The organism is bacterium, from assembly GCA_021372615.1.
In the GTDB taxonomy this organism is placed as follows: domain Bacteria; phylum Armatimonadota; class Zipacnadia; order Zipacnadales; family UBA11051; genus JAJFUB01.
Genome location: JAJFUB010000112.1, coordinates 1 through 48,060 on the forward strand (window position 1 = coordinate 1; position 48,060 = coordinate 48,060).

General features: G+C 69.4%; 36 protein-coding genes. 26 read left to right on the top strand and 10 right to left on the bottom strand.

Annotated features, from left to right (window positions below; all coding sequences use genetic code 11):
- The 22 genes from LLH23_16570 to ftsA all read left to right on the top strand — a co-directional run.
- The coding region (locus tag LLH23_16570; GenBank protein ID MCE5240077.1) for a YbfB/YjiJ family MFS transporter at positions 1-544 on the top strand (544 nt) is incomplete at its 5' end.
- Positions 537-1,325: a hypothetical protein gene (locus LLH23_16575; protein MCE5240078.1), complete on the top strand. Its 789-nt coding sequence runs from the start codon at positions 537-539 to the stop codon at positions 1,323-1,325. The genes LLH23_16570 and LLH23_16575, both read left to right, overlap by 8 nt.
- A 37-nt stretch (positions 1,326-1,362) precedes the next feature.
- Entirely contained in the window at positions 1,363-4,224 is a 2,862-nt protein-coding gene (locus tag LLH23_16580; GenBank protein MCE5240079.1) for a prolyl oligopeptidase family serine peptidase, read from the top strand.
- A 10-nt stretch (positions 4,225-4,234) separates the two neighbouring features.
- Positions 4,235-5,353 carry a DUF4139 domain-containing protein gene (locus LLH23_16585; protein ID MCE5240080.1) on the top strand — a complete coding sequence of 373 codons (1,119 nt, stop codon included), beginning with the start codon at positions 4,235-4,237 and terminating at the stop codon, positions 5,351-5,353.
- A gap of 81 nt (positions 5,354-5,434) precedes the next feature.
- On the top strand, positions 5,435-8,881 hold the full coding sequence (locus LLH23_16590; GenBank protein ID MCE5240081.1) for a hypothetical protein: 3,447 nt from the start codon (positions 5,435-5,437) through the stop codon (positions 8,879-8,881).
- A 37-nt stretch (positions 8,882-8,918) separates the two neighbouring features.
- Positions 8,919-9,920 (top strand): hypothetical protein, encoded by a 1,002-nt coding sequence (locus LLH23_16595; protein MCE5240082.1) that lies wholly within the window; start codon positions 8,919-8,921, stop codon positions 9,918-9,920.
- On the top strand, positions 9,917-10,702 hold the full coding sequence (locus LLH23_16600; GenBank protein ID MCE5240083.1) for a hypothetical protein: 786 nt from the start codon (positions 9,917-9,919) through the stop codon (positions 10,700-10,702). Before LLH23_16595 ends, LLH23_16600 begins: the two co-directional genes overlap by 4 nt.
- A complete protein-coding gene (locus tag LLH23_16605; protein ID MCE5240084.1) occupies positions 10,699-10,905 on the top strand; it encodes a hypothetical protein in 207 nt (68 codons plus the stop codon). Before LLH23_16600 ends, LLH23_16605 begins: the two co-directional genes overlap by 4 nt.
- Positions 10,906-10,928: 23 nt before the next feature.
- The gene (rpe, locus tag LLH23_16610; GenBank protein ID MCE5240085.1) at positions 10,929-11,600 is read left to right on the top strand and encodes a ribulose-phosphate 3-epimerase; all 672 of its coding nucleotides are present in this window, start codon (positions 10,929-10,931) and stop codon (positions 11,598-11,600) included.
- 208 nt (positions 11,601-11,808) lie between these two features.
- Positions 11,809-12,264, top strand: a complete 456-nt coding sequence (locus LLH23_16615) for a hypothetical protein (GenBank protein ID MCE5240086.1) — start codon at positions 11,809-11,811, stop codon at positions 12,262-12,264.
- Between the two features lie 69 nt (positions 12,265-12,333).
- Positions 12,334-13,239 (top strand): 16S rRNA (cytosine(1402)-N(4))-methyltransferase RsmH, encoded by a 906-nt coding sequence (gene rsmH / locus LLH23_16620; GenBank protein MCE5240087.1) that lies wholly within the window; start codon positions 12,334-12,336, stop codon positions 13,237-13,239.
- Positions 13,240-13,759: 520 nt separating this feature from the next.
- Positions 13,760-14,203, top strand: a complete 444-nt coding sequence (locus LLH23_16625) for a hypothetical protein (protein ID MCE5240088.1) — start codon at positions 13,760-13,762, stop codon at positions 14,201-14,203.
- A gap of 64 nt (positions 14,204-14,267) precedes the next feature.
- On the top strand, positions 14,268-16,079 hold the full coding sequence (locus tag LLH23_16630) for a penicillin-binding protein 2 (GenBank protein MCE5240089.1): 1,812 nt from the start codon (positions 14,268-14,270) through the stop codon (positions 16,077-16,079).
- Between the two features lie 12 nt (positions 16,080-16,091).
- Entirely contained in the window at positions 16,092-17,585 is a 1,494-nt protein-coding gene (locus tag LLH23_16635; GenBank protein MCE5240090.1) for a UDP-N-acetylmuramoyl-L-alanyl-D-glutamate--2,6-diaminopimelate ligase, read from the top strand.
- On the top strand, positions 17,582-18,946 hold the full coding sequence (locus tag LLH23_16640) for a UDP-N-acetylmuramoyl-tripeptide--D-alanyl-D-alanine ligase (GenBank protein ID MCE5240091.1): 1,365 nt from the start codon (positions 17,582-17,584) through the stop codon (positions 18,944-18,946). The genes LLH23_16635 and LLH23_16640 overlap by 4 nt, the downstream gene beginning before the upstream one ends.
- Positions 18,936-19,934 carry a phospho-N-acetylmuramoyl-pentapeptide-transferase gene (gene mraY / locus LLH23_16645; GenBank protein ID MCE5240092.1) on the top strand — a complete coding sequence of 333 codons (999 nt, stop codon included), beginning with the start codon at positions 18,936-18,938 and terminating at the stop codon, positions 19,932-19,934. Before LLH23_16640 ends, mraY begins: the two co-directional genes overlap by 11 nt.
- Positions 19,935-19,939: 5 nt before the next feature.
- Positions 19,940-21,316, top strand: a complete 1,377-nt coding sequence (murD, locus tag LLH23_16650; GenBank protein MCE5240093.1) for a UDP-N-acetylmuramoyl-L-alanine--D-glutamate ligase — start codon at positions 19,940-19,942, stop codon at positions 21,314-21,316.
- 23 nt (positions 21,317-21,339) lie between these two features.
- The gene (locus LLH23_16655; GenBank protein ID MCE5240094.1) at positions 21,340-22,482 is read left to right on the top strand and encodes a putative lipid II flippase FtsW; all 1,143 of its coding nucleotides are present in this window, start codon (positions 21,340-21,342) and stop codon (positions 22,480-22,482) included.
- Entirely contained in the window at positions 22,483-23,595 is a 1,113-nt protein-coding gene (locus LLH23_16660; protein ID MCE5240095.1) for a UDP-N-acetylglucosamine--N-acetylmuramyl-(pentapeptide) pyrophosphoryl-undecaprenol N-acetylglucosamine transferase, read from the top strand. It begins immediately after the preceding gene.
- Positions 23,596-23,674: 79 nt separating this feature from the next.
- Positions 23,675-25,057, top strand: a complete 1,383-nt coding sequence (gene murC, locus LLH23_16665) for a UDP-N-acetylmuramate--L-alanine ligase (protein ID MCE5240096.1) — start codon at positions 23,675-23,677, stop codon at positions 25,055-25,057.
- A gap of 37 nt (positions 25,058-25,094) precedes the next feature.
- Positions 25,095-25,802 (top strand): hypothetical protein, encoded by a 708-nt coding sequence (locus LLH23_16670; protein MCE5240097.1) that lies wholly within the window; start codon positions 25,095-25,097, stop codon positions 25,800-25,802.
- Positions 25,803-25,832: 30 nt separating this feature from the next.
- Positions 25,833-27,086 carry a cell division protein FtsA gene (gene ftsA, locus LLH23_16675; protein MCE5240098.1) on the top strand — a complete coding sequence of 418 codons (1,254 nt, stop codon included), beginning with the start codon at positions 25,833-25,835 and terminating at the stop codon, positions 27,084-27,086.
- An 80-nt stretch (positions 27,087-27,166) separates the two neighbouring features.
- On the opposite strand, the gene LLH23_16680 is transcribed toward ftsA, so the two are convergent.
- Both LLH23_16680 and LLH23_16685 read right to left on the bottom strand, forming a co-directional pair.
- Positions 27,167-27,913: a choice-of-anchor E domain-containing protein gene (locus LLH23_16680; protein MCE5240099.1), complete on the bottom strand. Its 747-nt coding sequence runs from the start codon at positions 27,911-27,913 to the stop codon at positions 27,167-27,169.
- A 113-nt stretch (positions 27,914-28,026) separates the two neighbouring features.
- Positions 28,027-28,905, bottom strand: coding sequence for a hypothetical protein (locus tag LLH23_16685; protein ID MCE5240100.1), 879 nt, complete (start codon positions 28,903-28,905; stop codon positions 28,027-28,029).
- Positions 28,906-28,962: 57 nt separating this feature from the next.
- On the opposite strand from LLH23_16685, the gene LLH23_16690 reads away from it, so the two are divergent.
- Complete coding sequence (locus LLH23_16690) at positions 28,963-29,508, top strand: hypothetical protein (protein MCE5240101.1); 546 nt, start codon at positions 28,963-28,965, stop codon at positions 29,506-29,508.
- A 27-nt stretch (positions 29,509-29,535) separates the two neighbouring features.
- Here LLH23_16690 and LLH23_16695 read toward each other — a convergent pair whose 3' ends face one another.
- From LLH23_16695 to LLH23_16725, 7 genes are all read right to left on the bottom strand, one after another.
- Positions 29,536-32,424, bottom strand: coding sequence for a tetratricopeptide repeat protein (locus LLH23_16695; GenBank protein MCE5240102.1), 2,889 nt, complete (start codon positions 32,422-32,424; stop codon positions 29,536-29,538).
- A 68-nt stretch (positions 32,425-32,492) separates the two neighbouring features.
- Entirely contained in the window at positions 32,493-32,810 is a 318-nt protein-coding gene (locus LLH23_16700) for a hypothetical protein (protein MCE5240103.1), read from the bottom strand.
- A complete protein-coding gene (locus LLH23_16705) occupies positions 32,807-34,966 on the bottom strand; it encodes a transglutaminase-like domain-containing protein (protein MCE5240104.1) in 2,160 nt (719 codons plus the stop codon). Before LLH23_16705 ends, LLH23_16700 begins: the two co-directional genes overlap by 4 nt.
- Positions 34,963-36,216, bottom strand: a complete 1,254-nt coding sequence (locus LLH23_16710) for a DUF58 domain-containing protein (GenBank protein ID MCE5240105.1) — start codon at positions 36,214-36,216, stop codon at positions 34,963-34,965. The genes LLH23_16705 and LLH23_16710 overlap by 4 nt, the downstream gene beginning before the upstream one ends.
- Positions 36,217-36,419: 203 nt before the next feature.
- Positions 36,420-37,361 carry a MoxR family ATPase gene (locus tag LLH23_16715; GenBank protein MCE5240106.1) on the bottom strand — a complete coding sequence of 314 codons (942 nt, stop codon included), beginning with the start codon at positions 37,359-37,361 and terminating at the stop codon, positions 36,420-36,422.
- Positions 37,362-37,383: 22 nt separating this feature from the next.
- On the bottom strand, positions 37,384-39,735 hold the full coding sequence (locus tag LLH23_16720) for a hypothetical protein (GenBank protein ID MCE5240107.1): 2,352 nt from the start codon (positions 39,733-39,735) through the stop codon (positions 37,384-37,386).
- 188 nt (positions 39,736-39,923) lie between these two features.
- The gene (locus tag LLH23_16725) at positions 39,924-40,304 is read right to left on the bottom strand and encodes a hypothetical protein (protein MCE5240108.1); all 381 of its coding nucleotides are present in this window, start codon (positions 40,302-40,304) and stop codon (positions 39,924-39,926) included.
- 284 nt (positions 40,305-40,588) lie between these two features.
- Here LLH23_16725 and LLH23_16730 point away from each other — a divergent pair, with 284 nt between their 5' ends.
- Positions 40,589-41,884 carry an amidohydrolase gene (locus LLH23_16730; GenBank protein ID MCE5240109.1) on the top strand — a complete coding sequence of 432 codons (1,296 nt, stop codon included), beginning with the start codon at positions 40,589-40,591 and terminating at the stop codon, positions 41,882-41,884.
- Positions 41,885-42,531: 647 nt separating this feature from the next.
- Here the strand turns inward: LLH23_16730 and LLH23_16735 are convergent.
- Positions 42,532-43,338 (bottom strand): AraC family transcriptional regulator, encoded by an 807-nt coding sequence (locus LLH23_16735; GenBank protein ID MCE5240110.1) that lies wholly within the window; start codon positions 43,336-43,338, stop codon positions 42,532-42,534.
- A gap of 187 nt (positions 43,339-43,525) precedes the next feature.
- On the opposite strand from LLH23_16735, the gene LLH23_16740 reads away from it, so the two are divergent.
- Together LLH23_16740 and LLH23_16745 are read left to right on the top strand one after the other, a co-directional pair.
- Complete coding sequence (locus LLH23_16740) at positions 43,526-44,962, top strand: trimethylamine methyltransferase family protein (protein MCE5240111.1); 1,437 nt, start codon at positions 43,526-43,528, stop codon at positions 44,960-44,962.
- The gene (locus LLH23_16745; protein MCE5240112.1) at positions 44,956-48,057 is read left to right on the top strand and encodes a hypothetical protein; all 3,102 of its coding nucleotides are present in this window, start codon (positions 44,956-44,958) and stop codon (positions 48,055-48,057) included. Before LLH23_16740 ends, LLH23_16745 begins: the two co-directional genes overlap by 7 nt.
- The last annotated feature ends 3 nt before the right edge of the window (positions 48,058-48,060 follow it).

Below are 48,060 nucleotides of genomic sequence, written 5' to 3' on the forward strand. Positions count from 1 at the left end.
CTCGTACATCATCTACGTCACGTTCTTCGTGAAGGGCCTGATGGCCGAGGGTGGGTACACCCAGGTGGGAGCGGGGCGCCTGTTCATGGTCATGGGGTGGGCCAGCCTGCTGTGCGGGCTGATCTGGGGCTGGGTCTCCGATGCCATCGGGCGCAAGACCACCCTCGTCATCGTCTACCTCATCCAGACCGTCGCCTTCGGGCTGTACGCCCTCCATCCGCATCCGGCCGGCTTCACGGTCTCAGCCATCCTGTTTGGCCTGACCGCCTGGAGCATCCCCGGCATCATCGCCGCCGCCAGCGGCGACCTGTTCGGGCCACGCCTGGCCCCGGCCACGCTGGGCTTCGTGACCGTCTTCCTGGGCGTTGGCCAGGCCGCTGGCCCCACGGTCGCCGGGATGCTCGCCGATGCGCACGGCTCGCTGCTGCCGGCCATGCTGCTGGCCGCCGTCGTGGCACTGCTGGGCGCGGGGCTGTCAGCCACGCTACACCCCGTGCATGGCAAGCGCTCGCTATCCCCCGCGCGTGGAGGCGACCATGGATAACGAGCGACAGGTGATCCACCGCGAGCGGACCAGCCAGGGCGCCCAGTGGAGCACTGTGCACCACGGGTACTTTGGGAGCGAGGAGATCGCGCGTCCGCTCGTGGACGCGGTCCTGCAGACGGTGGACCAGTCGCCACCCGCGGTGCTGGCCGACCTCGGCGGCGGTACGGGGTTCCTCCTCGGGCAGATTCTCCAGCGCCGGCCGGAGCTGAGCGCACGTCTGGTGAATGTGGACCTGTCCGCCGACCAACTGGCCGCGTGTGAGGAGCCCCGCCTGGAGCGCCTGCAGGCCTCCGCCTCCGGGATCAAGCGCGAGGACCTGGCCGTGGGCGACGGGCGCCTGATGCTGATGATGCGCTCCGTGCTGCACTACTTCGGCTGCGAGGGCGCCCTGCGCGTGCTGCGGCACCCGCGATCCCAGACGCTCCCGGGTGAGGTCTTCGTGCACCAGACGGCCTGCTTCTGGCTGGGGCCGTACCGGCGCTGCATCAACCTGCTCTACCAGCGCATGGCGACCGGCAAGTGGTACCCCCTGGTGGGGGAGCTGGAGTTCCTGCTGGGCAAGGCCGGGTGGGAGGTGGTGGAGGTCGTGCCTGCGCCCCCGCTCCTGCTCGACTCACCCTCACTGGCGGTGCGGTATGACCTGGGCGAAGAGGCCGTGCAGGCCATTCGGGAGGAGTTGCTGGGGGACTTCGGGGTGCTGCGGCGGGTCTTTGAGCCCCAGGAGGCGGGCTTTGCGGCCTGGCTGCACTACCACATCTTTACCTGCCGGGCGGTGTAGGGCAGGGCGCAGCGGCCTCCGCGGCGAACAGCCCCCCATGCCTCGGCCGGTCCTGATTCCCGCTCTGCTTGCCCTGCTGTGGCCCTGCGCGTTCTGCTCGGGGGACGGGCTCGCCCAAGTCATCGGCTATGTCTCCTCCCTGGACCAGTCGGTGCAGCAGTATGGCGTCTACCTGCCCGCGGCCCCGGCGCCCTCCCCGGCGGGCTATCCGGCCATCCTGCACATGCACGGCTACGGCTGGTCGGTCAGCGCCGGGTTCTCGGACTTCCAGAAGCGCTGGGCCGAGGACCACGGCTGGATTCTCATCAATCTCAACGCCCGCGGGCCCCAGTTCTATGAGGGTGTCGGCGATGTCGAGACCCGCAACGTCGTGCGCGATGCCCACGAACGGTTCGGCCTGGACCTGGGGCGCCTGTTCCTGACCGGCGGTTCCATGGGCGGCACCGGCGCCTACCGCATGGGCATGCGCTATCCCGACCTCTTCACCGCTGCCGTGGGCGTGGATGGCTGGTCGGACTACCGCGAGTGGCACTACCACTGGTACGCCCGGACCGACCAGCACTCCGACATCGAGGAGTTCCGGCGGCCCCTGCTGGAAGCCATCTCGCCGCTGTACTGGGCCGGGCGGACCCGCTGGAACGCCATCCAGACCTCCGTCAGCGGCCGCGACAACGTGGTGCTGCCCGAGAACGGCCTGCTGCTGTCCAACGCCCTTGGTGTCCGGGCCCAGCAGACGCCCGGCGCCTACGCCAACCGCCTCTTCGTGGACTACGAGGCCGGTCACTGCGGCAGCACGCGCCTGGACCAGATCTACGAGTACTTCCTGCACCGCCAGACCCATCCCAATCCTCCCGGCTTCCTATGCGAGACGCCACTGCTGGCCCACGGGCAGATGTACTGGGGCAGCATGTTGCGGCTGAAGGTGCAGGGGGCGTCGGCGGCGTTGGAGGCGACCGTGGACCCGGGGACGCCGTTGGAGGGGCCGGCTGATAGCCGGCCCGCCGTGGCCGCCGCCGGTCATCAGCCATCCGGGGAGCTGGTCGCGTCCGCCACGAACGGCGGGCCGGCTGATAGCCGGCCCCTCCGAACGGCGACGGCTACTGTCCTCACCCGCAATCTGAGCCGAATCGCCGTGCATCTGCAGGCCTCGCCGGCCGCCGAAGCTCGCGATGTGGCCCTGTACGTCGATGGCTTCCTGGCCTACCAGGGACCGCCCCGAACGGTGACCCTCCAGGCGGACTTCTCGCCGAAGGGTGACCTGTGGGGGTGGGCGGAGACGGGGGCCGCGAGCGAGACCGGGACGGCGGGCCGGCTGGTAGCCGGCCCCTCCAACGGCCTGGCCAAGACGCCGGAGCTGGAGGGGCCCCTCGGCGAGGCCTTCAAGCGGCCGTTCCTGGTAGCCTACGGCACGGACGGCGCGCCCGAGCAGGTGCGCCGCAACCGCCGCGAGGCCGAGGACTTCGCGCGCGGCTGGAACGGCTTCATGGTCCATGCCGACGCCGTCGCCGCGGTGCCCGAAGAGCGCGTGCCGGCCGCCGACGTAGCGAGCAAGTCTCTCGTCATGTTCGGGACCGAACAGAGCAGCCGCCTGCTGCGCGAGGCCAATGCCCGGCGCGAGCTGCCCGTGCACATCACTGACGATGCCATCACCGTGGCCGACCCGCAGTGGGGCGACCGGGCGTACCGCGGGAGCCAGTATGGGGCCTTCCTGTGCTTTCCCAACCCGCTGTGCGACTTCCGGCAGTACCTGGTGGTATGTCGCGGCCAGTGGGCGACCAAACCCAACGGTTCGGCCCGGCAGGGGCTGGAGTACGACCTGGAGAAGTTGCCGTGGGCGTATTCTGACTACGTGGTCTTCGACACGGATCAGCGCGAGCTGCCGCATGTGCTGAATGTCAACAACAAGCCGCCGGTCACGTGCTATGAGGCCGGCTACTTCGTCGAGGCGGGGTACTTCGACCAGGACTGGCAACCCTATCGCGCGGCGACGCTGGACCGGGTGCGGGCCCAGGGCCTGCCGACCCGCCTGGTACATGTCGAGCAACTGCGCCCCTCGGCCGCCGGGTTGCAGGTGCTGATCGCGGATGCCTCGGGGGCGCTGGTGCCCCAGGCGCGGGTGACGGTGAGCGGCTTCGGGAGCCCGCCGGTGACCTCCTCGGCGGTCACGGATGGCGCCGGCCTGGCCACGTTCCCGGTGCTCGCCGCTGGCACGCCTGCCAGCGTCGTCAACGTCATGGCGACCGGCGCGGAGTATGACTGGCAGGCCGACCGCGTGTCGGCCACCGGACAGGGCGGGATCGGGCTGGCGGCTCGCGCCGCTGCACCCGATGAGAACGGCCGCGCCCGGGTGACGCTCGATCTGAACAGCGACCACCCCGAGCGCGTGTCGGCGCGGCTGCTCGTCCCCGTGGGGGAGGTGGACCAGCCCGTCCGCGAGGTCGCGCTGGCGGAGGGGCAGGGGTCCTCGGTCGCCCTGGAGTGGCGGCTGCCCGGTGTCCCGGCCGGGACATACCGGGCTCTGGCAGAGGTGACATCCAGCCGGCGGCCGGTGCGCTTCTCGCGGCCGGTCTTCGTCACGGTCGGCTTGTGGGCGGACAGCCCGCTGCGGGTGACGGAGCTTGTTCCGACCGACATCGGGCTGGGGGCGGCATGGCAGGTTGCCGTGCGTGTCACCAACTTCGGGACCACACCCGAGACGGTCACAGTGCGCCTCGCGCTGCCGACCGACCGGTGCTACCCCGAGCCGCAGTCGGTGACGCTCGAACCGGGGAAAGAGACGACAGTCACGTTCAAGCAAGCGCCGGGCACGCCACCGCTGGAGCAGGGCCTGCACCCGGTGCGGGCGTATGTGCAGGGGCATCGCGGCGCTGTTGCCTATGCTGAGTTTACGGTGAAATAGGAGCACGATGATGACTCGCCTTCTGGGCCTGCTGGCCGCCCTCACGACAGTCCTGCCGGTTGCCGCCGAGGTTGTGCAGCTCTCGCGACCGGGCGAGATGGTGATGACGCTGCAGCCCGGCAGCGCCCGGGCGCTGGTGCGGGAGACGCGCACGCTGCAGCTTCCCGCGGGCGACAGTGCCGTCGGCTTCTCGTGGAACAAGGCCAACGTGGACCCCTCGTCGGTCACGCTGGCGCTGGAGCGCGGCACGGTGGGTGAAGCGTCGCGCGCCCCGGGGCAGGACCGGGCCCTGGTGTGGCAGGTGAACATGCCCCAGGCCGGCGCGACCGCGGCGGTGGTGAGCTATCTGCTGGACGGCGCCAAGTGGCAACCGAGCTATGTGCTGACCCTCAACCCCGCGGCCGGGAAGGCCGTCCTGGAGGGCAGCGTGCGGCTGACCAATGAGACCGGCGTGGCCCTGCAGCAGGTGTCCCTGCAGATGGGCGCGCCGGGGACGACCCTGGCCGACCGTCCCGAGGGCCCACAGAAGTCGGCCCGGCCCTTCGCGGCCAGCGCGACCATCGAGCCCGGCGCCACCGCCGTCGTGACCTTCACCGTCATCCCTGACATCCCCGCTACCGTCCGGTACGTGTATCAGTCTGACCGCTCGGGCAACATCGAGCAGGTCCTGCGCCTGGGGCTGGACCAGGTCGGCGTGCCCGCCATCGCTCTGCCTGACGGGCCCATGCTGATCCAGCAGGCCGGCGAGCCGCCCGTGCCGGTCTTCAAGACCCAGCTAGACCTGCAGCCGGACAAGGAGTTCGAGGTGTCCATGGGGACGGAGCCGGACATCGTGGTGGAGCGCCGCCTGGTCTCCAGCCGGCGGGGCAACTTCGACGTGGACCGCTTCGGCCGCATCACCGGCGTGGACACCACGGAGGAGTACCTGCTCACCGTCCGCAACCACCTCGGCCGAGACGTCACCGTGGACGTGGTCGAGACCGTGCTCTCGACGTGGGACCTCAAAGCGCCCGACCCCGCCCGGCGCGAGACAAGCTGGGTGCAGTGGGCCCTGCCGGCGCTGGCCGGCCAGGCGGCGGAACTGCGCTTCTCGCTGGTGAAGCACGCGGGCACCCGGGCGAAGAAGTAGACGCCCGTCGCCCCGTGAAGCCCCTGCAGGACGATCCTGCGCTCATGTCGAATGTCAGTGGACTGCCACGATGGAGGCTTGATGATGCGCCGCTGTCTGCTTGTATTGCTCCCGCTTGCTCTAGCTGCTCCGCTCTGCGCCGCCCCCCTGGTCTTTGAGGCTGAGAAGGTCTCCGGCCCGGCCGAGGCCTGGGGAGAGAACATCACCCCCACGACCAAGTGGAACCTGTGGAGCAAGGATAGCGACGCCGACAAGAAGTGGTCCGGCGGCGTGGTCCTGCAGTCCCCGCAGGTCATGGCCGACCGCGAGAAGCCCGAGGATGGCGCGCCGGTGCTGCACACCGTCCTGACTGACATCCCCAAGGGCACCTACATCATCGACATCAAGTTCGGCCGCGACCTGGGCGTCTCCCTCGACGGCAAGGAGTGGAAGCGGCTGTCGGCGCTGGGCGGGCGCCTGGGCAAGTTCGAGATCGACGGGACGTTCGAGTGGTGGGTGGACGACCGCTACGCCGATCGCAACAGCCCCGGCTTCGGCTACTACGACTACATCACCCTGACCCCGACCCAACCGGAAGTCATGGGTGTGGCCAACGGCGGCTTCGAGTTCGGCAAGAGCCTCGACGACAGCGCCTGGGCCTGGTGGTCGCGTGAGAACGTGGGCAGCGCTGAACTCGTCGCTGAGGGGAAGACAGGCCGTGCCGTGAAGATCATCCACACCGGCGAGAAGGACTTCGCCCTGACGAACGCCGGCCGCCTGAAGGTCAACCCCGGGGAAGCCTACCTCGCGACCGCCTGGATGAAGTGCCAGGACACCGCCTCCGCCAACCTGGACATCGTCTCGGTGGGCGGCGGGAGGGTGCTGTCGTGGAGCCTGGCGTCCGACGGCGTCTGGGGCACCAGCGACTGGAGAAAGCTCGCGGCCAAGACCTTCATTCCGGCCGGGTGTGACGAGATCTACCTGCGCGTCACCGGTCGCGGCGCCGTCACGGTGTGGGTGGACGATGTGGCCATCCAGAAGCTGAACGAGCAGCCGCCCGTCGCCAAGCCCAAGACCAAGGTGACGGGCTGGGCCAAGACCCGCGTCACCGAGAAGCTGGACCGGGGCCTCGTGGCCATGCCGGTCGAGGGCGGCAAGGTCTACCTCGGCTGGCGGCTGCTGAAGACCGACCCCGAGAGCATCGCCTTCAACGTCTACCGCGGCACCGGGCGCATGCTGCCGGTCAGGCTCAACGACAAGCCGCTGACGCAGACCACCGACTTCGTGGACGAGAAGCCGCCGCTGGACAAGGACAACATGTGGTACGTCAAGCCCGTCATCGGCGGCAAGGAGGGGCCGGCGTCCGGAACGGTCATGCTGCCCCCGAACCCCGAGGTCAAACCATACGTGTCCTTCAAGCTGCAGGGCGACTACACGTTCCAGAAGGTCGGGCTGGGGGACCTGAACGGCGATGGCAAGCTCGACTATGTCATCAAGCAGCCGCAGGACAACATTGACCCCGCCGACTCCTACTGGTACAAGAGCCCCGACACCTACAAGCTGGAAGCGTATCTGAACGACGGCACCTTCCTGTGGCGCTACGACCTGGGCTGGAACATCGAGCGCGGCATCTGGTACTCCCCCTACGTCGTGTGGGACTTCGACGGCGACGGCAAGGCTGAGGTCGCCGCCAAGACCAGCGAGGGCGACGACCGAGCCCCCGATGGCCGCGTGCTCGGCGGGCCGGAATATGTCGCCATCATTGACGGCATGACCGGCAAGGAGAAGACGCGCCTGCCCTGGCCGAGCCGCAAGGACTTCGGTGGCGGCCTTTCCGGCTACAACCTCGCCTCCCGGAACCAGCTCGGCGTGGCCTACCTGGACGGCAAGACCCCGTGCCTGATCGTCGCACGCGGCACCTACACCGTCATGCGCGCCATCGCGTATCAGTACCAGAAGGGCAAGCTGCAGGAACTGTGGGCCTGGGACAACCGCGAGGAGACTGGCGGGGGCAACTGGCGCGGCCAGGGCGCCCACTGGATGCACTGCGGCGATGTGGACGGCGACGGCCGCGAGGAGGTCCTCCTGGGGTCGTGTCTCGTGGACGACGACGGCAAGGGCGTCTGGACAACCGGTCTGGGCCACCCGGACCGCTGCTTCCTGACCGACGTGGATCCCACCCGCCCCGGGCTGGAGATCTTCTACCATATCGAGCCGCGGCAGAAGGAGAACGGCCTGTGTGTGGTGGACGCCAAGACCGGGGAGATCGTCTGGGGCCTCAAGGAACAGACCTACCATGTCGGCTCCGGCAACTGCGCGGACATTGACCCGCTGCACCTCGGCCAGGAAGTCTGGGCCTGCGAGGATGGCAAGGGCGATCCGAAGCAGGAGAACTACAAGGGCAATCCACCCAAGTGGCTGCTGACGGCCCAGGGCGAGGTCCTGGCGCGCGATGAGAAGGTCCCGTCAGTCGAGACCGTCTACTGGGACGCCGACGGCCTCAAGGAACTCGTGGGGGGTGGCCGCATCTACAAGTACCTCGGCGGCGGAACCGTCGCCCAGGGCCTCGAAGGCGGTCGCTCCTTCTGGGCCGACATCATCGGCGACTGGCGCGAGGAACTCGTCACCACCGTGAAGGGTGAGTTCCGCATCTACACCACCACCATCCCCGCCTCCGACCGCCATGTCTGCCTGCTGCAGGACCCGATCTACCGCGCGGACGTGGCGCACCTGGCCATGGGCTACCATCAGAATCCGGTGCTGGGGTACTACCTGAGGCAGCTCAGCCCGACCATGTGGCCGTCCGCCTCCGCCTCGACCATCGTCGTCGGCCAGCCCGTGCCGGCGAAGATCACGCTCGCGGCCCCGGCCGAGCAGGCCGTCGCCGGCAAGCTCACGCTCACGCCCGACCCGCTCGTCACCGTCTCCCCGGCGACGATTGACCTGAGCGCCGCGCCCGGCCAGACCACCGAGGCCGCCTTCACAGTCACGCTCAAGGAAGCCCCGCCGCTGCTGTACGGCGGCAAGACGGCCAACGTGAACGCCGAGTTCATCGGCGCGACCCCCGGAACGCCGCCCCTGCGCACGGTCCTGGCCCTGAAGGTGGAGGAGAAGCCGCTGCAGGGCGTACCCATGGCCCAGGCCGAGGACTTCAGCGACCAGAGCGGTGGCCAGGTACAGCTCCGCACCGACAAGCTCGGCGCGGTGGGCAAGGCCATCTCGCACTGGGACACCGCCGGACACATGCTGCAGTGGAAGATCAGCGTGCCGCAGGCGGGCAAGTACTGGGTCATCCTGCGGTGTTGTTCGCCGACGGGCGCCCAACGCGAGACCACGGTGGACGGCCTGGCCCCGCTCAAGCAGAGCTTCGGCAGCACCGGGGGCTTTGGCAGCGACACCAGCAGCGACTGGGCCCACCAGGCGGTGCGCGGCGCTGACGGCAACCGTGTCGTTTTCGACTTGACGGCGGGCGAACATGCCATCAAGATGGTCAACCTGGACGGCAAAGGGCTGAATATGGACTACATTGCGCTGGTGCCCGCGAGGTAGCGACAGGCGCCGGGCATCGGGGATCGGGGACCGGAACATGCGAAGATCTGCCGCCGAACATGTTGACGTCGAACGCGAGGAGACCGGGTTGCCGGCCTTCTGGGTGACGCTCTACCTGTTGGCTGTGCTCATCGTCGGTGTCGCCGCCGGCACGCTCCTGGGCCGCCATCATGTGGGCGGCGTCGGGGACTTCTGGCGGCTGCTGCCGATGCTCCTGGTGGGCGAGGTGGTGATCTACCTGGTCATCCTGGCGGTGCCCGGCGACCGGGTGGTGCCGCCGGGACGAGCCATGTTCGGCGTCGTGTTCGGCATGGCGATCCGTGCGCTGATGGCCTTCCTGACCGCCGCGGCGATGCGGCTGGGCGATCCCAGCGCGGGCCAGGGCGCCCTCATGGCCCAGACCTATGCCACTCAGTGGCTGGTCGCACTGACCCAGGTCCTGCTGGTCCTGTTCTACCTGTGGCTGATCCGCGGGGCCCTGGAGAGCGAGCAGCTCAGGCCGCCGCTCCAGCGTGCCCAGGAGGAGATCGTCGAGCAGGAGCGTCAGGAAGCCGAGCAGGCTGCCGAGCGGCGGCGGCGCCTCTTGAGCGCGCTGCAGGAAGTGCGCGGCGAGACCGGCCCCCTCCCCGAGCCGGAGCCCGTACAGCCCGAGCCGGAGCCCGTGCAACCCGAGCCGGAGCCCGTGCAACCCGAGCCCGAGCCCGTACAACCCGAGCCCGAGCCCGTGCAGCCCGAGCCGGAGCCCGTACAGCCCGAACCGGAGCTCGTGCAGCCCGAACCGGAGCCCGTGCAGCCGGAACCCGAGCCCGTGCAGCCCGAACCCGAGCCCGTGCAGCCGGAGCCGGAGCCAGTACAGCCCGAACCGGAGCCCGTACAGCCCGAACCGGAGCCCGAAGCTGCCGGCGACGACACCGCTGCCTTCACGCCGGTGCAGTTGGCACGCGCCTCGCAACTGGCGCTGGACATGGATGAGACAGGCGCGGCGGCCGGTGACTCGGCGGCGTCTCCCGCAGATACCGAGCCGGAGGCCGAGAGATGAGCCTGGAGCGCAGGCAAGCCTGGCCGGCCCTGGCCATCATGGGTGTGGGCATCCTGACCCTGGCGATCACCCTGAAGGCGGCCCAGGCGGACATGCCGGTGCAGCCGCCGTGGATTATGGGCGCATTGGCCGGCCTGTACCTGGTGCTCGCCATGCTGGCGGAAGGCTGCCGCTGGCAGTCGCTGGCCGTCCTGGCGGCCATGCTGGCAGCGCATGCCTTCCTGGCGCTGCTGATGGGCTGGGGCTACGCGGCCGTCGAGGGGCAGCCGCGGTCCCTCGTACCGGCCCTGCAGCATGGACTGTGGGACTACCTGCCGGGCACCGCGCTGCAGTTCGGCTTCGCCTGCCTGGTCGGCATCGTGCTGGATGTGTGGCTGGAGCCCGCGCCGCAGGCCGAGGAGCCGGAGCCCGAGCCGAAGGCAGTGCCGCCCCCCACGCCGGGTCCAGACCTGTCCGCTGCGGCTGACCTGCAGGCGGCTCTGGAGGCCGTGGCTGGACTCGCCGGTGTGGCCGGAGCACTGGCCGCGGCTGAGGCACCGCTGGCGGCGGGGGTGTGGGCTCGCGACCCGCAGGCGGCCTGGCAGCGCGTGCAGGCCATGGTCAAGCGCTCAGGCGCCGGACTGCACACTCTCCCGCTGGACCGTGCTTCACTGCTGATCCGCTCCGAAGAGGGGCACACCGCAGCGCTGCTGGTGACGGACGCGCTGGACCAGCAACAGGCGCACGAAGTGTTGCGGCAACTGTGGGCAGTGGGGCAGAGGGAGTGGGGCGGCGGCGAGTGAAGCCCACGGCCACCGGTCGAGATCAGGGCCGGGGCCCCGCAGCATGGCTGCGGCGCTGCTGGCGCAGCCTCTCCTCGCGCTTCGTCCGGATGAAGGCGCCGGGACGGTTCCTGTGTGACAGTTGCCGGTATGACTACGGCAACGCCTGCCGGCGGCCCGGCCGGCCCAATGTGACGGACTGCCCCGAGTACCGGGCCAGATAGCCCCAGACATCGACGGATGTGACATGCCCAGGCAGATACTCATCTCGACCTCGATGCTCAGCGCCGACTTCTCCCGGCTGGCTGAGGAAGCGCGCGCCCTGGAGGCCGCCGGCGCCGACTGGCTGCACTGGGACTGCATGGACGGACACTTCACGCGCCCGCTGACCCACGGCCCCCTGGTGCTGCAGGCGCTGCGCGAGCACACGAAGCTGTACTTCGACGCCCATCTCATGATCACCAACCCCGAAGCGCAGATCCCGCTGTTTGCGGACGCGGGAGCCGACGGGATCTCCATCCATATCGAGGCCACCGACGAGCCGGCGCGCCTGCTGGACGACATCCGCGCCCGCGGCTGCAAGTCGTGCCTGACCGTCAACCCGCCGACGCCCCTGGCGGACCTGGAGCACCTGCTGTCGCACTGCGATGTCGTCATGCTGATGGGCGTGATGCCGGGCTACGCAGGGCAGGAGTATGCCCCGGCTACGACGCAGCGCATCGCTGAGGTGCGGGAAGCCATTGACCGGGCGGGGCTGGCGACGTTGATCGAGGTGGACGGCGGCGTCAACGATGCAACGGTACGCGAGGTGCTCGGCGCCGGGGCGGATGTGCTGGTGTCGGCGTCATTCGTGTTCAAACACCCGCAGGGGTATGCGGAGGCTCTGCGGCAGCTACGCGCCGCCGCTCCGGACAGCTAACCAGGCACGCGCGCACAGGCACTCACCTAGGCCACGGCAACCGCCGTGGCCTGTCTGTTTGTGCGTTCCGGAGGCACGACGGAGGGCGGCAATACCAAAATAGTGGTTGACAGCCGTCTGAGATTGACGGTAATATCGGGCCACGCCATGAAAACCAGGGTTTTCCACGGCTATCGGTCATACAGAAATGGCTAGCAATGCACCCAGCATGATCGAGACACCGGGCCCGATAGACCAGGCCATCACGCAGAGCCGCCTGACCCTCAAAGAACTCTACCTGGCCTTTCTGGACAACCCGAAGCTCGTTGACATCACGTATGGGCCGATGAACTGCTTTCTCATCCACAACCCCGAGCGGCGGCAGAAGTTCGTCAGTCAGATTCTTCCCCCCCGGGGCCAACCGCTAAACTCGAGGCAGGACTTCATCGAGCGGCGGCTGGTGTCCGGCAAGCGCGTCGCGCCGGTGGATGACCATGGCAGGATCAGAATTGAAAAGGTGCACCTGGGTTGGGCGGGGCTGGAGTCCAGCAGCCAGGCGTTCCTGATGCCCCGCGAGGCGTACGGGTGGATCGAGGTCTGGAACGAGCAGGGCTACTACGATTCGCTCCGCACCATGGACGACAAGTGGCAGGAAGCCATGAATGACGTGCTGGAGAAGCTGTGAAGGGACGGATCGGCCATCGCGGCGCCGCATGACCCGCCAGAGCGCACCCGGCCACACCACAGTCCCTGCATGTTGCACGAGACGCTGACGTGGCTGAACCCGCAACCCGGGCAGACGATCGTAGACATGACCGTCGGGTTGGCGGGGCACGGACGAGAGATCATCAAGCGGATCGGGCCGGACGGGCGCTACGTAGGCCTGGAGTGGGACCCGGAGACATACGCGCTGGCGCAGCAGGCGCTGGCGGATGAGCCGAATGTGATCCTTGTCAACGAGAGCTTTCTGCAGCTGCCGGAGGTGCTGGCGGCGGCTGGGGTGGGGCGGGTAGATGGCGTCGTCCTGGACGCGGGTGTGAACCTGTTCCAGTTGACGGCGCCGGAGCGCTCGATGGCGCAGGACAGCGAAGTCGGGCTGGACATGCGCATGGACCGGCGGCAGGGCGTCCCGGCCGAGGTGCTCGTCAACGAGGCCTCGGAGGCCGAGCTGCGGCAGATCCTGCGGGCAACGCTGAATGAGCGCGAAGCGCGCAGCATCGCCCGGGCCATCGTGAGGGCCCGTACGCGAGAGGCAATTCGGACGACACGGCGTCTGTCCGAGGTCATCCTCTCGACGCTCAGCCCGCAGGCCCGGCGCAAGGGACGGCAGCCCGCCCCGGCGCTCCTGGCGTTCAGGGTGGCAGTGAACAGGGAACTGGAGAACCTGGAACAGGGGATCCGGCTGGCGGTGGACGCACTGCGGCCCGGGGGGCGGCTGGCAGTGATCTCGTTCCACTCCGCCGAGCATAGGGTGTGCCGCGCCGTCTTCCGGAGTTTGGCTCATCCATGCACCTGCCCGCCGCGCCTGCCGTGCGTCTGCGGGTTGCGGCCCCGGGTGAAGATCCTGACGCCCAAGCCACCCGGACCGGATGAGGAAAGCCTGCGTCTCAGCGGGCCGACTTGCCGCAGCGCGAGAATGCACGTGCTGGAAGCGCTGTAGCGGAAGCTCTCGCCGCACCAAGACATGCGTCCGAGGGAGGGGCTCTCGGTGGGCAGGAGGGGCTTTCCAGCCCCCCAGCTCATGCCGCAGCCGTTGTAGCCGGGGCCTGGAAGGCCCCTCCCACACCATAGACGGACGCCCGACGGGAAGCCGCCGGGCGCCGACGAGACAACAGCAAGTTCGCCATTTTTCCGAGAGGTCGTCCTGGCCGGAACCTCTCGGACCTGGAGGGAGGGCAGCTAGTCCGGCGGCGGTTCAGCAGGCAAACACAACACACATCGCAGCATACATCACAGCCACGCTCACTGCACACACGGGCCTTGCATCATACCAACAAGCGCAGCACCAGTCAACAGCAGCGATCGCAGCCCGGGCGGACCTCGTCCGCTCAACCACAGCAATCACCGCAGCAAGGACCGAAGCAAGGGTCACACCCGAACCGTACGCCGGCTAGCTGTCCTCTTTTTTCCTCCTGACGTTGAGCCACAGCCTGTACCTATTCATTGGGAGTGGTGGAACGATGCCTCATCCGGCACTGCGTCATCGGACGCTGCCGCGGGTTCAGCCTCTCCGCCGTCTGCGGTCAGGGCGGCTGTGGTGGCGTCCCCTGCCGTGGGTGCTGCTACTGGGCCTACTGGCGATTCTGCGCGTCAGTTCACAGGCGCGGCTGTCGGAGCTGGAGTGGGAGAGCCGACGGCTGGAGCGCCTGATCCTCGAGCAGGAGCGACGACGCGGCGAGCTGCTGCGTGAGCGGGGACGGCTGATCTCCGACGAGCGGCTGTCGCGGATCGCGGCGGAGGAGCATATGGTCCGACCCGCCACGGTCACGCCTGTTCAGGTCAGCGCCCTGCCCCAGCCCAAGGCGTACTGGGACCTGCCCGACGAAGTCCCCGGCCAACTCAATGGCCAGCAGGTCGGACAGTTGCCGCCGGCCCCTCCCCCGAGCGGCAGCCATGGACCCTAGGCCTGTCGCGGCCTTTGGCCTGCGCCCGCCGTCCTGAATGACCTGTCGTGAGGAGGGACCCACCTTGGCTGTCACCAGCCGCTATCGCCCGGCCGATCACCGCCAGCGCCGGCTGGAGTGGCTGCTCATGGCGGGCTTCGTCGTGATCCTCGGTCGTGTCTTCCAACTGCAGACCATCTCGCGCCAGCACTACGTCGAGAACGTCGGGGCCATCATTGACCGGCACCGCACCCCGCTGGGCCCCCAGCCCGGCGCCATCCTGGCCCGCGACCTGCAGCCTCTGGCCGAAAGCCTGTTCCTGAAGACCTGCGTCGCCAACCCCCGGATGATGAGAGACGAAGGCGAGTCACTGCACGGCGTCGCCGAGCAACTTGCCCGCATCCTCAATCGTCCCGAGACGGAACTGTTCACCAAGCTCGACGAGCGGCGCAACCGACGCTATGTCGAGGTGGCGCCGTTCCTCCACGAGCCGGTAGCCGAGCGCATCAAGGCCCTGAAGATCAAGGGCCTGGACCTGGTGCCCGAATGGAAGCGGGAGTACCCCCAGGGCGCCCTAGCCTGTCACATCGTCGGCGGGCGGGACCGCTATCACCATGCCCGCGGGGGGCTGGAGCATCTCTACGCCGCCTTGCTCGAACCCCAGCAGGGGGCAGGCACCGTCAACCGGGGGGGGGCCTGGACGTACGCCGATGGCGGCGCCCGGCCGGAGCCCGGCAGGGACCTGGTGCTGACGATTGACCTGGGCCTGCAGCGGCAGGTCGAGGCCGAGCTGGACCGGGTCATGCAGCGCGAGCGAGCCGAGTGGGTCTGCGGTGTGGTGATGGATCCGCAGACCGGGGCCATCCTGGCCCTCGGGTCGCGACCTTCCTACGACCCCAACCGCTCCGTGGAGCCGCGGACAGGTTCCGGACAGCGTCGGGCGCCCGCGCCCGCCCGGGCCAGGAACCGGACCAGGGACTTGACCCGGGAGAACGTGCCGGTCACCGCGGCGGTTGAGCAGGGGAGCACGTTCAAGGTACTATTGGCTACGGCAGCGCTGGAAGCGGGCGTGGTGACCCCCGAGTCGACGTTCCACTGTGGCGGCCACATCAGCATCGGTGGGCGCCCCATTAGCTGCTGGGGGCGCTACGCCGCTACCGGACATGGCACCCTGAACATCTACGGGATGATCGGCCAGTCGTGCAACTGCATCGCGGCCCAGGTCGCCGGACGGCTGGGAGCGGCGCGCTACCGCGACTTCCTGAAGCGGGTCGGCATCGGCAGCGACCCCGAAGCCGGCTTCCCGGCCGAGGCCTTCGGCCTGCTGCCGCCGATCGAGCGCATCCGCCCCCGCGACCTCGCCACGATGGGCTTCGGCCAGAACGTGAGCTGCTCGGGTCTGCAACTGACGGCGGCGGTGGCCGGGATCGTGAACGACGGGGTGATGAAGCAGCCGCACGTCCTGGACTCGGTGCTCAACAGCGATGGCTCCACCTTCCGGCAGCCGGCGGTGCGCGAGACACGCCTCTGCTCGCCGGCCACCTCCGCCACCATGCGGGCCATGCTCCAGTACGCCGTCGAGCACGGTACCGGCGCTGCAGTGCGCATGCCGGACTTCCCCGTCGGCGGCAAGACCGGCACCGCCCAGCAATGGGACTTCGAGCACCGCTGCCACTACACCGACCGGTACATGGTCTCGTTCGTCGAGGTCGCCCCCATAGACCAGCCGCGCTATGTCATCTACATCGCCTGCAACTGGCCCAGAGTCGGGCGACACGGCTCGGACGTCGCGGCGCCCTCCTGCAAGCGGATTGCGGAGTACGCGCTGCACCGGTTGGGCCGCACGCCGGCCCCGGCGGGCCAGGCGACGCCAGGTCCAGCCGCCAGCACGCAATAGGTCATCCTGCCCATGGTCAAATCGCTACGTGAACTCACGGCGCCCCTGGTGGTCGGCGGCGCCGACGTGCCCGAGGTCGCCATCCGCTCCGTCACGACGGACAGCCGCACCGTCACCCCCGGCGCCCTCTTCATCGCCATCAGTGGCACCGCCTTCGAGGGGCACGATTACATCGCGCCCGCCCTCGCCGCCGGCGCCGTGGCCGTCGTGATCGAGAAACCGGAGGTTGCCGCCCGGGTGCCGGCCGGCTTCCCGGTGGTCTGCGTGGACAACAGCCGGCGCGCCGCGGCGGTCATCGCCGACCGCTTCTGGGGTCATCCCTCCGGCGCGCTGAACCTGGTCGCCGTGACCGGGACCAACGGAAAGACCACGAGCGTACACCTCCTGGAGGCCATCTTCCAGGCGGCGGGACACCGCACGGGCATGATCGGGACCCTCGGGCGGCGCGTGGGCGACAGCACCGTTGTCGCCAGCCGTACGACGCCTGACGCCGTCGAGCTGCAGGCTTTGCTCGCCCGGATGCGCGACGAAGGGGTCACGCACGTGGCGATGGAGCTGTCCTCGCACGCCATTGACCTCGACCGCGCCTGGAGCTGTAGCTTCGCCGGGGCCCTCTATACCAACCTCAGCCCCGACCATCTCGACTGGCATCACGACCTGGAGACCTATCGCCAGAGCAAGGCGCGGCTGTTCACCGACTATGCCGACATGGCCCGGCCCGATCACGAGATGGTAGGCGCCATCAACACCGATGACCCCAACGGCGCGCTGATCGCCGCGGAGGCCCACTGCCGCGTTGTTAGCTACGGCTTGTCCCCGACGGCGATGGTGCGGGCCGAGGCGATCGAGCGCAGCGCCCGCGGCAGCCGCCTGCAACTGGCCACTCCCGACTTCCGCCGGCCACTCAATCTCCAGCTTGTCGGGCAGTTCAACGTCATGAACGCCCTGGGCTGCGCCGCCTGTGCCTATGGCCTGGGACTGCCCGAGGAGGCCATCGTCGCGGGGCTGGAGGGGCTGGCGGGGGTGCCGGGCCGGCTGGAGAAGGTGGACCGCGGCCAGGACTTCGTGCTGCTCGTGGACTACGCGCACACCCCCGAGGCGCTCGAGAACGTGCTGCAGACGGCCCGGGAGTTGCAGCCGCGGCGGCTGATCTGCCTGTTCGGCTGCGGTGGCGACCGCGACCGCACCAAGCGCCCCGTGATGGGACGGGCCGTGACAAGCCTGGCTGACCTGGCTATCATTACCTCTGACAACCCGCGCTCGGAGAACCCCCTGGACATCATCGAGGAGATCAGGCAGGGCGTGAGCACGGGGGTGTACCAGGTCGAGCCGGACCGCGCGGCGGCCATACGGGCGGCGGTGCGCGAGGCCCAGGCCGGCGACATCGTCCTACTGTGCGGGAAGGGACACGAGGACTACCAGGAGTTCGAGCAGGGGCGGCGGGTGCACTTCGACGACCGTGAGGTCGCGGCGGCGGCCCTGGATGAAGCGATGGGACGGGCATGAAGATCACTGCAGGGGCGCTGGCAGAACTACTGGGGGCGACACTACCCGAGGGCTTCGGGCCCGAGGTCACGCTCGATGGCGTGACGACTGACTCGCGCGAGACCGCGCCGGGCCAGCTCTTCATCGGCTTGCCGGGGGAGAAGTTCGACGGCGCCGACTACGCCGCGGCGGCTCTGGAGCGCGGGGCGGCGCTGGCCGTCTTGCAGCGCCACGTGCCGGAAGCCGGCGGGCGGCAGTTGGTGGTACCGGACGCCCTGGCGGCGCTGGGCGCTGTGGCGCGCTGGTGGCGGCAACAGGTCTGCCCCCGCGTCCTGGCCGTCACCGGTTCCGCGGGCAAGACGACCACCAAGGACCTGATCGCCTCGATCTGCGGCGAGGTAGGCCCGACCGTAGCCACCATCGCCACCGAGAACAATGAGATCGGCGTGCCCAAGACGCTCCTGCGGCTGCGCGAGGGGGACCGCTTCTGCGTGCTGGAGTTCGGCATGCGCGGGCGCGGGCAGATCAAGGGCCTGGCCGAGATCGCTCGGCCTGACATCGGTGTCATCACCGTCATTGGCGACGCGCATGTCGGCCTGCTCGGGTCCCGTGAGGCCATCGCGGAATCGAAAGCCGAGATGCTGCCCCTGCTGCCTCCGACAGGCACAGCGGTCCTGAACGCCGACGACTTCTTCTACCCCCTGTTCCGTGGCATGTGCACGTGCCAGGTCATCCCCTTCGGCTTTGCGGAGCAGGCACAGGTGCGGTGTGTGGAAGTGCTGGAGGAGGGCCTGGACCGCACCCGGGCCCGCGTGCAAGTGGGCGCAGAGACGCTGGAGCTGGCTGTCCCCCTGCCCGGGCGGCACAACCTGATGAATGCGCTCGCGGCGGCCGCCGCGGGGATGGCCTGCGGCGCCGGCAGCGCCCAGCTCAAGGCCGGCATCGAGAGCTACGGCGGCGCCGCCATGCGGGGCCGCGTCGTGGCGGGGCCGTCCGGCTCGACCATCATTGATGACGTCTACAACGCCCATCCCGGCGCCATGGCGGCCGCCCTGCAGACACTCGCGCAGGCGCCGGGGCGCAAGATGCTCATCTTCGGCAACATGCTGGAGCTGGGCGAAGTCGGCCCTGAAGCCCACCGCACGGTCGGTCGGCAGGCGGCCGAGGCCGGGGTGACGGTGCTGATCGCGGTCGGGGAGTTGGCAGCCCTGGCGGCCGAGACCGCGGCAGCGCTGGGCGTGGAGACCCACGTGGCGGTCACCCCCGAGGAGGCGGCTGCGACGCTGAAGCCGCTGCTGGGGGCGGGAGACACCGTACTCGTGAAGGGCTCGCGCCTGATGGCGCTGGAGCGGGCCGTCAGAGGGCTGACTGATGCTGAATGACTCCCTGCTGCTGTGCGGGATGTTCGTCCTGGCGGTGGTCCTGGCCGCCGCGGGCACGTGGCTCGTGCGCCGCTGGGTGCGCCGCGAGGGGCTCGGGCAGACCGTGCGTGACGATGGCCCGCAGTCACACCTGGCGAAGATGGGCACGCCGACTCTTGGCGGCCTGGGTATGCTGGGCGCCATCACGGTGCTGACGGCGGTGCTCTGGCTCATCCGCGGGGCCAGCCTGAGCCCGGCCGTGCCGCTCTCAGTCGGGCTGGCGCTCCTGTTCGCCGCTATCGGGTTCGCCGACGACTGGTCCAAGCTGCGCTACAAGCGGCCGCTCGGGCTGAAGGCGCGGGTGCGCCTGCCCGTGGAGTTCGTGCTGGCGGCGCTGTTCGCCGTTCTGCTGATCCAGACGCGGACCGTGACGGCGGCGGGGGGCCTGGCGCAGGTCATTCCGCTGGGGGCCGGGGTCGGGTTCGCGATCTTCGCCATGCTGGTGCTGGTGGGATGCGCCAACGCCGTCAACTTGACGGACGGGCTCGACGGGTTGGCCGGCGGTGTGAGTTGCTTCTGCGCGTTGGCCCTGGGTGCTTCCTGCTGGCTGCTGGGACGGCCGGACCTGGCGATCCTGTGCGCCATCGTGGCGGGATCGGCAGCGGGCTTCCTGTGGCTCAACGCCGCGCCCGCCTCGATCTTCATGGGCGACGTGGGTAGCCTCGGCCTGGGCGCCATCCTCGCGGCCATCGCGGTCGCGGCGCGGCTGGAGATCATGCTGGCCGTCTTCGGGGTCGTCTTCGTCGTCGAGGCTTTGTCGGTGGCGATCCAGGTGCTATACTTCCGGTTCAGCGGCGGCAAGCGCGTCTTCCGCATGGCCCCCTACCATCACCACCTGGAGCTGGGCGGGATGGCCGAGACGAAGATCGTTGTCCGCTTCTGGCTGATCACAATCGTCGCCGGGGCCGCCGGCCTCGGCTTGGTCGCGGCGATGGTGCTGCACATCTGAGAATCATGTCACTACCTCCCCTGCACAATCCACCGGGCCTGCCCCTGGAGCGTCGCCGCGCCGTGTGCTTCGGCATGGGCGCCAGCGGCGTGGCCTCGGGGCTGTTCCTGAAGGCGAAGGGGCTCGACCCCCTGGTGGTGGATGAGGGCCCGGCCGAGAAGCTCCAGGGCAGCCTGGACAAGCTCCAGGCCGCCGGGGTGCGGGCCCTGCCGGGCCTGCGAGACTACGGCCAGCTTGGCGACCCCGACCTGGTGATCGTCAGCCCCGGGGTGCCGACCAACCACCCGCTGCTGGTGCAGGCGCGACAGGCCGGGGCACAGGTCATCGGCGAGATTGAGCTGGCCTACCGCTTCTGCGCCGCGCCTACCGCCGCCATCACAGGCACCAACGGCAAGGGCACGACCACCCGGATGCTGGAGGGGATGCTGACGGCCGAGGGTCTGCGCGCCCGGGCCGGTGGCAACATTGGCGAGGCGCTGGTGGGGCTGGTCGAGCAAGACCTGCAGGTCGTGGTAGCCGAAGTCTCCAGCTTCCAGCTCGAGACCATTGAGTTGTTCCACCCGTGGGCCAGCATCCTGCTGAACGTGACGCCTGACCACATGAACCGCTATGCGGGCATGCCGGAGTACACGCAGGCCAAGCTGCGCCTGTTTGTGAACCAGACGGCCGGCGATGTCGTGGTGCTGAACACCGGCGACCCGACGGTGGCGCGTGTGGCCGACGGGCTGCCCCTCCCGGTCCTGAAGGTGAACCTGCACGACCCGACGGCCCACGGCTTCCTGAGCGACAGCGACCTGATGGTGCGGCTGCCGGGGGAGCAGGCGGTGCGGGTGTGCGAGTGGACCGACCTGTATCTGCAGGCCGAGCACTACGCCACCGATGCCCTCTGCGCCGCTGTGGTGGCCCTGAGCGCCGGGGTGGGGCCGGACGCCATCGCCGCCGGAGCGCGAGGCTGGCGGCCGACCGGGCACCAGCTCCAGGAAGTCGCGGTCATCGGCGGTGTGCGGTTCGTTGACGACTCCAAGGCGACCAATCCCGAGGCGGCGATGGCCGACCTGCGCACCTTCCCGCGGCCCCTGCTGGTCATCGGCGGGGGCGACACCAAGGGGCGCGACATGAAGGCCTATGCGGACGCGCTGGCAGAGCTGGCCGACGCGGCCTTCCTGATCGGCGATGGGGCCGAGCAGATCGCCCGGGCCCTCGGGGATCGCCTGCCGGTAACGATGAGCGGCACGCTGGAGCAGGCCGTTCCGGCCGCCTACGCAGCCGCCTCCGCCGGCGCCACCGTAATCCTGGCGCCCGGTTGCGCCTCCTTTGACCAGTTCAACGGCCAGGCTGAGCGCGGCGACCACTTCGCCGGGCTCGTGCGGCAGCTCGCGTAGCCTTCACAGGAGACATCACAGCCATGGCGCACGCAGCGGCGCTGGAGCCCGAGAGCGTTGATCCGCAATGGGTGACACCCATCTGCATCGTGACGATGCTGGGGCTGGTCATGGCCTTCTCGGCCAGCTACCCCGAGGCGTGCGCCGGCAGGAATGACTCGCCGGACGCGCTGTCGTTCTTCAAGACGCAGTTCAGCTATGCCGTCATCGGGCTGATCGGGGGCTGGATCGCGAGCTATGTGCGGCCGCGTGTGTTGCGTAAGCTCGCGCCTCCCGCGCTGGGCATCAGCTTCGCGCTGATGATGGTGGCGATCATTGAGGGAGCCATCGGGGGAGGAACGCGCGGGTCGTCGGCCTGGGTGGAGTTGGGCCCGGTGCGCTTCCAGCCGTCCGAGTTCGCCAAGCTGTTCTATGTGGTCTACTTGGCGTCACTGCTGAGCCTAGGGCCGCTGCAGGGCAAGTTCTTGCGGCGCGTGGGACAGCCGCTCCTGCTGTGCCTGGGGCTGTTTGGGATCCTGCTGTTGGGCCAGCGCGACCTGGGCATGATGATCCTGGTGCTGTTCATCACCTTCGCCATGTGCTTCTTGGGCGGGATGGACTGGCGGATCCTGGCGGTGACGCTGGTCGTCGTCCTCGGGGCCGGCGTCCTCTACGCCGTGTTCGACAAGGGTGAACACGGAGGCCGCTGGGACGCCTTCATCAACCCGATGGCCGATCCCGGCGGCAATGGCTACCAGGTGCTAGCGATGTTGGTGGCCCTGGCGCGGGGCGGGGTGCTGGGGCAGGGCCTGGGCGAGTGCCCCGACAAGTGGGGCCAGATGCCCGAGGCGCACACGGACGCCATCTTCTGTGTCATGGGCGGCGAGCTCGGCTTCCTGCGGCTCGCCCTGTTCGTGCTGCTCATGGCCTGGATCGTGCATCGCGCGATGCAGATCGGCCGCCGGTCGGGCGATGCCTTCTCGTACCTGCTGTGTGCCGGGATCGGGGCCATGATCGGCATACAGGCACTCATCAACATGGCCGTCGCCACCAAGTTCATGCCGATCACCGGGCTCACCCTGCCCTTCATCAGCTATGGTGGCAGCAGCCTGATCTCATGCCTCCTGGCGGCGGGCGTTGTGCTCTCGGTGTTCCGGTACCGACAGCCACAGCAGGGGGGCGCCTAGATGCGGGCGGTCTTCGCCGGCGGCGGCAGCGCCGGGCACCTGTCCCCCTCGGTGGCCATCGCCCAGCGCTTTCTGCGGCTGGCGGAGGACGCCGAGGTGCTCTTCTTCGGCGCCAAGCGCGAGCTGGACCGCAAGGTCCTCGCCCCCTACCCCCACCGTCTCTTGAGCGCCACGGGCCTGCCCTACGGGCTCTCCCCGCGGACGGTCATCTCGCTGGGCAAGATGGCCTGGGCCGGCATGGAGGCGCTGGGGACACTGCGGCGCTTCCGTCCGCAGGTGCTGGTGGGCACAGGGGGTTACGTGACGGCAGCGGCAGCTTCCGCGGCCGGCCTGCTGCACCTCCCCTGCGTGCTTCACGCCTCGGACGCGCTGCCCGACCGGACCACGGTCAAGCTGGCGCGCATGGCGCACACCATCACGGTCGCCTTCGAGGCCGCCGCGGCCTTCTTCCCGGCCGACAAGGTGGTCGTGACGGGCCAGCCGGTGCGTGAGGAGTTCCTGTCCGGTAACCGCGAGACGGCGCGGGCCGAACTGGGCCTCGCGCCGGACGACTTCCTGTTCCTGGTGACCGGGGGCAGCCAGGGCGCCCGCAAGCTCAACGACGCTACGCTGGGCGCGGCGCCGCGCCTGCTGGCCGCCGGCATCAAGATACAGCACCAGACGGGCGGTCTGGACTTCGAGCGCGTCCAGCAAGTCGCCTCCGACCAGGCCTTCGGTCACAACTACCACCCCTTCGCCTTCCATGGCGAGCTGTGGCGGCTGCTCGCGGCGGCCGACCTGGTGATGATCCGGGCCGGGGCCAGCAGCCTGGCCGAGGCTGCGGCCTGGAGCCTGCCGATGGTCGTCGTCCCCGGGGCGTTTGCTCACGGCCACCAGAAGCACAATGCCACCGAGTTGGTCAGCCGCGGCGCCGCGCACATGGTGGAGGATGCCGACCTGACTGCGGGGCTGCTGGCGGACCTCGTTCTGGAGCTGGTGGGCGACCCGGCGCGACGAGCGGCGATGGCCGGCGCCGCCGGCGGCTGGGGCTCTCGCACCGCTGCCGAGAAGGTCGCCGAGCTTGCCCTCGCCGCCGCCCAGACTTGCCAAAGCCGGAACCAGCGCCTACAATAACCCCAGTCGAGGCAGCCGGCGTCGCAGCCGCAAGTCACTGCACCGCACAGGTTGCCTCTGCTGATTCGATGAGAAGACCATGGAATTGCAGTTGAGCGACAGGATCCACTTCATCGGCATCGGTGGAGTGAGCATGAGCGCGCTGGCGCACGCTCTAGTGGACATGGGCTACCACGTGAGCGGCTCGGACCGCGGCGATGGGCCGGTGCTGGCGGGGCTGCGCCAGGCCGGCATCGAGGCGTACGTCGGGCATGCTGCCGAGCACGTGTTCGACAGTGATGTGGTGGTCTATACAACGGCCATCGGGGCGGACAACCCGGAGATCCAGGCCGCCCGGGCGCTGGGGAAGAAGGTCTTCCACCGCTCGGAGCTACTCGCGTGGCTCATGCGGGGCCGCAAGGCTGTGGCCGTGACCGGGACCCACGGAAAGACCACCACGAGCGCCATGGTGGGCGTGATCCTGGAGCATGCGGGCCTGGACCCGACCGTCTTCGTCGGCGGCCTGGTGAACAACTGGGGCAGCAACTACCGCCTGGGACGAGGGCCCCACATCGTCTTTGAGGCCTGTGAGAGCGACGGGAGCTTCCTGCGCTACCGCTGCGCCAACCAGATCATCACCGGCATCGAGGATGACCATCTGGACCAGCACAAGTCGTCGGCCGGCCTGGATGAGGCCTTCGCCGCCTTCCTGGAGAGCGCCGACCCGAACGGGTTCGTCGCCTGGTACGGCGATTGCCCGCGGCTGGAGCGCCTCATCCCGCACACCCGGGCGCGGCTGATCCGATACGGCGAGGCGGAGGGGGCCGACTACGCGGCCCGGGAGATGGAGCTGGTGGGGACGGAGACGCGCTACCGCCTGGTGCGCGGCGGACAGCCGGCGGAGACCGTGCGGCTGCACCTCCCCGGGCAGCACAACGTGCTCAACAGCCTGGCCGCCATCGCCACCGCCGAGGCGCTGGGCGTGGAGTTCGCCGCCATCGCCGAGGCCCTCGCCGACTTCCGCGGCACCGGCCGCCGGTTCGAGTTGCTGGGGCGTTGCAACGGCCTGGCCGTCTATGACGATTACGCCCACCACCCGACGGAGGTCCGGGCCACTCTCGAGGCCGCCCGGCACTTCGCGCCCGAGCGGGTCATCGCGATCTTCCAGCCGCATCTGTATAGCCGCACGGTCAACCTGCTCGACGACTTCGCGCAGGCCTTCGACCAGGCCGATGTGGTGATCGTCAACGACATCTACGCGGCGCGCGAGGACCCCATGCCCGGCGTGGACGGTGGGCTCGTGGCCGACGGCATCCGCCGCCATGACCCGATCAAGCCGGTAGAGTACCTGCCTTCGCAGGACGAGATCGTACGGCGAGTGGAGGCCCTGGCGCGGCCCGGCGACCTGATCCTGACCATTGGGGCCGGAGACATCCGCCGCGCGGGTGAGGAACTGGCCCGGCGGCTGTGCCGCGAGGCCTGAGCCACTCTCGAACCCGGAGCACAGGCTGCAGCTCACGATGAGACACCACTACCGCGTCGGCAAGCTCGTGCTGTTGGTCTCGTTCCTGCTGGCTTTGGCGGTCGGCTTCCTGGCCTCCCCGCTGCTGCGGGTGGAGCAGATCACCATCGTGGCCCCGACCGCCGAACTGGCCGCCGAGGTGGGGCGGCAGATACACATTCCGCCCGATGCCTCGGTGCTGCTGTACCCGCTGTGCCGCATCTGCGAACAGGTGCAGACGTGCTACCGCGTGGAGAGCTGCGCGGTGCGGCGGCAACTGCCCCACGGCCTGCTGGTGGAGGTAACGGCGCGCCAGCCCATCGTGGCCCTGCGCGATGCGGAGGGCTACACGCTGGTCAGCCGCGAGGGCCTGTGCCTGTACCGGCAGGCGAAGCGGCCCGCGCTGCCCGTGTTCAGCGGTCTCACGGCGCCGCGCCCGCCGCTGGGCTCACGCCTGGACACCGATCGCTGGCGCTGGGCGCTGGACCTGCTGGCCGGCGCGACCAAGGCAGGTCTGCGTGAGGGGCTGGAGTCCGACTTCACGCAACTGCATCAGATCACGATCCGGACCAGCGCCGGCTGGCAGGGCACGCTGGGCAATGTAAACAGCCTGACGCGCAAACTGACGGTTATGGGCAATCTGGCCGAGCAGTTGCAGCGTGAGGGGCGCCGGCCGCGCGCCATTGACGTGAGCGTTCCCGAGTCACCGCGCTGGACGGCGGCCTAGGGCGAGAGAACTACACCAGGGACGGGTTCAGTGCCACACGATGACTTTGTAGTGGGTCTCGACATCGGGACCACGAAGATCTGCACGGTGGTCGGGCGTCCGACGGAGGGCGGGGGCCTGGACATCATCGGCGTGGGCTTGCACCCCTCAGCCGGGCTCAAGCGCGGCATCGTCGTGGACCGCCAACTGACGATCGAGTCGGTGCGTCAGTCGGTGGCCCAGGCCGAGCGCATGGCCGGCGTGGACATCCGGGCGGCCTATGTCGGCATCTCCGGCGACCACATCAGCTCCACCAACGTGACCGGGCGCGTACACATCGGGCCCCGGCAGGAAGTGGAGCAGGAAGACATCGAGAAGGCCATCCAGAGCGCGCGCGACAGCGTCACGCTCCCCTCGGATCGGCAGATCATCCACACCGTCGTGCGCGACTTCGCCGTGGACGGGCAGCAGGGCGTGTCCCGGCCCCTGGGCATGAGCGGCCGCCGCCTCGATGTCGAAGTGCATGTCGTCACCGGCATGGCCAGCATCATCACCAACCTCGAACGCTGTGTGGAGGAGGCAGGGGTCAGCGTCCTGTCACAGGTGCTCGAGCCGCTGGCAACCTCGCTGGCCGTGCTGACCGAGGCCGAGCGCGACCTGGGCGTGATCCTCGTGGACATCGGGGGCGGCACCACCGACATCGCCGTGTTCCTCGACGACGCGATCTACCACACCTCGGCGATCCCCGTGGCGGGAAACCAGATCACGCGCGACCTGGCCAAGCTGCTGCGCATCAGCATGGACGAAGCGGAGAACATCAAGTGCCGCTACGGGCGCGCTCTGGCCGCCGCGGTGCCGCCGGACGATGAGATCCAGATCACGAGCGCCGACGGCGAGCACAACGAGCGGGTGAAGCAGCAACTGGTCGCCGAGGTGATCCAGGCCCGGCTCGAAGAGATCTTCGAGATGGTGTGGGCCGACGTGAAGCGGGCTGGAGTGGGGGAGCGGTGCAGCGGCGGCGTGGTCATCTCGGGCGGGGGCTCGCAACTACCGGACACGCCGCGACTGGCGTCCGCGGTCATGGGCGAGATGTCGGCACGTGTGGGCAAGCCCCGGGGGCTCAGCGGCATGGTGAAGGCCGTGAGCAGTCCCATCCACGCCACTGGCGTCGGGCTGGCGGTGCAGGCCGGGTTGGATGGCGTGCACCTGCTGCGCCGCCACGAACCGGCTGACCTCATCGTGCGGGTCAAAGAGTGGGTACAGATGGTGGTAGGGAAGGTATGGCCGCGCCCGACCGGGGCATGAAGCCCTGACACACATCCGGGCTGAGAATCAAAGAGCGGCGTCAGTTGACGCCGCTCTCTCCGTTCTGAGTGGGATGGGGCCTATGACGACCGGCGCCGGCGCCAGATGCCGAAGCCCGCAATGCCCAGCGAGAGCAGCGCCATGGTGCCGGGTTCGGGGACGTAATCGGTGTCGTAGGTGTAGATCACTTCGACCGTGATGCGCTCGTTGCTGGGGGAGCCGCCGCCAATTGACGAGTCGTAGAAGGCGGCGTTCGTGGCGAAGCTGTTGAAGAGTTGCGTCATGTTGACGCCATAGGTCACGTTGCCCAGGCCCTCGTAGACCCAGAAATCACTGGCGCCCAGATTGGTGGTGCTGCTCAGGTCGCCCCAGACCAGATTGCCCACAGCGGTGTTATGCCAGGTGCCCCAACTGACCTGCCCCCAGTTGAAGCCATCGGGTGCTGTGTAGTCCGGGTTGTCCTGCCCGTCACCGTTCTCGGCTTGCAGGGTCTGCAGAGTACCTGTGAGCAGGGCCGAATCCGAGTCCGTTACAGTTGAGTTGGTCTCAGCCAAGTCCCAAGCGCGCTGCATCTGAGGCTGTGCGTAGCGCACCGCGGCGTCGTCATTGTCGAACCGGAAGGTTGACGCCGCCGCCTGGTAGATGTTCACGGTCACCGCTGTCAGCGTACCCAGCGACGTGTCGAACTGGCTCACATCGATGTTCCCGCTGCTAGGGCTGCTGCCGAGGTCAATGTACGCGGTGTAGCTGATGGTGTCGGCCGCTGCAGCTCCGGCTAACGTCAGAGCCAGCAGCGCGATCATCGGCAGAGAGATGTGATGACGCATCGCGTGTCCTCAACTTTCGGGCACGGCTTCGGTTTCTAATGGCCATCATAAGGGACGGAACGGAGGTGAGTCAAGACCAAGATGCAACAATCGTGCAAGAGATATGCGGCGGGTCAGTGACTGGCCGCGGCGCCCGCCTGCGGCTCCCGGCCAGACGCCCGAGCCTGCGGTGAGCGGCGCAGCAGGCCGACGAGGGCAGGGCTGAACAGGAAGACCAGGTAGGCCAGCGCAAAGAGCAGGGAGCCCCCGTGCTCGCGGCCGAGCACGACAAGGCCCACCCAGGCCCGCTCCCAGGGGGTGCCGACCGGCGGACGCAGCCGCGCGATCGCCCGCTTCTCGTCGGGTCGCTCGGCCGACTGGGTGGCCTTCTGCAGCCAATCGTTGGCGGCGCTGTGATCCCCGCGCGCGGCGGCCAGTTGGGCCATGCCCAGGAGGCTGGCGACATGGCCGCCGTCGCGACTCAGGGCTCGGCGGAAGAAGCTCTCAGCGTCCGCGTCGCGCCCCGAGGCGGCGAAGGCCTGGCCCAGCAGGCACAGCAGCTCTGGGCGCTCATCTTGCAGCACCATCAGCATCAGTTCGCGCCGGGCAGCATCCGGATCGGGGCCCTGCAGTCGGATCTCCAGCAGCAGGGCTCGCGCTTGCGCGTCGCCATAGTCCGCTCGCGCCCCCTCCAGCGCGACCCGTTCGGCCGCCGCCACGTAGCCGGCCCCCAGCAGCATTCTCGCCGCCAGCATCCGGTGCGCGATGATGCGCTGAACGAGGAGACGGGCCCGGGGCGACTCGCGATCCAGACGCTCCAGACTCCGTCGCTCCTGGACCGAGGCCAGGAGGTAGCACCTGGCCGCCAGGCCGGGCAGGCGCACCCGCTGGGCCGCATCGCCCAGGGCCGCCACACTCGCCGGCACATCGCCGGCGTTCTGGTAGGCCAACAGGCCTAGCCACAGCACCAACAGCACGAAAGCACCGAGGATGACGAACGGGGGTCGCATCATGGACGGGTTGTGCTCTCCCGGTAGGAATCGGGTCCGGTGACGGCGAAGAGCCGCACCATGAGATGCCCCCGTCTGTGCTGCCTGCTACTCACGTCAGTCGTCTGCTACACCGCCGCGGCGGCCCAGGAGGCTGCCTCCCAACCCGCCAATGGCGGGTTCGAGCAACTCGATGCGCGCACCGGACTCCCAGCCGGCTGGACCCTGTGGAACGCCAGCCGCAACCTGACCGCCTACACATTGGCCGCAGCGCATTCGGGGGTGGCTGCGGCTTGCGTCACCGATGACAACGCGACGGACTCGCAGGGCCTGCGCAGCCCGCGGGTCCCGGTGACAGCCGGACAGACGGTCCTGGCCACTGGTGTCGTTCTGATTGACGACCTGACGGCCGGCGGGTTCGCGATCTACCTCGAGTTCTGGCGCGGCGACCAACGGCTGGCGAACTTCTCAGCCAGCACCACCGAACGGGGACGCTGGGTCGAACTCAAGTTACAGCAGGCCGTGCCGGCCGACGCGACCGAGGCGACGGTGCTCATCTACGGCAGCAGCGCCACCATTGGTCGCGCATACTTCGATGATGTCCAGATGCAGGTGACGGCCCCGTAGGGCCTGCCGGGGCCGGTTCCCCCGCCTCTACTCCAGCGCCCGCAGCCTCTCCTCGGCCTTCTTCGACCACTCCTGCTGGTCCTTGTACTTCTCCACCACGACCCGGTAGGCCTTGACAGCATCCTCGATCGCCTTGGCCTGCTCATAGCACACGCCCGCGGCGTACTGCGCCCGGGCGGCCCACTCCGCATCCGTGTACAGGATCGCGACCTTCAGGTACTCGGTGGCCGCGGTACGGAAGTCGCCCTGCAGGCGGCGTGTCTCGGCCAGTTCGAACTGCGCCTCCATGGCCGCCTGCGTGTCCTTCAGCGCGGTGGCCCTGGTGAACGTAGTCGCGGCCTCGTCGTACTTCCTGTCGGCCTTCTGGCAGCGTCCCAGGCCCAGCCAGGCCCGGGCAGCCAACGGATCATCCTTGTAGCGGGTGAGCACGGCCTGGAACAGCGGCGCGGCCTTGGCTGAGTCCTTCAGCGCCAGATAGGACTGTCCCAGCAGCAACAGCACGCGCGGGGCCAGGGCGGCGGGAGCGCTCTCCCGCACCGGCTCCAGCAGCTTCACCGCCTCGTCGGACTTGCCGTCCCGCGTCAGGAGCACGGCCCCCTGGTACCGCGCATCGGCTGCCACCGCCGGATCGCTGGCAGATGCCGCGGCCTTCTGGTAGTGCGGCAGGGCCTCCTGCGGCTTCTCCTGCTTGAGCAGGGCCCAGGCCAGCTTGTACTCCGCCTCGTCGGCCAGGTCGCTTTGCGGGTACTTCGTCAGCACCTGCTCATAGGCGGCCTGGGCGGCAGGGCAGTTGCCCTGCTCGTAGCGGATCTCCCCGATGCGGAAGACAGCCTCGGCGGCATGTGGACTGGTGGGCGCCTGGGATACCAGCTTCCCGAAGCTCGCCAGCGCCTGGGCGGTCTGCTTCTGCTCCAGGTACGCCCAGCCCAGCTCGATGAGAATGCGGTCAGCCATCTTGCCCGCCGGGTCTGCGGCCAGCAGCTCTTCGAGCAGCCTGGTCTGCTCCTGCGGCTGCTTCAGCTTACCCAGGGAAAGAGCGAGTTGGTACTTGGCCAGTACGGCCGTATCGGCTTTCGGGTACTGGGCCAGGTTCGCCCGGAAGGCCTCAGCGGCCGCCTGGTAGTCGCCAAGGGCGAACTTGCAGGCCCCGAGGCTGTACTGGGCATACGGCGCCAGCTCGGGCGTCTTGGTCGCCAGTACCGCCTGGTACAGCTCAGCGGCGGGGCCGTACTGCTGGGTCCCGAAGAGGGCCTCAGCCAGGGCGTAGCGAGCCAGCGGCACTGCCGGGCTGTCTGCCCACTGCTTGGCCATGCGGTCCAGCAGGGCCCGGGCCGCGTCGGCCTTCCCCGTGCGCGCATAGAGCGCCACCAGCCCGCCGGCCGCGCCGGGAGCCTGCTCGCTCTGGCCGTACTGGTCGAGCACCCTCTGGTAGAACTCCTCGGCCTTGTCGGGCTTGCTGGCCCTGTCGTAGGACGCCCCCAGCAGGTAGAGCGCATCGGGGAGATGCAGGTCGTCAGGATGGTTCTGCACGAGCAGGCTGAGCATCTGGATGGCGCGGGAATAGTCCGTGCGGGAATAGCGCAGTTTGCCCGTCTGGTAGGCGACCTGGGCCCCCAGGTCGGACTTGGGCTGCTGCTCGGCGAGGGCCTCAATGGCCTTGAGGTCGCTGTCGGCCTGCGTGCGCTGGTAGGCGGCCCAGGCCGCGCCGTAGCGGGCCTGCAGCTTGGCGTCCGGGTCCTGCGCCCGGGCCTCCGCGGCCTTGTAGGAGGCCTCGGCGGCCTGAAGCTGCCCGGCCTCGACCTGCAGCGCGCCCAGGTGCAGGTAGGCTTCCGCCAGACGCTCATGCTGGGGATAGTCCTTGACGAGCTGGGCGAAGGCCTTGAGCGCCGCCGCCTTGTCCGGCTTGCGCTCCAGCGACATGGCCTGCCAGAACAGGGCCCCGGCGGAGGCGTCGTTCTTCTTGGCGACCAGCGCGGCATAGGCCCTGGCGGCCTCGTCGAAGCGCTGCAACAGGTAGAGACAGTCGGCGGCACGCAGAGCAGCCTCGGCGGCCGTGGCGGCGTTGTTGCTCTTCTGCAGCTCGGTGAAGGCGGCCAGCGCCTCCTCATACTTCTCCTGGTGCCAGTACGACCACGCGACCCCCGAACGCGCCAGCGGAGCAAGCTTGGCGGCCGCCGGGGCGGCCAGCACCTGCTCGTAGGCTTTGATGGCTGCCGGGTAGTCCTTGGCGGCATAGCGGGTCTCGCCCAGCCGGAACGTGATCTCCGGCACCAACTCGTGCTTGGGGTATTTCTGCAGCAGGCTCTCCAGACGCTCCGCGGCTTCCTTGTAGCGATTCAGCTTGTACTGTGACAGGGCGATGGAGTAGCCCGCGTAGGCCGCGTAGTTGCCGTCCGGACTGAGCTGCAGGCTCTTGTCGTAGGAGACGATGGCCTCTTCGTAGCGTCCAAGGCGGTAGAGTGTCTCTCCCTGCCAGTAGGCGGCGCGGTAGGCCAGCGGGCCCTTCGGATCGCGCTCCAGCAGGGCCTGGTAGGCCTGGAGGGCCTCGCTGAACTTCTCCGCCTTGAACTGCACGTCACCGATGCGGTACTGCGCGTCCGCGGCCACGTCTGCCCGGGCGAACTCGTTGACGATGCGCTGGTAGTAGGGCAGGGACTTGTCGAACTTGCCCAGGTTGTAGTTGCACTCGCCGGCGCGGAACAGGGCAAAGGGCACGTGCTCGTGCTTGGGGGCAGCGGCGACGAACTGGTCGTAGTTGGCCAGCGCCTCCTCCCAGCGCTCGCGATCGAAGAAGCCATTCGCCAGCGTCAGAAGCTGACCGGGCTCAACGGGTGCTTGCGCCACCACAGGGGCGACGGCGACCAGGACGATGCCCAAAGCAACGAGGCACATTGAAACGGCTCTGACGGCAGACATACGCAATGTTTCCTCCAGCGGCACGAGACGGCTAGATCGTGCGCGACATATGCATTTAGAGGCAGGCGCTAGCCATCGGTTTCAGGAGGGGGTGCGTCCCGTCCTCGCCTGCGCAGGGCTTGGAGCCAGGACGGCCACGTGAAGCCGCGCTCGTCATACTCACGGACCACCAGCCAGACGAGGGCGGTCACCCATCCACCCACCAGCCCCAGCGCGAACCACAGCCAGGGCGAACGCCCGTGGTAACGGGCCTCATCGCGCAGCCACAGGGCGATGCTGACCAGGCAGGCCACGACCAGTACGGCCACAATGATGAGGCCGATGCCGATCGTCCAGACGACATACGGCGGCGCGCCCTCCACGGGCGGCGGCTGGTAGCGGATCATGAACGGTCACTTCGTGGCGGCTTCTGTCGAGCGGCCCGGCGCAGTGTCGCCACCAGCCCCTCGGCCGCCAGCGCCGCGGCCGGATCGGGCGCGCGCCGCCCGAAGCGCGCCCGCAGGTAATTCTCCGTCAGGGCTGTGGCTTCCTGCCGCATGTGCCCGAGCGACTCGGGCAAGGCCGCCAACACCTCGCGCGGGGCCAGGGCCGGGTCGTCGGGGGCGCCGAGGGCCACCAGCAGGCGGCGCAGACGCAGATATGACCGCACAACACGGGCGAGGGGTTCCTGACCGCGCCAGCCCCGCAGGTGCCGCTGGTGGACATGCCACCGCGCCAGGGCCAGCGCACAGGCCGCCAGCAGGAGCAGCGTAATGACGAGGGGGCCCTCGCGGCGGAGCAGGCCGTACAGCGCGGAGCCCCCCGTCCGCGCCCCGGTCACGATCTGCTTCCAGGCCTTGGCCAGGCCGCTCTCGCCGACATCCTCAGGGGGTGTGGGGTCGAACGCGGTCCAGCCGGCGCCGGGGAAGTACACCTCCGGCCACGCGTGGGCGTCCTTCTCGCGGACCGTGTACAGGTCGGGCGTGTCACGGTCCTCTTCACCCGGCAGGAAGCCGCCCACCATGCGGGCCGGGAGCCCGAGAGCCCGGCACAGGACGACCATGGCGCTGGCGAAGTGGACGCAGAAGCCGCGGCGGCTGTCGAACAGAAAGTAGTCCACGAAGTCCTGCGGGTAGCCGCTGGGGGCCGACAGGCGGTACGCGTAGTTCCACATCAGCTCCTGCTCGATGGCGTGGACCTGCTCGTAGGGGGTGGTCGCATCGCGGGTCCACTCCCGGGCCAGGTCACGCACCCGCCGGGGCAGACTGTCGGGCAGTTGCAGATCGGCCTGGAGCAGCTCGTCCGCCATGGCGACATCCGGCCGGGGTGTGGGGACAATGGGCTGCAGATAGGAGACGACAGCGTAGGTGTCTCCCGGGCGCAGCAGGTGCGGGATGCGGATGATCCGGTCGCGGTCATAGCGCACGCGGCGCTGCCGGACCTCGACGCTGGCCGGGCAGAAGAGCGAGGGGAGCGTCCCCACGAGCGCCTTGTGCACCGTGTAGATCTGCACCATGCGGGTAGCGCGCTGACGTGAGGCACCCGTGTTCGCTAGGGGGAGCGTCCACCGCTCACCCGACCGCGTCGCCAGGTGCGTGCGCTGCCGGCCCTGCTGCCACCAGACCCCGGTATAGGTGTGATAGACGGCGAGGCGGTAGTTGCCCGGGGTCTTGGTCGAGACCTGGAAGAGGACGCGCTCGGAGTTGGACCAACTGTCCAGGCGCGCCAGCAGGAGCGAGGGGTCCGGCGTCAGCGCGTTCTCGCGCGGCTGCATCCAGCGGGCGATCTGCCGCGCCAAGGTGAAGCGCACGACGTCCGCCCATGTCCCGGACAGTTCGGAGCGGGCGGCCACCCAGGCGACCAGAACGGCCACAATGAGGACGAGGGCGTAGAGGGCCGGCCACGAGTAGAAGGCCCCGGCGCGCCGACTGGTGCGGCTGTGGACGATGCGGCTGAGCGGGTGGTACTCCCGCCGGGACTCGATCCGGTGCTCGGCGGCCAGGAGCGCCAGAATGCTCATGATCGTCAAGGCCATGCACCCCAGCACGATGGGGGTGGGACGAACCACCAGCGCGAGGAGGATGATGGAACCGCACGGCAGGATCGTCTCCACCAGGTCCCGCACGGTGCGCAGCGCGAAGGCGCGGAAGGCCGTGATCCACATGAAGCACAGGATCAGGAACCCCATGCCCTCGAAGTTATCGCCGGCGACGAGACCATAGCGCAGCGGCCAGTACCGCGCCAGGAAGAACGGGCCGGTCAGGAAGGCCGCAGAGAAGGTCAGCCAGTTGACGACCAGGCGGGACGTGCGGCGGAAGTGGAGGCGGGTTGACACGCGCAGGGCGACCACCAACAGGACGCCCATGATGATGGTCAGCACAGCGTCCCGCGTCACCACGGCCGTGGCCGTCAAGGCCGCGGCCATCATGACCCAGGTGGCGACTGTCAGGCGGGCCCAGGTGCCTTCGCCCTCGTGCGCCACGGCGGCGACCGGGTCGTAGGGCCGGTGTGGCAGGCCGAACCAGGCGGCGATGCGGTCCGCGCGGCGTTCGAGGGCCATCATGTCGCCATCGCCCTCTCCAGGCCCTGGCGATCCGCCAGCTCGCTCAGGACGTGCGACAGCTCGCCGGGGTTGGCGCCGACGGCCACGGCCACGCCGACATGCCGCAGGCGGGCGGCCAGATGCTCCTGGCGGGCCCGTTGCTCGGGCGTCAGGGACGCTCCCGGCGCCAGCAGCAGACAGCGCAGGGCCAGGCCCCGGGCCGCGGCCGCCAGCAGCGCCGACTCCAGGCCCGGCTCGATGCCCGAGGTAATGACGATGCCGGTCAGCCCCGGACGGGCTTCGCGGGCTTGCTCGGCGACCAGGGCGGAGAAGGGGCGGCCGTTCTGGGCCTGGACTTCGGCCAACGCCCGCAGGGCCCGTCCTGCAGTCGCCTCGCCCCGGCCCGGGGAGGCCAGTGAGGGCGGCAGGCCCTGCCCCACCAGTGCCACTGCCTGGTCCATGCGCAAGAGCGCGGGGATGATCGAGGCGGCCATGGACAGCGACATCTCCAGGCTGGAGTGCAGCCCGGAGCCGACCACGCCGACCCCGCTCAGGTCGAGCCACAGCGAGGCGGACAGCTCCCGGCCGCGCGCATACTCCTTGACGACCAGGTCGCCCCGGTGGGCGGTCACTTTCCAATGCACGTGGCGCAGGTCGTCGCCGGGCTCATGCTGGCGGATGCCCCAGAACTCGCCCCCGTGGCGCGTGCGCGCCCCGGCCATCAGGCGCGCCGCCGGCGAGAGTAGCTCCCGTCGCCACATCCAGGGGATGTCGAAGACCTGGGGCAGGGCCAGCAGCAACTGGGGGCTGGACTGTGGGCCGGGGCGGTGGAACATGCCCAAAGGGTCCGTCCCCACCAGCACCGCCGGCCCGATCTCCCACCGCCCCCGCGCCGGCAGGACGATCTCGATGGTCGCCTCCGCCACCGCGCCGGGTGTGGAAGCCGGCAGCAGGACGTCAACGGTGTCGGTCAGGCCGGGGATGGTGCGGTTGTGCAGCGGGACCTGGATGATGACCTGGGGCCGGGAGATAATCCCGATGTTGCGCAGGATGATCTGCACCGGGACCTTGACGCCAGCCTGCACTTCGGCTCGTGGCAGGCGCATCTCCAACTCCAGCCCCGCCACCGCCAGGCGTGACAGCCAGTAGCAGCCGGCAATGACCGCCAGGCAGATGCCCGAGAGCACGTAGACGGCCGCCGCGTCGTTCATCGCGGCGATGAGGTAGAAGATGATGGCGGCGCCGGCAAAGAGACGCAGGTTGCGGGACATGGGCGGGTCCAATGCAGGGGGCTGACCCCGGTCAGTATTGCGTCCCGGAATGGACTGTCCGTCCCCATCGCGCGCGGGCGAGGCCGCCCGCGCTACTGGAGGACGACCTGCGCGCGCCGCGACAGGCCCCGGTCAGGGCCGGGTGCGTGTCGGGGTCAGCCCCCTCTGAGACCGACTGCGTCGGTCTCGGCGGGGACAGACCCCTAGACCGGCACCGGCAGGCGCTCCAGCAGTTCGGCGATCACGTGGGCGGTGGTCAGGTCGCCCATGCGCGCCTCGGCCGACAGCAGCACGCGATGGGCCAGGATGGGCACCGCCAGTTGCTTGATGTCGTCGGGCTCCACGAAGTCGCGGCCCCGGATGGTGGCGACAGCCTGGGCGCAGCGGATGAGCGCCAGTGTGCCGCGCGGGCTGGCGCCCAGATACAGCGTCTCCGACTGTCGCGTCGCCTCGACCAGGCCCAGCGCGTAGTCGTAGATGGCGTCCGCCACGTGGCACTCGGCAGCGACCTGCTGCAGGAGGATCACTTCCTCGGCGCTCGTCACCGCCTGCAACTGCTCGATGGGGTGGCGGGTCAACTGGCGCGCCACGACGCTCTTTTCCGACGGGCGGTCGGGGTAGCCGATGCGGTCGCGGATCAGGAAGCGGTCCAGTTGCGACTCGGGCAGCGGGTAGACGCCCTCGTACTCGATGGGGTTCTCGGTCGCCATGACCATGAACGGCCGCGGCAACGGGTAGGTGACGCCGTCCACCGTAACCTGGCGCTCCTCCATCGCCTCCAGCAGGGAGGACTGAGTGCGCGGCGTGGCGCGGTTGACTTCGTCCGCGAGGAGGATGTGGGTGAAGACCGGGCCCTTGCGGAAGCGGAACTCGCCCGTCTTCTGGTCGTAGATGGACACGCCGGTGACATCGGAGGGCAGCAGATCAGGGGTGAACTGGATGCGCGAGAAGCCGCAGCCGATGGTGCAGGCCACGGCGCGGGCCAGCATCGTCTTGCCGACGCCCGGCACGTCCTCGAAGAGCATGTGGCCGCCCGCGATCATCGCCACCAGCGTGCGCTCGATCACCTCGCGCTTGCCGTAGATAACCTGCTCGACATTGTCCATGATGCGGCGACAGAGATCGGCGGCAGAAGCGTGATCCATGTGTGTCTCCCGGATAGCCAGATCAGTACACGATCAACCCAAGGCGTTCGGGTATGTTGCAGGTGACCGACCGCCCGGCCGGCAGAGCCTGCGGCGCATGGCCGGGCAGGCGCAGTTCCACCTGTCGGGCGTCGTCGGGCAGGACGACCGTCACATCGCCCAGGTTGCCCTCCAGGCCCAGCAGGCTGAGCAACCGCCGGCCATCCCGCGTCTGCTGTCGGACCACGCACACCGGCGTGGCGGCGCGGACCGGCGGGACGGCCAGTTGGCGCGCGGCCTGCAGCGCCGCGTCGTCATCGCTCACGCACCGGACACGCCCCCGGCCGCAGGGATGGTCGCCAGGGGTCGTGACCAGGCTCCCCAGGGCCGCCGAGAGGGCAGACTGCGCCCGCCAGCGGCCGTACTCATCCCGCCAGCCCGCCTGGGGCGTGATGACGAGGACGCCGCCCTGACGCACCCAGTCGGCCACAGCGCGGGCCCCGCCCTCGGTCATGCAGGGGTTGCCCACGGCCAGCAGCACCTGCAGGCCGCGCAGGCGCTCGGCGGTCAGGCCCGGGTGATCGCGCACCGGCTGCACAGCGAACCCCTCGCGCAGGAGCGCGTTCATCGGCGCTGGCAGCAGCGGCGTGAGCAGCAGGTCGCGCGTCTCGGTCGAGATCAGGAACCCCACGTCGCCTCGCAGCGCACTGTCGGCCAGCAATCCGACGTTGTCATGCCAGAAAGCGGTGTAGCGCCGCAGGGCAGCGAGGGACGGCTGGTTGGCCTCGCCGGTGAAGCCGTAGAAGACGATCCAGGGGTTGGCTCCGACGGCAGTGCTGGCGGCGCAGAGCCCGGCGACCTCATCGGCCGGGCGCAGGCGCTTGTAGTCCTCTTCGTCGAAGGTGCCGATGTAGTTCCACAGGGGGCGCCCCTCAGCCAGCGCGCGCCCCAGGAGCATCTTGCCGGCCATCTGCAGCGGGCCGCGGCCCCGCGACTCCGACAGCACGGCATCCAGGTGTGCGTACTGCCCGTCCACCGCCAGCAGCCCCGAGGCGTACACGTACTGCGTGTTGGCCAACACGACGAGGTCCGGCTTGACCTGGCGCAGCTCCCGGCGATAGGTCTCACAGGCCGCCGCCCAGGTGCGGTTGCGGAAGCTCAGCCACAGGCCCCAGAGGGGGTCCGTGTCCTGCGCGGGGATAGCGGCTGTCGCGGGGGCGAGATCCGTCCCGGGGATGCGCTGGTCCCCGAAGCGCGCCACGAGGTACTGACGCCACGCCGCCTGGCAGCCCGCGCAGTGGCACGTCCACCCACCGGACCTGGTCTTCATGAACTCGTTGTTGTCGAGCATGACGGCCTCGGCGTCATAGGCGCGTACGAGCCCGGCGGTATAGTCCAACGTCGCCTGCAGGGCGCCGGTGGAGGGGCACAGCCAGGGCTGGCCGTACATGTTCACCGTGTCGCCCGCGGCATCGCGCATGGACCACTCGGGGTGGGTCCGGCCGAGTTCCCCGAACTGCCACTGCGGGGCATGCCCCATGTGCATGATCGAGGTGTAGAGGATCAGGCGCACGCCCTCACGGCGGTAGAGCGCGAGGGCCCGGCGGAAGTCGGCGTCGCTCAGGTAGTCGGGATGATCGGGCTTGCCCGCTGCCCCGGTGATGGCGTTATGAGCCTCGGGGGGCAGGACGATGATCGCGTTGAGACCGTGCTCGCGGGCAAAGCGCGGCGCCCACACCTCGGCCTGCTTGAGCGCGACCGTCTGGGTCGTCCCCCAGGGCTGGATGATGTTGGCCTGCCAGGTCCAGTCGCCGACGACCGGGAGCGCAGGCAGCGGGGCCTCGGGCGGCCAGGGCGAGCCCTGGCTCAGGGGCTTCCGCTCAAGCAGGGGTATCTGTGTTGCGCCCACGTGGAGGGTCGGTTCGGCGAACTGCACTCGCACCGGGAAGTTCGTCACCAGCTTCTGCTCGAGGAGACGGACCGCCAGGTCGAGGGGCTGTCCGGCCGCCGGCAGGTCCCGCGCCGCCAGGCGAAGCTCCACGCGTTGGGGCTGCAAGTCTCCGCCGGCCACATCGTGCTCCCACAACACCTTGTCCCCGAGCACCACCTGCAGGACATGGTACCCGGCGGTGGGGCCGGTGAAGCTGTCAGCCCAGTAGAAGGAGAGGGTAGCCGCACGGCCGGGAGCAGCGGTCCGCAGCGGCCAGCGGGCGAACTGCCCCGGCGTCGAGACCGTGTGGGCGGGGTAGACCAGCTCAACGGCGGCGGTGGACGGGCCCACGTCCGGCAGGAACAGGCAGGTGGGTTGGGCCTGGAAAGCCCCGGTGACAGTGGCCTGACCCCAGGCAGCGGTCGTGAGCGCCAGCCCCAAGGCCACGAGAAACGGTCCCAGCATCTCCGCACAACCTCCCAGGCGGTGCTTTCCGCGGTGTGCGAGCCGCTACCTGCAAGGGCTGAAACCCGACGACTGGTCCGAGTTCCATCGAATCAAGGGCCGGGCGGCATAAGCACGCGGACCCGGCCGGTGAGGGCCGGGTCCGCGCGACGCAGTAGTACCGCTCGGTCGGACAGGATGGGTGAGGCCTAATGGTAGTCGTAGGGCGACTGGTAGCCCTGATAACGCTCGCCGGTGCGTTGCGCGTCCTGGTAGCCGCCGTAGCCGTCGTAGTTGCGGCCACGATGGGACGAGGCCCGGCTGGCGCGGCCGCCGCCCTGGTACGAGCCCAGGCCTTCGCTGGCCCGGCCGGAGGAACCGCCGGCCGGTATGACAGCGACGCCGCCATAGCCGAGAGCGGCCAGCAGATCGGCCGCCACGACCGGATCGAGGTACTTCAGCTCGATCACCGTCAGGAGGATGTTCTGGCCCTCAGGGTTCTGGCCGACGACCACGGAGGGGGAACTGGTGGTCTGGGCGAAACAGGCAGTCGCCGCGAGCAGGAGACAGCATACGAGCAGCGTCCGCATCGTTACCACCTTCTGAGCCCGCCGTATGGGCTGCAACGTCTACTACATATAATAGTGGATAGCCCACGTTTGTCAAGATGGGACAGGCAGAGAATCTGCCTGTCCCACTCTCAGTATCATCAACAGGGACGGAATGCGCGAGACACGTTCGGGAGGGAGGGGTCGTTCGGCGCGTGTCGCGCGGCACCAGCATTGCGCATTCCGTCCCTACATGACATTAGACACCTGGCGTGCAGAGACGGTTCCTTCGACGGCCGAGAATCTCGTTTGGCGAGGATCACTGCATGAGTTCGCTGCGCATTGACAACGTAGACATCTGGACCGGCGTGGAGCGCGGCATCCTGCATCAGGGGGCCCTGGAGGCCTGCGACGGCGCCATCCGCTTCGTCGGGGCCGCGAGCGACCTCCCCCCAGCCGACGAGGGGTGCGAGCGCCTCGACGGGCGAGGAATGTTGCTCATGCCCGGCTTCGTCAACGCCCACACGCACCTGGCCATGACGCTCCTGCGCGGCTACGCCGACGACATGCCCCTCAAGCCGTGGCTGGAAGAGAAGATCTGGCCGATCGAGATGAAGCTGAAGCCCGAGGACGTGTACTGGGGTTCGGCGCTGGGCGTCGTCGAGATGATCCGCGCCGGTGTCACGTGCTTCAACGACATGTACCACTACCCCGAACAGGGCGCACAGGCTGCGCTGGACCTGGGGATGCGGGCCCTGCCCTCCGGGGTGCTCCTGGGCTTCATCGGCGACGTGAAGGGCAGCCTGGAGCGTGCCATCGAGTTCACGCTGGAATGGCAGACGCGCGGGCGGGGGCTGGTCACGGCGATGCTGGGGCCGCACGCCCCGTATACCTGCCCTGATGACCTGCTGACCTCCGTGGCCGCGGCGGCGCAGGAGCACGGCCTGGGCATCCACATCCACCTGTCGGAGACCGAGCACGAGGTGCAGGAGAGCATCGCCGCCCATGGGGTGTCGCCAGTGCGCCACCTGGACGACCTGGGGGTGCTGAACGGGCATGTCACGGCGGCACACTGCGTACACCTGAGCGATGAGGACATCGCCCTGCTGGCCGAGAGGCAGGTTGGCGTCGCGCACTGTCCGGGCAGCAACATGAAGCTGTCGAGCGGGTTCGCGCGGGTGCCGGAGTTGCTCGAAGCGGGAGCGACCGTCGGCCTCGGCACCGATGGCGCCGCCTCCAACAACAACCTGGACCTGCTCGAGGAAGCGCGGCTGGCGGCGCTCATCCACAAGGGCTACAGCGGCGACCCGACGGTCGTGAACGCCGACCAGGCCCTGCGGATGGCGACGGCGGGTGGAGCCGCGGCGCTGGGTCTGGCGGACCGGATCGGCACGCTGGAGGTGGGGAAGAGAGCCGACTGCATCCTCATGGACCTGTCCGGCGCGCACACCCAGCCGCTGTTCGATGTCGAGTCGCAGATCGTCTACGCCGCCCACAGCCGCGACGTGGACAGCGTGGTCATAGACGGCTGCGTCAAGCTGCGCCACGGTGAACTGGTGGGCATGGACGAGGCGGAGATCATCGCCCGGGCCACCGCGTGTGCGCACCGGCTGATGGGTTAGGGCACTGCGTTAGTCTTCGGTCGTGGGGCCCCGCCCACCTTCGCGCTACGCGCTACGGCGGGCACCCCACGACTCCACCGAGGGGAAGGAAGGGCTCGGGGGTGACGGGGGCTGCCGCCCCCGCCTAGATTGAGTCGGCCCTCCGGGCCTCGGCGGCAACGGCCCCCCGGGCAGTCGCCGATGGCGACGGTGGCGTGCGCGGAGCCGTCAGCGCCGGAGGCGCGGCTCAATCTAGGCGGGCGCGGCAGCGCCCGTCCGCCGGGCCCCCTCACCTTCCCCTCCGTCAGGAGCCCCGGAGGGGCGATACATTCGGCCCCGCCCACGGCCACTGCCGCCGACGCGGCCGGAGGACGCCATGGGCGCCAACCGGTCGTGGGGCCCCGCCCCTACGGGGCACCCCACGACTCTACCGAGGAGAAGGAAGGGACACGGGGTGACGGGGGCTTCCGCCCCCGCCTAGATTGAGTCGGCCCTCCGGGCCTCGACGGCGGCGGTGGACGACACGCGACGGCAACTGCGCGCCGCCGGCGAGGGGCGGCCGCCTTGCACGCAAGTCTCCCCGCCGGTGGCACATCGCAAACGACGACAGAGCCGCCCTGGGTCCTGACAACGGCCAAGATGACGCTGGGAAAGCGCTAGGCCGTGGGTTAGTACCGTCCCTGCATCCGCCGGAAGGCCGCGGGAGGGACACCCAGCACGCGGGTGAAGGCGCGGGTGAAGGCGTGGACCGAGCCGTAGCCCGACCGCTCCGCCACCTGCTTGACGGGCAAGTCGGGGTCGGCCAGCAGCTCGGTGGCAGCGGCCTGCAAGCGTGCCTCCAGCAGATAGCGCTGTGGCGTCCTGCCCAGTAGCGCCCGGAAGCGCCGGGCGAAGTGGTCAGCCGTCACCGCACACTGGCGCGCCATGGCGGCGACCGACCGCGAGGCGTAAGGTTGGTCCGCAATCTCCTCCAGTAGCAGGGCCAGTTGGGGGGTGAAAGGGTCCGGGGCGAGAGGGGCGCCGGTCGGAGGAGAGGCGCCGCCCAGCACATGCGCCAGGCACATCTCGGCCAGGGCCGATGCTTCCACCTCACGCAGCCCGGTCCGGGTCTCCAGCCAGTCCTCGGCCGAGCGCAACAGCGCCAGCAGCGGGTCCCCCAGGCTGCCCACGAGCGGCCTGCGGTCTGGCGCAGCGGAGAGGCGAGAGGTGAGCGTCATCTTCAGGGTTGCCCGGCGGTGGCCGGGCTCGCAGGCGTAGGTGTGCCAGGTGAGCGGGGGGAAGAGCACCGTGGCCCCGGGCCAGTCGTAGCGGTCGCGGCCCTGTTCGGTCCACACCTCGGTCATGCCCGACAGGTAGACGTCCATCTGCCAAAAGGGGTGCACGTGATAGGGGGCGGAGCCTCCGACCACGCCGCCCGGGTAGCCCTCGATGTCAAATACGAGCAGGTCGCGGATCAGTCTGGGGGGCGGAGCCATGGCGGTCACTCTCCGGGCAAGATCGGTCTCCAGGCCGCCGCGCAGCGCGGGGTTGCTCTGGATAGTACAGCGGATTCAGTCAAAAGACTACTGCCCTCGGGCAAAGACATAGCCGACGCCCGGGGGTACGCTCCATCGGCAGGGGCCGCCTGCGTCCGCCGCCCATCCGCGGCTCCGAGGTGAGCATATGCACCTGCTGTCACATGCGCCCACGGTTCTGTCGCAAGAGGAGATGGCGCAGATCTACGAGGCCGGCCTGCGGGTCTGGGCGCGGGTGCCCTTGCGGGCGCAGGGCCCGGAGGAGTTCATGCAGGCGGCCCGCGACTTCGGCTGCGAGATCACGGGAGATCGCCTCAGCTTCCCCGCCGCCGTGCGAGATCGGGTACTGGAGGAGATCGGCGTCTACCGCCAGGCGCAGTGGCCGCCGCGGCCGGCGGAAGTCAGCCACGACCGGATTGAGAAGATGGCCTCGGGCCAGGCGCTGTACTGCTGCGACCTGGAGACCGAGCAGCTCCGCCCGGCGACCGTGCGCGACCAGGAGCAGCTCTCCTGGATCGTGGACGCTATCCCCGGCCTCGGGCGCTCCCACCCCACGTTCATCCCCCAGGACGTCCCCCCGCAGTGCCGCGACCTGTTCACCTTCGCGATCGTGGCACTCAACAGCGTCCACCCCTGGCGCGTGTCGGTCTACAACGCCGACATGATCCCGTACTTCCTGGAAGTGCAGGCCATCTGCCAGGGCGACCGCGAGCAGGCGCGGGCCCACCCGGTCTTCGCCACCAAGTGCTGGGTCAACACGCCCTTCATGATCACCCGCGAGAACCTCGAGATCGCCATGCGGGCGCGGGAGTTGCTGGGGCAGCCGCTGCAGTTCTCGACCATGCCCGTCGCGGGCATCGCCACGCCGGTGACACTGGCGGGAGCGCTGACGCTCATCACGGCTGAGTGCCTGGCCCTCAACGTGCTGAGCATGGCCGTGGACGGTCGGCTGTGCGGCTGGACGGCCGGGCCGCTCAGCTTCGACATGCGCACCGGCATCCACACCCAGAACAGCCCGGATGTGTCGCTGCTGCGGCTGGGGTCGGCGCAGATGGCTGCCTACGTCTTCGGCGGGCAATGGCGCGGTGTGGGTGGCCCGACGACTTCCTCCAAGCAACCGGACGAACAGGCAGCCATGGAGAAGGCGCTGGACACCATGTGGGCGATCTGCGCCGGAGTACGCAGCTTCGGCTCCCTGGGCACACTGGCCGACGCCGATGTCGGCAGCCTCACCCAGCTCATGGTAGACCTGGAGCTGATGGGCTACTGCGAGCGGCTCGTGGCGGGGATGGCGGTGGACGACCGGCGACTGGCGGAAGATGTGATCGCCGAGGTCGCGCCACGGGGGGCATACTTCCTCAACCAGGACCATACGGCCCGCTACTTCCGCGAGGAGCTGTGGCTGCCGGAGTTGGTGGACCGGCGGGTGCCGATGGCCTGGGCGCAGGACCCGCGTACGATGGTGGACAACGCCCGTGCCAAAGCCCGGCGCCTGGCCGCGACGGCGGAGAACCAGTGCCCCCTGTCGGACGAGCAGCGCCGGCAGATCAGGGCGATCATGGATGAGGCGGCAGCACGATGCTGAACGGACTGGCAGGCGGTCTGACACTCTGCGCACTGCTGGCGTCGCTGTCGGTGGCGGCCGAGTACCGGTGCGACTTCGCCCCGACTGAGGCGGACCCGTGGGAGACCCGACAGGCGGGCGGGGGCCAGACGACGTTCGCGGCCGAGGGCCTGCTGCTCGACCTGCGAGCCCCGCAGGCGGGCAAGGAAGCCTGGGTGCAACTGCGGCCGGCGCTGCGTCTCCCGGTCGTGATCGAGTGGGAGCAGCAGCTCGCCGCCGACTCGCCCCACTGCTATCCGACCGGCGCGCTGCTGCGCGACCTCGCCGGGCACATGCTCAGCGTGGGCATGTCCGGCCAGCCGCAGGAGCACAGGCTGCACGCCGGGGGGCTGCGCTCTGACACGGGCGTCGAGCCGGGGCGCTGGTACGCCTTCCGGCTGGACATAGACAGCGCGCGGCGGGGCAAGCTGGTCGTGCGCGAGGCCGAGGGGACCAAGGAGGTCTGGCAGGCGGCACTTCCGGACACGGGCCTGCGCGGCGCCTTCATCGGGCTCACCCTCTACCACAACCAGCGCCCCGACCAGGGGCCGGACCAGTACGCACAGGACCGTGGCGCCAGTCGCTTGCGCAAGCTCCGCATCACGGCGGGCGCCATCGTGGAGGGGGATGTGAGCCAGTACCGTGACGCTAGCCTGCGTTCGTACGACAGTCATGCACCCACGGCGTACAACCGGGCGATGGTGTGGCTGGGGAAGGACGACGGGGTCGAGGGCACGGTGCTGGCCTACGACCGAGGGTCCGAGCTGCCCCTGACCGGGGAGCGACAGGTGGCGTCGTGGCTGCCCAATCGCGGCTGCACCATGCGTCCGAGCGGTCCCACCACGAGCGTGTTCACTCGCCCCAACGACCTGGACGGGCCCGATGTCGTGGCCCTGCGGTGCCTGCAGTGGTGTGTCCGCCAGCACCCCGTGCTGGAGTACAAGCTGACGCCGCGGGCCGGGGCCTGCTGGCTCAAAGTCTGCCTCGTCGAGACGTGTCTGGGAGACGGGATCGAGGTCTTCCGCAGTGAAGCGACGACGCAGCCGGCGAGCGGTCGGCTCGACCTGCTCGCAGCCCTCACGCAGCATGGCCTCGCCTATCACCAGTTCGGCGAGATCGCGGTGTACGTCTACCAGGAGCGGCCGACCGACCGGGCGCTGCAGGCGGGGGCGGCCGAGGTCGAGCTGCGCCTCACCGGCTCGGGCGCGCTGGTCACGACGCCCCCGCTGGTGCGGACGGAGCAGCAGGCCAGGGCGGGCTTCCCCATCTATGCCCTCGTGACCGGCCCTGACGGGGAACCGCTGCACGGCGAGGCCGTGAAGGTCGAGGCGGTCGTCGGGCAGCGTCGCCTGCCGCTGACGCAACAACCCGGCCGCGCCGTGTTCGCGGCACGTCTGCAGGGCCTGGCCCCCGGCGAGCACGCGGTGCGGCTCGAAGCGACCACCCGTGCCGGCCAGCGCCTCACTCAGCCCCTCTCCGTGGCGGTCGTGCCGGGCGAGTATGTGCGCTCGCGCGCCGGGCGCGTGTCATATGACATCGGTGGCAAGCCCATCCCGACGCTGCTGGGCGACCTGTACGCCTGGGCGCCGATGCTCGATCCGGAGTCGCCGCACCGCCGGCTGATCCTGTCGGCGGAGGAGTGGAGCAAGCTATCGGCCGAGGAGCAGGGCCGGGTCAGGCTGGTGAAGCACCGGTCGCTGACCGAGGCCGAGATCCGGCAGCAGCTTGAGGCCCACGCGGCCAACGGCATCCGCGTCATCCGCCTGGCGCACAATGTCACGCCGCACGAGGCGTGTCTGGACGCCGCGGGGCATGTCGCGATGCCGGGCCTGGAGACGCTGCTCGCCGTGCTGCGGGAGTGCCGCCGCCTGGACCTGAAGGTCCTGCTCAATGTGTTCCACTACCCGTACGGCAGCCCCGGCACCGGGAACTGCGCGCCCTGGCAGCAGTACGTAGACGCCGGCTACGCCGGGCCGCAGTCGTTCACAGACCCGCAGGTGTGGCCGCTCCTCACCGCCTACCTGGGCGAGTTGTTGGTCTGTTTGCGCGATGATCCGGCCATGCTGGGATACTCGCTGACCGGCGAGAATGACCAGGCCTACGGGGCGGAGTTCGTCAACAAGCTGTATGACCACGTGAGGACGTGCGACCCCAACCACCTGGTGACCCTGGAGCAGGGCGGGGGCATCCAGCATTGCAGCGGCGGGCAGCCCTGGGCCTATGCCGACTTCAAGCCGGCGGCCTCGGCCGGCGTCGGCTACCGGACCTACTACACCGAGGGAATGCGCTCCGACGCCTACTTCATGGTGTGCGGGCGGTTCTACCGGGGCAGCCCGCCGGCGTTCCTGGCCGAAGTGGCCAGCGGGCCCGGGTGGTACAACGGCTTTGCGCAGACCTGGGCGCACCCGGACTTCCTGACCAAGGTGCGGGACAACTGTTGGGCCTCGGTGCTGACGCAGGAGACGATGTGCCTGACGTGGTCGGCCCCATGGACGCAGCACGAGCGCTCCGTGCCCCAGCAGTGCATGGAGGCTATGGACTGGTCGCGGTTCGAGCGCGCGCGGCCGGCCGTGGGGGTGCTCGTCAAGCCCGTGGACCGGGCGATGGTCCGCCGCCTGGCGGACGTCGAGACGGCCCTGGCGAAGCTCGGCGTGGACTACGACTACGTATGGGACGGGCGGGACGACCCGAAGCAGTATGCGGTGGCGCTGGATGCGCGGGAGGCCTTCACACCGCCCGTGCTGCCGGAGGCAGTCCTGGCGCAACGGCCGCTCGTCGCGACCGGCGACTTCTCGGTGTCGTACCTGCTGGACGCTTCACACCGGCAGATGATCGCCTTCGTGAAGAACACGGCGGACTACCGCCTGGGCCCCGGCTACGGCACGGGCGTCCAGGAGCTGCACCGCCAACGGGAGCAGGCCAGCCCGCTCGCGCTGACCCTGCGCGGCTTCGCGGCGACATGCCGCTATCGCATCTACGACGTGGAGGAGCGGCGGGTATTGCGCGAGGAGCGGTGTGGGGGAGAGACGCTGGACCTGGGCACCACCCACCATGACTTTGCGGTAGTCGTCTATTGAGGC

Bases quoted from the DNA above. Each gene is read 5' to 3' on its own strand.
- LLH23_16655 (MCE5240094.1), top strand. From the start codon at position 21,340: ATGGCGCACGCAGCGGCGCTGGAGCCCGAGAGCGTTGATCCGCAATGG.
- LLH23_16590 (MCE5240081.1), top strand. From the start codon at position 5,435: ATGATGCGCCGCTGTCTGCTTGTATTGCTCCCGCTTGCTCTAGCTGCT.
- LLH23_16670 (MCE5240097.1), top strand. From the start codon at position 25,095: ATGAGACACCACTACCGCGTCGGCAAGCTCGTGCTGTTGGTCTCGTTC.
- LLH23_16680 (MCE5240099.1), bottom strand. From the start codon at position 27,913: ATGCGTCATCACATCTCTCTGCCGATGATCGCGCTGCTGGCTCTGACG.
- LLH23_16635 (MCE5240090.1), top strand. From the start codon at position 16,092: ATGGTCAAATCGCTACGTGAACTCACGGCGCCCCTGGTGGTCGGCGGC.
- LLH23_16720 (MCE5240107.1), bottom strand. From the start codon at position 39,735: ATGCTGGGACCGTTTCTCGTGGCCTTGGGGCTGGCGCTCACGACCGCT.
- LLH23_16700 (MCE5240103.1), bottom strand. From the start codon at position 32,810: ATGATCCGCTACCAGCCGCCGCCCGTGGAGGGCGCGCCGCCGTATGTC.
- rsmH (MCE5240087.1), top strand. From the start codon at position 12,334: ATGTTGCACGAGACGCTGACGTGGCTGAACCCGCAACCCGGGCAGACG.
- LLH23_16685 (MCE5240100.1), bottom strand. From the start codon at position 28,905: ATGATGCGACCCCCGTTCGTCATCCTCGGTGCTTTCGTGCTGTTGGTG.
- LLH23_16715 (MCE5240106.1), bottom strand. From the start codon at position 37,361: ATGGATCACGCTTCTGCCGCCGATCTCTGTCGCCGCATCATGGACAAT.
- LLH23_16735 (MCE5240110.1), bottom strand. From the start codon at position 43,338: ATGGCTCCGCCCCCCAGACTGATCCGCGACCTGCTCGTATTTGACATC.
- LLH23_16730 (MCE5240109.1), top strand. From the start codon at position 40,589: ATGAGTTCGCTGCGCATTGACAACGTAGACATCTGGACCGGCGTGGAG.
- LLH23_16575 (MCE5240078.1), top strand. From the start codon at position 537: ATGGATAACGAGCGACAGGTGATCCACCGCGAGCGGACCAGCCAGGGC.
- murC (MCE5240096.1), top strand. From the start codon at position 23,675: ATGGAATTGCAGTTGAGCGACAGGATCCACTTCATCGGCATCGGTGGA.
- LLH23_16705 (MCE5240104.1), bottom strand. From the start codon at position 34,966: ATGATGGCCCTCGAACGCCGCGCGGACCGCATCGCCGCCTGGTTCGGC.
- rpe (MCE5240085.1), top strand. From the start codon at position 10,929: ATGCCCAGGCAGATACTCATCTCGACCTCGATGCTCAGCGCCGACTTC.
- LLH23_16740 (MCE5240111.1), top strand. From the start codon at position 43,526: ATGCACCTGCTGTCACATGCGCCCACGGTTCTGTCGCAAGAGGAGATG.
- LLH23_16725 (MCE5240108.1), bottom strand. From the start codon at position 40,304: ATGCGGACGCTGCTCGTATGCTGTCTCCTGCTCGCGGCGACTGCCTGT.
- LLH23_16600 (MCE5240083.1), top strand. From the start codon at position 9,917: ATGAGCCTGGAGCGCAGGCAAGCCTGGCCGGCCCTGGCCATCATGGGT.
- LLH23_16640 (MCE5240091.1), top strand. From the start codon at position 17,582: ATGAAGATCACTGCAGGGGCGCTGGCAGAACTACTGGGGGCGACACTA.
- LLH23_16585 (MCE5240080.1), top strand. From the start codon at position 4,235: ATGACTCGCCTTCTGGGCCTGCTGGCCGCCCTCACGACAGTCCTGCCG.
- LLH23_16580 (MCE5240079.1), top strand. From the start codon at position 1,363: ATGCCTCGGCCGGTCCTGATTCCCGCTCTGCTTGCCCTGCTGTGGCCC.
- LLH23_16710 (MCE5240105.1), bottom strand. From the start codon at position 36,216: ATGTCCCGCAACCTGCGTCTCTTTGCCGGCGCCGCCATCATCTTCTAC.
- mraY (MCE5240092.1), top strand. From the start codon at position 18,936: ATGCTGAATGACTCCCTGCTGCTGTGCGGGATGTTCGTCCTGGCGGTG.
- LLH23_16595 (MCE5240082.1), top strand. From the start codon at position 8,919: ATGCGAAGATCTGCCGCCGAACATGTTGACGTCGAACGCGAGGAGACC.
- LLH23_16745 (MCE5240112.1), top strand. From the start codon at position 44,956: ATGCTGAACGGACTGGCAGGCGGTCTGACACTCTGCGCACTGCTGGCG.
- LLH23_16690 (MCE5240101.1), top strand. From the start codon at position 28,963: ATGAGATGCCCCCGTCTGTGCTGCCTGCTACTCACGTCAGTCGTCTGC.
- LLH23_16660 (MCE5240095.1), top strand. From the start codon at position 22,483: ATGCGGGCGGTCTTCGCCGGCGGCGGCAGCGCCGGGCACCTGTCCCCC.
- LLH23_16695 (MCE5240102.1), bottom strand. From the start codon at position 32,424: ATGTCTGCCGTCAGAGCCGTTTCAATGTGCCTCGTTGCTTTGGGCATC.
- LLH23_16625 (MCE5240088.1), top strand. From the start codon at position 13,760: ATGCCTCATCCGGCACTGCGTCATCGGACGCTGCCGCGGGTTCAGCCT.
- murD (MCE5240093.1), top strand. From the start codon at position 19,940: ATGTCACTACCTCCCCTGCACAATCCACCGGGCCTGCCCCTGGAGCGT.
- LLH23_16615 (MCE5240086.1), top strand. From the start codon at position 11,809: ATGATCGAGACACCGGGCCCGATAGACCAGGCCATCACGCAGAGCCGC.